General features: G+C 71.4%; 49 protein-coding genes (2 of these 49 only partly in view). 25 read left to right on the top strand and 24 right to left on the bottom strand.

Going from position 1 to position 57,353, the window contains the following annotated elements:
• Positions 1-405: the 3' portion of a PhzF family phenazine biosynthesis protein gene (locus tag S1361_RS12480; protein WP_208031927.1), read on the top strand. The gene continues 279 nt to the left of window position 1, outside the view; the window shows 405 of its 684 coding nt (coding positions 280-684); its start codon lies beyond the left edge, outside the window; its stop codon occupies positions 403-405.
• Between the two features lie 140 nt (positions 406-545).
• Here S1361_RS12480 and S1361_RS12475 read toward each other — a convergent pair whose 3' ends face one another.
• Positions 546-1,208, bottom strand: a complete 663-nt coding sequence (locus S1361_RS12475) for a biliverdin-producing heme oxygenase (RefSeq protein ID WP_208031926.1) — start codon at positions 1,206-1,208, stop codon at positions 546-548.
• Between the two features lie 95 nt (positions 1,209-1,303).
• On the bottom strand, positions 1,304-2,161 hold the full coding sequence (gene map, locus S1361_RS12470; RefSeq protein WP_208031925.1) for a type I methionyl aminopeptidase: 858 nt from the start codon (positions 2,159-2,161) through the stop codon (positions 1,304-1,306).
• 58 nt (positions 2,162-2,219) lie between these two features.
• On the opposite strand from map, the gene S1361_RS12465 reads away from it, so the two are divergent.
• Positions 2,220-2,453 carry a hypothetical protein gene (locus S1361_RS12465; protein WP_208031924.1) on the top strand — a complete coding sequence of 78 codons (234 nt, stop codon included), beginning with the start codon at positions 2,220-2,222 and terminating at the stop codon, positions 2,451-2,453.
• On the opposite strand, the gene S1361_RS12460 is transcribed toward S1361_RS12465, so the two are convergent.
• Positions 2,454-3,050, bottom strand: a complete 597-nt coding sequence (locus S1361_RS12460) for a hypothetical protein (protein WP_208031923.1) — start codon at positions 3,048-3,050, stop codon at positions 2,454-2,456.
• Between the two features lie 79 nt (positions 3,051-3,129).
• Between S1361_RS12460 and S1361_RS12455 the strand changes: the two genes are divergently transcribed.
• From S1361_RS12455 to S1361_RS12445, 3 genes are all read left to right on the top strand, one after another.
• A complete protein-coding gene (locus tag S1361_RS12455) occupies positions 3,130-4,206 on the top strand; it encodes a sialidase family protein (protein WP_208031922.1) in 1,077 nt (358 codons plus the stop codon).
• Positions 4,207-4,243: 37 nt separating this feature from the next.
• Positions 4,244-4,957, top strand: a complete 714-nt coding sequence (gene npdG / locus S1361_RS12450; protein ID WP_208031921.1) for an NADPH-dependent F420 reductase — start codon at positions 4,244-4,246, stop codon at positions 4,955-4,957.
• Between the two features lie 86 nt (positions 4,958-5,043).
• The gene (locus tag S1361_RS12445; RefSeq protein WP_208031920.1) at positions 5,044-5,232 is read left to right on the top strand and encodes a hypothetical protein; all 189 of its coding nucleotides are present in this window, start codon (positions 5,044-5,046) and stop codon (positions 5,230-5,232) included.
• Here the strand turns inward: S1361_RS12445 and S1361_RS12440 are convergent.
• Positions 5,222-6,022: a site-2 protease family protein gene (locus S1361_RS12440; protein WP_208031919.1), complete on the bottom strand. Its 801-nt coding sequence runs from the start codon at positions 6,020-6,022 to the stop codon at positions 5,222-5,224. The genes S1361_RS12445 and S1361_RS12440 overlap by 11 nt on opposite strands.
• 110 nt (positions 6,023-6,132) lie before the next feature.
• On the opposite strand from S1361_RS12440, the gene S1361_RS12435 reads away from it, so the two are divergent.
• Together S1361_RS12435 and S1361_RS12430 are read left to right on the top strand one after the other, a co-directional pair.
• Positions 6,133-6,636 (top strand): DUF6578 domain-containing protein, encoded by a 504-nt coding sequence (locus tag S1361_RS12435; RefSeq protein ID WP_243769153.1) that lies wholly within the window; start codon positions 6,133-6,135, stop codon positions 6,634-6,636.
• Positions 6,633-9,884, top strand: a complete 3,252-nt coding sequence (locus S1361_RS12430) for an AfsR/SARP family transcriptional regulator (protein WP_208031917.1) — start codon at positions 6,633-6,635, stop codon at positions 9,882-9,884. Before S1361_RS12435 ends, S1361_RS12430 begins: the two co-directional genes overlap by 4 nt.
• 12 nt (positions 9,885-9,896) lie before the next feature.
• Here S1361_RS12430 and S1361_RS12425 read toward each other — a convergent pair whose 3' ends face one another.
• The 3 genes from S1361_RS12425 to panB form a co-directional block, all read right to left on the bottom strand.
• Positions 9,897-10,718 carry an ABC transporter permease gene (locus S1361_RS12425; protein ID WP_208031916.1) on the bottom strand — a complete coding sequence of 274 codons (822 nt, stop codon included), beginning with the start codon at positions 10,716-10,718 and terminating at the stop codon, positions 9,897-9,899.
• Entirely contained in the window at positions 10,715-11,740 is a 1,026-nt protein-coding gene (locus tag S1361_RS12420) for an ATP-binding cassette domain-containing protein (protein ID WP_208031915.1), read from the bottom strand. The genes S1361_RS12425 and S1361_RS12420 overlap by 4 nt, the downstream gene beginning before the upstream one ends.
• Before the next feature lie 232 nt (positions 11,741-11,972).
• Positions 11,973-12,839: a 3-methyl-2-oxobutanoate hydroxymethyltransferase gene (panB, locus tag S1361_RS12415; protein ID WP_208031914.1), complete on the bottom strand. Its 867-nt coding sequence runs from the start codon at positions 12,837-12,839 to the stop codon at positions 11,973-11,975.
• 180 nt (positions 12,840-13,019) lie between these two features.
• Between panB and S1361_RS12410 the strand changes: the two genes are divergently transcribed.
• From S1361_RS12410 to S1361_RS12395, 4 genes are all read left to right on the top strand, one after another.
• A complete protein-coding gene (locus tag S1361_RS12410; protein WP_208031913.1) occupies positions 13,020-14,606 on the top strand; it encodes an MFS transporter in 1,587 nt (528 codons plus the stop codon).
• 85 nt (positions 14,607-14,691) lie between these two features.
• Entirely contained in the window at positions 14,692-15,321 is a 630-nt protein-coding gene (locus S1361_RS12405; protein WP_208031912.1) for a TetR/AcrR family transcriptional regulator, read from the top strand.
• Between the two features lie 186 nt (positions 15,322-15,507).
• Entirely contained in the window at positions 15,508-16,557 is a 1,050-nt protein-coding gene (locus S1361_RS12400; RefSeq protein ID WP_208031911.1) for an endonuclease/exonuclease/phosphatase family protein, read from the top strand.
• 92 nt (positions 16,558-16,649) lie between these two features.
• Complete coding sequence (locus S1361_RS12395) at positions 16,650-17,867, top strand: MFS transporter (RefSeq protein WP_208031910.1); 1,218 nt, start codon at positions 16,650-16,652, stop codon at positions 17,865-17,867.
• A 139-nt stretch (positions 17,868-18,006) separates the two neighbouring features.
• Here the strand turns inward: S1361_RS12395 and S1361_RS12390 are convergent, their stop codons facing one another.
• From S1361_RS12390 to S1361_RS12380, 3 genes are read right to left on the bottom strand one after another with little or no spacing between them, the layout of a single operon-like run.
• The gene (locus S1361_RS12390; protein ID WP_208031909.1) at positions 18,007-18,825 is read right to left on the bottom strand and encodes an ABC transporter permease; all 819 of its coding nucleotides are present in this window, start codon (positions 18,823-18,825) and stop codon (positions 18,007-18,009) included.
• Positions 18,822-19,793 (bottom strand): ATP-binding cassette domain-containing protein, encoded by a 972-nt coding sequence (locus tag S1361_RS12385; RefSeq protein WP_208031908.1) that lies wholly within the window; start codon positions 19,791-19,793, stop codon positions 18,822-18,824. Before S1361_RS12385 ends, S1361_RS12390 begins: the two co-directional genes overlap by 4 nt.
• Before the next feature lie 14 nt (positions 19,794-19,807).
• A complete protein-coding gene (locus tag S1361_RS12380) occupies positions 19,808-20,473 on the bottom strand; it encodes a DUF4097 family beta strand repeat-containing protein (protein WP_208031907.1) in 666 nt (221 codons plus the stop codon).
• Between the two features lie 223 nt (positions 20,474-20,696).
• Between S1361_RS12380 and S1361_RS12375 the strand changes: the two genes are divergently transcribed.
• Complete coding sequence (locus tag S1361_RS12375; RefSeq protein WP_208031906.1) at positions 20,697-21,440, top strand: helix-turn-helix domain-containing protein; 744 nt, start codon at positions 20,697-20,699, stop codon at positions 21,438-21,440.
• Between the two features lie 57 nt (positions 21,441-21,497).
• Here S1361_RS12375 and S1361_RS12370 read toward each other — a convergent pair whose 3' ends face one another.
• The 3 genes from S1361_RS12370 to S1361_RS12360 all read right to left on the bottom strand — a co-directional run bounded on the left by S1361_RS12370 (position 21,498) and on the right by S1361_RS12360 (position 24,964).
• Positions 21,498-23,441, bottom strand: a complete 1,944-nt coding sequence (locus S1361_RS12370; protein ID WP_208031905.1) for a S53 family peptidase — start codon at positions 23,439-23,441, stop codon at positions 21,498-21,500.
• A 210-nt stretch (positions 23,442-23,651) separates the two neighbouring features.
• Positions 23,652-24,284 (bottom strand): DUF305 domain-containing protein, encoded by a 633-nt coding sequence (locus tag S1361_RS12365; RefSeq protein ID WP_208031904.1) that lies wholly within the window; start codon positions 24,282-24,284, stop codon positions 23,652-23,654.
• Positions 24,281-24,964 carry a DUF3105 domain-containing protein gene (locus S1361_RS12360; RefSeq protein WP_208031903.1) on the bottom strand — a complete coding sequence of 228 codons (684 nt, stop codon included), beginning with the start codon at positions 24,962-24,964 and terminating at the stop codon, positions 24,281-24,283. Before S1361_RS12360 ends, S1361_RS12365 begins: the two co-directional genes overlap by 4 nt.
• 136 nt (positions 24,965-25,100) lie before the next feature.
• On the opposite strand from S1361_RS12360, the gene S1361_RS12355 reads away from it, so the two are divergent.
• On the top strand, positions 25,101-25,550 hold the full coding sequence (locus S1361_RS12355; protein WP_208031902.1) for an RrF2 family transcriptional regulator: 450 nt from the start codon (positions 25,101-25,103) through the stop codon (positions 25,548-25,550).
• A 122-nt stretch (positions 25,551-25,672) separates the two neighbouring features.
• Here S1361_RS12355 and S1361_RS12350 read toward each other — a convergent pair whose 3' ends face one another.
• Positions 25,673-26,857, bottom strand: a complete 1,185-nt coding sequence (locus tag S1361_RS12350) for a globin domain-containing protein (RefSeq protein ID WP_208031901.1) — start codon at positions 26,855-26,857, stop codon at positions 25,673-25,675.
• A gap of 308 nt (positions 26,858-27,165) precedes the next feature.
• On the opposite strand from S1361_RS12350, the gene glnA reads away from it, so the two are divergent.
• Positions 27,166-28,527, top strand: coding sequence for a type I glutamate--ammonia ligase (gene glnA, locus S1361_RS12345; RefSeq protein ID WP_208031900.1), 1,362 nt, complete (start codon positions 27,166-27,168; stop codon positions 28,525-28,527).
• 271 nt (positions 28,528-28,798) lie between these two features.
• Here glnA and S1361_RS12340 read toward each other — a convergent pair whose 3' ends face one another.
• Together S1361_RS12340 and S1361_RS12335 are read right to left on the bottom strand one after the other, a co-directional pair.
• Positions 28,799-29,125, bottom strand: a complete 327-nt coding sequence (locus S1361_RS12340) for a hypothetical protein (protein WP_208031899.1) — start codon at positions 29,123-29,125, stop codon at positions 28,799-28,801.
• A 485-nt stretch (positions 29,126-29,610) separates the two neighbouring features.
• Positions 29,611-29,757: a helix-turn-helix domain-containing protein gene (locus S1361_RS12335; protein ID WP_243769152.1), complete on the bottom strand. Its 147-nt coding sequence runs from the start codon at positions 29,755-29,757 to the stop codon at positions 29,611-29,613.
• A 289-nt stretch (positions 29,758-30,046) separates the two neighbouring features.
• Here S1361_RS12335 and S1361_RS12330 point away from each other — a divergent pair, with 289 nt between their 5' ends.
• Positions 30,047-30,946 carry a hypothetical protein gene (locus S1361_RS12330; RefSeq protein WP_208031898.1) on the top strand — a complete coding sequence of 300 codons (900 nt, stop codon included), beginning with the start codon at positions 30,047-30,049 and terminating at the stop codon, positions 30,944-30,946.
• Here the strand turns inward: S1361_RS12330 and S1361_RS39155 are convergent.
• Both S1361_RS39155 and S1361_RS12320 read right to left on the bottom strand, forming a co-directional pair.
• Complete coding sequence (locus S1361_RS39155; RefSeq protein ID WP_243769151.1) at positions 30,901-31,383, bottom strand: hypothetical protein; 483 nt, start codon at positions 31,381-31,383, stop codon at positions 30,901-30,903. The two genes, S1361_RS12330 and S1361_RS39155, sit on opposite strands and share 46 nt — an antisense overlap.
• Positions 31,384-31,552: 169 nt before the next feature.
• Positions 31,553-32,470 (bottom strand): NAD-dependent epimerase/dehydratase family protein, encoded by a 918-nt coding sequence (locus tag S1361_RS12320; protein ID WP_208031897.1) that lies wholly within the window; start codon positions 32,468-32,470, stop codon positions 31,553-31,555.
• A 114-nt stretch (positions 32,471-32,584) separates the two neighbouring features.
• Between S1361_RS12320 and S1361_RS12315 the strand changes: the two genes are divergently transcribed.
• Positions 32,585-33,712 carry a GlxA family transcriptional regulator gene (locus S1361_RS12315; RefSeq protein WP_208031896.1) on the top strand — a complete coding sequence of 376 codons (1,128 nt, stop codon included), beginning with the start codon at positions 32,585-32,587 and terminating at the stop codon, positions 33,710-33,712.
• Here S1361_RS12315 and S1361_RS12310 read toward each other — a convergent pair.
• A complete protein-coding gene (locus S1361_RS12310; RefSeq protein ID WP_208031895.1) occupies positions 33,616-36,039 on the bottom strand; it encodes an Orn/Lys/Arg family decarboxylase in 2,424 nt (807 codons plus the stop codon). The two genes, S1361_RS12315 and S1361_RS12310, sit on opposite strands and share 97 nt — an antisense overlap.
• Before the next feature lie 174 nt (positions 36,040-36,213).
• Between S1361_RS12310 and S1361_RS12305 the strand changes: the two genes are divergently transcribed.
• Positions 36,214-36,681 carry an NACHT N-terminal Helical domain 1-containing protein gene (locus S1361_RS12305; protein ID WP_208031894.1) on the top strand — a complete coding sequence of 156 codons (468 nt, stop codon included), beginning with the start codon at positions 36,214-36,216 and terminating at the stop codon, positions 36,679-36,681.
• On the opposite strand, the gene S1361_RS12300 is transcribed toward S1361_RS12305, so the two are convergent.
• From S1361_RS12300 to S1361_RS12290, 3 genes are read right to left on the bottom strand one after another with little or no spacing between them, the layout of a single operon-like run.
• Entirely contained in the window at positions 36,644-37,663 is a 1,020-nt protein-coding gene (locus S1361_RS12300; protein ID WP_208031893.1) for a TolB family protein, read from the bottom strand. The genes S1361_RS12305 and S1361_RS12300 overlap by 38 nt on opposite strands.
• Positions 37,660-38,913 carry an MFS transporter gene (locus S1361_RS12295; protein ID WP_208031892.1) on the bottom strand — a complete coding sequence of 418 codons (1,254 nt, stop codon included), beginning with the start codon at positions 38,911-38,913 and terminating at the stop codon, positions 37,660-37,662. Before S1361_RS12295 ends, S1361_RS12300 begins: the two co-directional genes overlap by 4 nt.
• A 1-nt stretch (position 38,914) precedes the next feature.
• A complete protein-coding gene (locus tag S1361_RS12290; protein WP_208031891.1) occupies positions 38,915-39,811 on the bottom strand; it encodes an alkaline phosphatase family protein in 897 nt (298 codons plus the stop codon).
• Between the two features lie 126 nt (positions 39,812-39,937).
• On the opposite strand from S1361_RS12290, the gene S1361_RS12285 reads away from it, so the two are divergent.
• Both S1361_RS12285 and S1361_RS12280 read left to right on the top strand, forming a co-directional pair.
• Positions 39,938-40,810, top strand: coding sequence for a DUF72 domain-containing protein (locus tag S1361_RS12285; protein ID WP_208036566.1), 873 nt, complete (start codon positions 39,938-39,940; stop codon positions 40,808-40,810).
• A gap of 264 nt (positions 40,811-41,074) precedes the next feature.
• Positions 41,075-44,095 carry a bifunctional [glutamine synthetase] adenylyltransferase/[glutamine synthetase]-adenylyl-L-tyrosine phosphorylase gene (locus S1361_RS12280; RefSeq protein WP_208031890.1) on the top strand — a complete coding sequence of 1,007 codons (3,021 nt, stop codon included), beginning with the start codon at positions 41,075-41,077 and terminating at the stop codon, positions 44,093-44,095.
• On the opposite strand, the gene S1361_RS12275 is transcribed toward S1361_RS12280, so the two are convergent.
• Together S1361_RS12275 and S1361_RS12270 are read right to left on the bottom strand one after the other, a co-directional pair.
• Positions 44,077-44,937, bottom strand: a complete 861-nt coding sequence (locus tag S1361_RS12275; protein WP_208031889.1) for a phosphatase PAP2 family protein — start codon at positions 44,935-44,937, stop codon at positions 44,077-44,079. The two genes, S1361_RS12280 and S1361_RS12275, sit on opposite strands and share 19 nt — an antisense overlap.
• Positions 44,938-45,005: 68 nt before the next feature.
• A complete protein-coding gene (locus tag S1361_RS12270) occupies positions 45,006-46,040 on the bottom strand; it encodes a LacI family DNA-binding transcriptional regulator (RefSeq protein ID WP_279577610.1) in 1,035 nt (344 codons plus the stop codon).
• 377 nt (positions 46,041-46,417) lie between these two features.
• Here S1361_RS12270 and S1361_RS12265 point away from each other — a divergent pair, with 377 nt between their 5' ends.
• The 6 genes from S1361_RS12265 to pulA form a co-directional block, all read left to right on the top strand.
• A complete protein-coding gene (locus tag S1361_RS12265) occupies positions 46,418-47,692 on the top strand; it encodes an extracellular solute-binding protein (protein ID WP_208031887.1) in 1,275 nt (424 codons plus the stop codon).
• A 106-nt stretch (positions 47,693-47,798) separates the two neighbouring features.
• On the top strand, positions 47,799-48,803 hold the full coding sequence (locus S1361_RS12260; protein ID WP_208031886.1) for a carbohydrate ABC transporter permease: 1,005 nt from the start codon (positions 47,799-47,801) through the stop codon (positions 48,801-48,803).
• A 19-nt stretch (positions 48,804-48,822) separates the two neighbouring features.
• Positions 48,823-49,728 carry a sugar ABC transporter permease gene (locus S1361_RS12255; protein WP_208031885.1) on the top strand — a complete coding sequence of 302 codons (906 nt, stop codon included), beginning with the start codon at positions 48,823-48,825 and terminating at the stop codon, positions 49,726-49,728.
• A 168-nt stretch (positions 49,729-49,896) separates the two neighbouring features.
• Complete coding sequence (locus S1361_RS12250) at positions 49,897-51,582, top strand: glycoside hydrolase family 13 protein (RefSeq protein WP_208031884.1); 1,686 nt, start codon at positions 49,897-49,899, stop codon at positions 51,580-51,582.
• 173 nt (positions 51,583-51,755) lie between these two features.
• Positions 51,756-53,132, top strand: coding sequence for an alpha-amylase (locus tag S1361_RS12245; protein ID WP_208031883.1), 1,377 nt, complete (start codon positions 51,756-51,758; stop codon positions 53,130-53,132).
• A gap of 89 nt (positions 53,133-53,221) precedes the next feature.
• Positions 53,222-57,353 carry the 5' portion of a pullulanase-type alpha-1,6-glucosidase gene (gene pulA, locus S1361_RS12240; RefSeq protein WP_208031882.1) on the top strand. It continues 1,271 nt past the right edge of the window, so the window shows 4,132 of its 5,403 coding nt (coding positions 1-4,132); its start codon is at positions 53,222-53,224; its stop codon lies beyond the right edge, outside the window.

The raw sequence follows: 57,353 nt of genomic DNA, 5'->3' as shown, positions 1-57,353 counted from the left end.
GTCGGGGCCCGGCTGGACGGCGAGTTCAGCTGGATCGAGGCCCGCGCCGAGTGGGCGCCCGCGCACACCCTGCGCCAGTACCCCAGCGCCGCCGAGGTGGACGCGCTGGAGGCGCCGCCGCTCGGGGAGCGAGGCGAGGTGGGGGTCCCCTCGGACGAGGTCCGGGGGAGGATCTACGCCTGGGCCTGGGAGGACGAGGCCGCCGGGCGGGTGCGGGCCCGCGCCTTCCCCGGCCCCGACGCCGGCATCGAGGAGGACGAGGCCACCGGCACGGCGGCCCTGCTCCTCACCGACCGGCTCGGCCGGGCCCTGAACATCACCCAGGGCCGGGGCTCGCAGATCCTCACCGCTCCCCAGCCGCACGGGTGGGTCGAGGTCGGCGGCCGGGTCCACCTGGAGCGCTGACGCCTGCGAGCGCCGGGGTGGGCGTCCCCGTCCGGGTGGATCCGCGTGCGCGGGCGAAGACGGACGGGGACCTCCGGCCGTGGCCACCCCACGCCCCGGGAGGAGCGCCAGCCGCCTGCCGGGGACCCGGCCGGCCAGGCTCACGCCGACAGCGGGAACTCCTCGCCGAGGGCCCGGAGGACCGCCGTGTTCAGCGCGAACGCCCGCCTGCACTCCGCGACGACCCGCTGCTTCTCCAGGTCGTCCACCCCTATCCGGTCCAGCAGCCGCCGGTACCCCCGCTTGAACGCGACCGGGTTGGGGATCGCGTCGAAGACGTAGAACCGGACCCCGTCGCCCTTTCTGGCGAAGCCCCACGTCCGCTCCGCCCTGTCCCGGATGATCTGGCCGCCGGAGAGGTCGCCGAGGTAGCGGGTGTAGTGGTGGGCGACGTACCCGCCGGGCCAGTGCTCGGCACACTCCCGCACCCGGTCCGCGTACGCCCGGGTGGCGGGCAGCGCGCTCGGGGCCGCCCGCCGGCCGGGGCCCCGCAGATACGCCAGATCCCGCTCCAGCGCGGGCAGCCGGAACAGCTCCGGCCGGATGAACGGCCCGGCCACCGGATCCGCCGCCAGCCGCTCGGCCGCGCTCTCCAAGGCCTCGTAGACGAACCACAGTTGCTCGGTGTACCGCGCGTAGGCCGCGACGCCGAGCCGGCCGCCGAGCAGATCGCTCATGAACGTCGAGGTCTCCGCCTCCACGTGCTGTTCGTGCGAGGCGCTCCGGATGAGGGACGAGAAGGAGTCCGCGGAGAAGGCGTCCATGCACACATCCTTTGCCGACAGGCTGTCGGTAAAACTCTACAAGAGAAAGCCCGCCCCCGTCGGGGAGCGGGCCGGGGCGCGGCCGGGGCGGCGCGTCAGGGCAGGGTCAGGATCTCCGCGCCGGTGTCCGTGACCACCAGGGTGTGCTCGAACTGGGCGGTCCGCTTGCGGTCCTTCGTCACGACCGTCCAGCCGTCGTCCCACATGTCGTACTCATGGGTGCCGAGCGTCAGCATCGGCTCGATCGTGAACGTCATCCCCGGCTGCATCACGGTCGTCGCGTGCGGGCTGTCGTAGTGCGGGATGATCAGCCCGGAGTGGAACGACGTGCTGATGCCGTGCCCGGTGAAGTCCCGGACGACGCCGTAGCCGAAGCGCTTGGCGTACGACTCGATGACCCGGCCGATGACGTTGATCTGCCGGCCGGGCTTCACGGCCTTGATCGCCCGGTGGAGCGCCTCACGGGTGCGCTCCACCAGCAGCCGGGACTCCTCGTCCACGTCGCCGACCAGGTAGGTGGCGTTGTTGTCGCCGTGCACCCCGCCGATGTACGCCGTCACGTCCAGGTTGACGATGTCGCCGTCCCTGAGGACCGTCGAGTCCGGGATGCCGTGGCAGATGACCTCGTTGACCGACGTGCACAGCGACTTCGGGAAGCCGCGGTAGCCGAGTGTGGACGGGTACGCCCCGTGGTCGCACATGTACTCGTGGGCGACCTTGTCCAGCTGGTCGGTGGTGACCCCGGGCGCGATGATCTTCGCGGCCTCCGCCATCGCCTGCGCGGCGATACGGCCGGCGGTCCGCATCGCCTCGATGGTCTCGGGGGTCTGCACCTCCGGCCCGGTGTACGGCGCCGGCGCGGGCTTGCCGACGTACTCGGGGCGGCGGATGTTTCCGGGAACCGAACGGGTGGGAGACAGCTCCCCTGGGACGAGCAGCGACTGGCCAGACATGCCAGCGAGTCTAACCAGCGGACATGGGGGAACATGTCGGTGGCGAGAGGAGCTGTTCATGGCCCTGTTCAAGAAGCGCACCGCCGGCAAGCCGGGGGAGTGGTACTACTGCCTGGAGCACAAGAAGGTCGAGGAGGGCCCGGACTGCCCGGGCAAGGACCGCTTCGGGCCGTACGCCTCCCGCGAGGAGGCCCGTCACGCGATGGAGACCGCCGCCGAGCGCAACCTCCAGTGGGAGAACGACCCGCGCTGGCACGACGCGCCGTCCGGCGGCACGACCGACGAGGACTGATCACCAAGGGGCCGGCGGGGGTGCCGTCAGCGCTTCCGTCAGGCGGGTCAGCCTGTCCCGGAAGCCCCGGCGCGCCCTCGGGGAGCCGCCGTTCTCGCCGGCCGCCGCGCTGACCAGGTGCTGGACGGTGTCCAGGTCCAGCTCCGCCCCCTCCGGCACGGCCAGCGTGTCGTGCGCCATCGCGGCCAGGTCGGTCCCGCCCGCGCCCAGCGCCAGCACCGTCACCCCGGCCCGCCGGGCGTCGTGCACCCGCTCCAGCAGCGGCGCGGGCTCCCGCGGCGCCACGACCAGCAGGGTCTCACCGCGCCGCGCCGCCGCGATCCGGCCCGGGCCGACGGCCAGGTGGGGCGGGTCCGAGGGGCGCACCCGATGCCGGACCAGCGTCGGCGCCAGTTCGGGCGTGCCCGACCACGCGGCCTCGTCCACCAGATGCGCGGCCAGGTGCCAGGGCTCGTACTCCGGTGTGCCGACGAGCAGCAGCCCGCCCCCGTGCGCCACCACCGACCCGCGCAGCACCCCGGCGAACCTCCGGGTGGCCCCCAGCCACTCGGTCCCGGCGAGCACTTCGCGCAGCAACGCGACCCGTACGGCGTCCATGCGACCGCATACTGCCGCAACCGGTCACTTGTGACGCGGAGTTCACCCCGAATTCGCCCGACGTGGGGACGGTGCCGGGATGACCGACGTGACCGTCCCCTTCCGCGCGGGCCACGAGGGGTACGCCAGTTTCCGTATCCCGGCCGTCGTCGCCACCAGGTCCGGCACGCTGCTCGCCTTCTGCGAGGGCCGTGTCGACTCCGCCGCCGACCACGGGCACATCGACATCGTGCTGAAGCGGTCCACGGACGGCGGCCGGACCTGGGGGCCGCTCCGGGCCGCCGCGCACAACGGGACGGACCTCGCCGGCAACCCCGCCCCCGTCGTGCTGGACACCGGCCGGATCCTGCTCGTGCACATCCGGGCCGCCGCCTCCGCCACCGAGGCCGCCGTCCTGCGCGGCCAGGTCGCGGACGCCGACGGGCGGCGGGTGTGGGTGCAGCACAGCGACGACGACGGCGTGACATGGTCCCCGCCCAGGGAGATCACCCTGCAGGTGAAGCGCCCCGGCTGGCGCTGGTACGCCACCACCCCCGGACACGCCCTCCAGCTCACCTCCGGCCGCGTCCTCGTCCCGGCCAACCACACCCTGCCGCCCACCGGAACCGACACCGGTGCCGAGGCCAAGTACAACAGCGGGCACTGCCTGCTGAGCGACGACCGCGGCGAGAGCTGGTACCTCGGCTACCTGGACGAGAACACCGACGGGTACGTCAACGTCAACGAGACCACCGCCGCCGAACTCCCCGACGGCCGCGTCTACCTCAACACCCGCAACGACTCCCCGTCACCCGGCAACCGCGCCGACGCCCACTCCGGAGACGGCGGGAAGACCCTCGTGAAGCCCTTCCGCCCGCAGGCCGGGCTGACCGCGCCGGTCTGCGAGGCATCCGTCCTCCAGCTCCGCGACCCCGACCTGCTGCTCTTCTCCGGCCCGGCCGACCCCGGCGGCGCCCGCGCCCTGATGACGATCCGCGCCTCCGCCGACGGCGGCACCACCTGGCGCCCGGCGTTCACGGTCGACGGACTGCCCGCCGCCTACAGCGACCTGGTCCGCGTCGATCCGCACACCGTCGGGCTGCTCTACGAGACCGGCGACTTCGGCGCCTACGAGACGATCACCTTCCGCCGGGTGCCCGTGCACCGGCTGACCTGAGCCGGTACATGCCCGGCGGCGGACGTAGAGTCGGCCCATGACCTCTACCGACAGCGCACAGACCCCTGCCAAGGCCCCCGCCAAGGACCCCTGGGACCTGCCCGACGTCTCCGGGTACGTCGTCGGCGTGCTCGGCGGCACCGGGCCGCAGGGCAAGGGCCTCGCCTACCGGCTCGCCCGGGCCGGCCAGAAGGTGATCATCGGCTCCCGCGCCGCCGAGCGCGCGCAGGCCGCCGCCGGGGAACTCGGCCACGGCATCGAGGGCGCCGACAACGCCGAGACCGCGCGCCGCAGCGACATCGTGATCGTCGCCGTGCCGTGGGAGGGCCACGGCGACACCCTGAAGGCCCTGCGCGACGAACTGGCCGGCAAGCTCGTCGTGGACTGCGTCAACCCGCTCGGCTTCGACAAGAAGGGCGCCTACGCGCTCAAGCCGGAGGAGGGCAGCGCCGCCGAGCAGGCCGCCGCCCTGCTGCCGGACTCCCGGGTCGCCGCCGCCTTCCACCACCTGTCGGCCGTCCTGCTCCAGGACCCTGAGATCGAGCAGATCGACACCGATGTGATGGTCCTCGGCGAGGAGCGCGCCGACGTGGAGATCGTGCAGGCGCTGGCCGGGCGCATCCCCGGCATGCGCGGCGTCTTCGCCGGCCGGCTGCGCAACGCCCACCAGGTCGAGTCGCTGGTCGCGAACCTGATCTCCGTCAACCGGCGGTACAAGGCCCACGCCGGGCTGCGCGTCACCGACGTGTGAGCCGGGCGGGGACCGGCGGGCGCCATGGGGGACACTGGTCGGCGAAGCGCTTTTCGAGCAGTGTCCCCGACAGGAGCCGACCGACCATGCCCCGCATCGCCCTCTACACCCTCGTCGTCTGCGTCCTCGCCGTGGCCGCCGCCGTCGTCTCCTTCGTCCAGGGCAGCTGGCTGGGGATCGTCTGGGTGCTGCTGGCGGGCCTGTCCTCCAACATGACCTGGTACTACGTCAAGCGGGGCCGGGCCGCCGGGCAGGACCGCTCGGTCACGAGCTGAACGAGCAGATCTCCGGGGTGTCCTGCCAGAAGCGGTAGTCCGCCTCGCCGCAGAAGCGGGAGAAGTCGTCGACGTTCAGCGCCCGCATGATCGAGTCGATCACGTCGAAGAACGCGTTGTTGACCGACGGCAGCCACAGCAGCGCGAACACGAACAGCAGGCCGAACGGCGCGAACGGCTCCACCTGCCGCTTCACGTTGTACGACAGCCAGGGCTCGATCACGCCGTAGCCGTCCAGGCCCGGCACCGGCAGGAAGTTCAGCAGGGCCGCCGTCACCTGGAGCAGCGCCAGGAACGCCAGCGCGAACCGGAAGTCCGCGGGCACGCCGTCCAGCGCGTCCAGCCAGAACGGGGCCGTGCACACCGCGGCGAACAGCACGTTCGTCAGCGGGCCCGCCGCCGAGATCAGGCTGTGCCGCCAGCGGCCCCGGATCCGGCTCCGCTCGATGAACACCGCACCGCCGGGCAGACCGATCCCGCCCATGATCACGAACAGCACGGGGAGCACGATGCTCAGCAGCGCGTGCGTGTACTTCAGCGGGTTCAGCGTGAGGTAGCCCTTCGCGCCGACCGTGATGTCCCCGCCGTGCAGGGCGGTGCGCGCGTGCGCGTACTCGTGCAGGCACAGGGAGACGATCCAGGCCGCGGTCACGAACAGGAACACCGCGATGCCCGGCCGTGCGGCGAACCCGGTCCAGGTGGCCCAGCCGGTCACCGCCGTCACGGCCAGGATGCCGACGAACACGGGACTGATCTGCCGGTCCCCGTGGCGGGTGGTGGCGGTGGTCATGGGCGAGCTCCTGTACGGGCCGGTGACGGTCGGGAACTGCGACCGTACCGGCCGCGGCCACGCGGGGAAAACGTCTCGCGGTGGCCGTCCGGTTCCTGGAAGGTGAAGCGATGGAACGGACGAGGGTGTTCTACGCGCACTGGCAGATGGAATGCTGCGGCACGCCGTTCGCCGTCGGGGACGAGGTCTCCTGGCGGCTGGTCCCCACCGGCCACGAGGACGACCACTACGGCGCCGCCGCCCGGGTGGAGAACCACGGCGGCCCCGACCCGACCACCGGCCGGGTCCTCGGCATCGACCTGGTGCACCAGGAGTTCCTGGCCCACCACGACCCGCGCGCCGTCGCGCCGCCCGCCGCGGAACCCGGCGAGGTGATCCTCGTCGCGGCCGGACGCGGCCTGGAGCCGGTGCCCGGCGCCCCCGCACCGGAGCCCGTCGACGCCTGCCCCCGCTGGTTCGACGCCTTCGAGCAGGAGGAACAGCCGCCACGGCGGGTCCCGTACCGGGTCCGCCGTGCCGTCGGCGTGCTGGTGACCCTGGAGACCGCCCCGGACGTCCCGGACGGCACGCCGACCGAACCCGGTGACCGCCGCCGACCACTCCGGAGACAATGAACCCCGTGCGCTTCTCGCTGCTCGGCCCCACCCAGGCGATCCGCCCCGACGGCACGGCCGTCCCCGTCGGCGGGGCGCGGCTGCGTGCCCTGCTGAGCGTGCTCGCGCTCCGGGCCGGCCGGACCGTGCCCGCGGGCGTCCTCGTGGACGAGGTGTGGGGCGCCGACCCGCCCGCCGACGCCACCGGCGCCCTCCAGGCGCTCGTCGGCCGGCTGCGGCGGACCCTGGGCGCCGACGCCGTCGCCTCCGCCGACGGCGGCTACCGGCTCGCCGCCGCACCCGACGACGTCGACCTCGCCCGCTTCGACCGGCTGACCGGCGACGGCCTGCGCGCCCTCGCCGACGGCGACCCCGCCAAGGCCGCCGCCGTCCTCGACGACGCCCTGGCCCTGTGGCGCGGACCCGCCCTCGCCGACCTGCCCGACCGCACCGCCGAGGCGGCCCGCTGGGAGACCCGCCGGCTCGACGCGCTGCGCGCCCGGCACACCGCCGCCCTCGCCCTCGGCGAGGCCGAGCGGGCGCTGCCCGAGCTGACCGCACTGTGCGACAGCCATCCGCTGGACGAACCGCTGCAGGCGCTGCGGCTGCGCGCTCTGCGCGACACCGGCCGCCCCGCCCAGGCGCTCGCCGCCTACGAGGACGTACGCGGTCTGCTCGCGGACCGGCTCGGCTCCGACCCCGGCCCCGAACTGCGCGCCCTGCACACCGAGCTGCTGCGCGAGGAACCGGCCGGGCAGCCGCCCGCGGCCCGCTCCGGCAACCTGCCCGCCCGGCTGACCTCCTTCGTCGGCCGGGAAGCCGACATCCGGGCCATCGGCGCCGACCTCGGCGCGGCCCGCCTGGTCACCCTGCTGGGACCCGGCGGCGCCGGGAAGACCCGGCTGTCCCAGGAGGCCGCCGAGGCGGTACGGCACACCGTCCGGGACGGGGTCTGGCTCGCCGAGCTGGCCCCCGTCGACGACCCCGACGCCGTACCGCAGGCCGTGCTCACCGCGATCGGTGCCCGCGAGACCGTGCTGCACGGCACCGGCGTGGACGGCATGCGCGCGGTCGCCGACCGGCACGACAACCCCCTCGAACGGCTCGTGGAGCACTGCGCCCGGCGCCGCATGCTGATCGTCCTGGACAACTGCGAGCACGTCGTGGACGCCGCCGCCCACCTCACCGCGCGGCTGCTGGCCCACTGCCCGGAGCTGACGATCCTCGCCACCAGCCGCGAACCCCTCGGCGTGCCGGGCGAGTTGCTGCGGCCCGTGGAGCCGCTGCCCGAACCGGTCGCGCTGCGGCTGCTCGCCGACCGGGGCGCGGCGGCCCGGCCCGGCTTCCGGGTCGAGGACGACCCCGAGGCGTGCGCCGAGATCTGCCGCCGCCTGGACGGACTGCCCCTCGCCATCGAGCTGGCGGCGGCCCGGCTGCGCATGCTGACGCCCCGCCAGATAGCGGACCGGCTGGACGACCGCTTCCGGCTGCTCACCTCCGGCAGCCGCACCCTGCTGCCCCGCCAGCAGACCCTCAGGGCCGTCGTGGACTGGTCCTGGGACCTGCTGGACGCCGGCGAACGGGACGTCCTCGCCCGGCTGTCGGTCTTCGCCGGCGGCTGCGCCCTGGCCGCCGCCGAGGCCGTGTGCGGGCCGGCCGCCCTGGAGGCGCTCGGCTCCCTGGTCGACAAGTCCCTGGTGGTGGCCGCCCCCGCGGCCGACGGAGGCATGCGCTACCGGCTGCTGGAGACCGTCGCCGAGTACGCCGCCGAACGCCTCGCCGAGACCGGCCGCCGCGGCGAGGCCGAGCGCGCCCACCTGACCTACTACCGCGAACTGGCCCGCGCTACGGACCCGTTGCTGCGCGGCCCCGGGCAGCTCGCCGCCATCGACCGGTTCCAGCTGGAGTACGAGAACCTGCGCACCGCCTTCCGGCACGCCGTCGCCGAACGCGACGAGCAGGAGGCGCTCTGCCTGATCCTCTCCCTGCTGTGGTTCTGGCAGATACGCGACCAGCGCATCGAGACCCGCACCTGGTGCCGGGAGGCCATGGCGCTCGGCCCCGACCCGTTCGCCGAACCGGTCCGCCCCGCCGAACCGGTGTGGCAGCGCTGCACCGACACCCCGCCGCCGTACACCGGCGAGGTCCTCGCCGAGGCCCGGCGCGGGGTCCACCTGGCCCACCTGGCCTGCATGGACACCGAGATCGACGTCTGGCAGACCCCCGAGGCGCAGGCGAAGCTCCGCGCGGTCGCCCGGGCCTACGAGCCCGGCCTGCCGCAGATCTGCCGGCCCCCGGGCATCCTGTGGTTCTTCGCCGAACTGCTGACCGGCGGCGCCGACCGGCTGCGCACCATCGCGAACGCCTGCGTGCAGACCTGCCGGGACACCCCCGGTTACGAGTGGGAGCTGGCCGGCGCCCTCCAGCTGCGCGCCAACCTCCTCGCCAACCGCGCCGACTGGGCCGGCGACGCCACCCGCGACGCCGACGAGGCCCTGGAGATCTACCGCCGCCTCGGCGACGCCTGGGGCAGCACCGAGGCGCTGTCCGCCCGCGGCGAGGCCCGGGAACGCAAGGGCGACCACCGGCAGGCCGCCGCCGACTACCGGGCCGCCATCGAACACGCCGAGCGCCTCGGCGCCCGCGCCCAGGTGGCCGTGCTCCGCGCCCGGCTCGGCGGCACCCTGCTGGAGACCGGCGAGAGCGAACGCGGCGAACGGATGCTCCGGGACGTCATCGCCAGCAAGGACAGCACCCTCAACGAGGCCATGCCCGCCGCCCGGCTCTTCCTGGCCGGCTGGCTCGGCCTGACCGGCCGCACCGCGGAGGCCCGCGACCACCTGCGGCTGCTGCGCGAGGAGGTCCGCATCGCGCGGTTCGTCGTCTTCGACGCCGTGATCCTCTGCCAGGAGGCCTGGCTGAACGCCGTGGACGAACGCACCGAGGAGGCCCTCGGGCAGGCCCGCGGGGCGCTGCGCCTCGCCACCGACCCGCTGACCCGGGCCATCACCCCGCACCTGCACTCCGTCATCCTCACCGTCGTCGCGATGGCCCTGGCCCGCGCCGACGGGCGCGCCGCCGACGCCGCCCGCTGCCTGGGCGCCGCCCGAGCGCTGCTGCCGGCCGGCCATGTCCTGTCCGGTATGGAGCGGCGGACCCGCGACATGACCGAGGCGCGGATCCGGGAGGGGCTCGACGCACGGTCGTACGAGGCCGCGTACGCCGAGGGCGGCGGCCTCTCCCTCGCGGAGGCCACCGCCCTGTTCTGACCGTCCCGGACGTCAGCTCTTGGTGCGGAACTTGTGGATCGCCACCGGGGCCATGACCGCGGTCAGGCCGACCGACCAGATCAGCGTCACCCACAGGTCGTGCGCGACCGGGCCGCCCTGCATCAGACCGCGCGCCGTGTCGGCCAGCGCGGAGAGCGGGTTGTAGTCGGTGAACGACTGGAGCCAGCCCGGCATCGACGCGGTCGGCGCGAAGATCGACGAGCCGAACTGCAGCGGCATCAGCACCAGGAAGCCCATCGCCTGCACCGACTGCGCGCTCTTCATCACCACGCCGAGGGTCAGGAACACCCACATCAGTGCCGAGCCGAACACCGCCGAGAGACCCACGGAGGCCAGCAGACCGCTCCAGCTGTTGATGTCGTAGCCCACGAGGAGGGCCACCACCATCAGCACCACGGTCGCGAACAGCATCCGCATCAGTTCCACCGCGATCTTCGCGAACAGGACGGAGCCCCGCCCGATCGGCAGGGACCGGAAGCGGTCCATGACACCGGAGTTGAAGTCCTGGTTGAAACCGGTGCCCACACCCTGGGCCATGTTCATGCCCATCATGGCCATGAGCCCGGGCACCACGTACTGCACGTACTGGTCCTGCCCGCCGCCCAGCGACTGCCCGATGGAGCCGCCGAAGACGTACACGAACAGCAGGGTGAAGACCACCGGGAACAGGATCGCGTCGAACATCGACTCCGGGTCCTGCCGGATCCACAGCAGGTTGCGGCGGATCAGCGCGCCGGTGTGCCGCAGGTGGGCCCGCAGCGGGATCGGGGTGTCGGACCGCGCGGCGGCGGGGGAGAGGGTGGCGGAACTCATACGGCGACCTCCTGGCGGTCGTCGGCGGGCACGGTGTCCTGCGGGGCACTGGCGCGGTGGCCGGTGAGGGACAGGAACACCTCGTCCAGGCTGGGCAGTTCGGTGGTGATGGAGGAGATCGTGATGCCGCGCGCGGTGACCGCGCCGACCACGGCGGTCAGCTGCTCGTCGCTCAGGATCGGCACCAGCAGGGTGCCGGTCTCGCTGTCCACGGTGGTGGCCGCGAGCCCGGTGATGCCCAGGTCGTCCAGCATCGTGGCGAGCGGGCGCAGCTCCAGCGGGTCGACCGGGCGCACCCGCAGGGTGCGACCACCGACGCGGGCCTTCAGCTCCTCGATCCCGCCGTTCGCGATGACCTTGCCCCGGTCCACCACGGTCAGCTCGGAGGCGAGCTGCTCGGCCTCCTCCATGTACTGGGTGGTGAGCAGCACGGTGACGCCGTCGCCGACCATCGCCTTGACCTCGTCCCACACCTCGTTGCGGGTGCGGGGGTCGAGGCCGGTGGTGGGCTCGTCCAGGTACAGCACGGCCGGGCGGCCGATCATGGAGGCGGCCAGGTCCAGTCGCCGCCGCATGCCGCCGGAGTACGTGCTCGCGGGCCGCCGGGCCGCCTCCGTCAGCGAGAACCGCTCCAGCAGCTCGTCGGCGCGGGCGCGGGCGTCCTTGCGGGACAGGTCCAGCAGGCGGCCGATCAGGTACAGGTTCTCCCAGCCCGGGAGCTTCTCGTCCACCGAGGCGTACTGGCCGGTGAGGCCGATCACCCGGCGCAGCTGGCGGGGCTGGCGTACGACGTCGTAGCCGGCCACGGTGGCCTGCCCGGCGTCGGGGGTGATCAGGGTGGACAGGATCCGTACGAGGGTGGTCTTGCCGGCGCCGTTCGGCCCGAGCACACCCATCACGGTGCCCTCGCGCACGTCCAGGTCGACGCCGTCCAGTGCCCTGGTCTCGCCGTAGTGCTTGACCAGTCCCCGTACGGTCACGGCGGAGCGGCCGCCGGCGGGGTTGTCGTCGATGCGTGTCATGCCGACGACGGTGCCAGCCCCCACCGACAAACCACCGACACCCGACCGACACCGGCCGACGGACCACCGACACCGGCACCACCTACGCACCCCAACGAGCACCGCCACCATCAATTGAGGAACGCCGACGGCGGGCAGCTGCGTCCGCGAGGGCGGTGCCGGTTCGGGCGGACACGGCAGCAGCCCGCCGACGGGGGATGATCGGCGGGCTGCCCGGTGGTGCCGCGATGGTTCAGTGGACGGAGTGCTCCTCCAGCGGGAACGCCCCGCCGACGACGTCCTCCGCGAACGCCTTGGCCGCGTTGCCCATGACCTCACGCAGGTCGGCGTACTTCTTGACGAACTTCGGCACCCGCCCGGACGTCAGCCCCAGCATGTCGGTCCACACCAGCACCTGCGCGTCCGTCTCCGGCCCCGCCCCGATCCCGACGGTCGGAATGTGCAGCACCCGCGTCACCTCGGCCGCCAGCTCCGCCGGAACCAGCTCCAGCACCACCGCGAACGCCCCCGCGTCCTGCACGGCCTTGGCGTCGCGCAGCAACTGCTGCGCGGCCTCCTCGCCGCGCCCCTGCACGCGGTAGCCCATCGCGTTGACGGACTGCGGGGTCAGGCCGATGTGGGCCATGACCGGGATGCCGGACTCCACCAGGAGCCGGATCTGCTCGTGGGAGCGCTCGCCGCCCTCCAGCTTGACCGCGCCGACCCCGGCCTCCTTCACCAGCCGGGTCGCCGAGCGCAGCGCCTGCACCGGACCCTCCTGGTAGGAGCCGAAGGGCAGGTCGCCGACGATCAGGGCGCGCTGCGTGCCGCGGACGACGGCGGCCGACAGCATGGTCATCTCGTCGAGGGTGACGGGCACGGTGGTCTCGTACCCGAGGTGACAGTTGCCCGCCGAGTCGCCGACCAGGATCACCGGGATCCCGGCCTCGTCGAAGACGGACGCGGTCATCGCGTCGTAGGCGGTGAGCATGGGCCACTTCTCGCCCCGCTCCTTGGCGAGGGCGATGTCGCGGACGGTGATGCGGCGGGTGCCCTTCCCCCCGTACAGCGCCTTGCTGCCGTCGGAAGGCTTGGTCTGGGCAGCCGAAAGCTGCGTCATGGCAACGGCTCCTTCAGTCATCTCGAGGCGCCCTGACGGCGTCCCCGGATCGACTCCATGGTGGCACCTCGTGCCAGTCGGGGCCAGAGGTGTCCCCCTGTGAGTCGAGCCGCGTAAGACCTTGGTAAAGAAATAAGATACGAGACCGTTCCGTATCGGAATGATCGTAGTCTCGGACACATGACAAGTCCCGTCCCTGCCCCCCGAATACCGGAAGCGGTGCACCGGCGTCGCTGGGCGATCCTCGGCGTGCTGATGCTGAGCCTGCTCATCGTGGTGCTCGACAACTCGATCCTGAACGTCGCCATCAAGACCATCGCCACCCCCGCGCCGACCGGCCTCGGCGCCACCCAGAGCGAGATCGAGTGGGCGATCAACGCCTACACCCTGGTCTTCGCGGGTCTGCTGTTCACCGCCGGCCTCGTCGGCGACCGGCTCGGCCGCAAGAAGGTGCTCCTCGGCGGCATCGCCGTGTTCGGCATCGGCTCAGCGCTCGCCGCCGAGTCCGGCTCGCCGACCCAGCTGATCGCCTACCGCGCGCTGATGGCCCTGGGTGCCGCCTTCGTCATGCCGGCCACCCTCGCCGTCCTCATGAACGTCTTCGAGCGCGAGGAGCAGCCCAAGGCCATCGGCATCTGGGCCGGCGGCGTCGGCCTCGCCATCGCCATCGGCCCGATCACCGGCGGCGCGCTCCTGGACCACTTCTGGTGGGGCTCGGTCTTCTTCGTCAACGTGCCCATCGTGATCATCGCGCTGGTCCTGATGGCCTGGCTGGTGCCCGACTCCCGCGACCCGCGCCCCGGCCGCCTCGACCCGGTCGGCGTGGTCCTGTCCGTCGTCGGCCTGGTGCTGCTGGTCTACGGCATCATCAAGGGCGGCGAGCTGGCCGACTTCACCGACACCAAGGTGCTGGCCACCATCCTCGCCGGGCTCGCCGTGCTGACCGGCTTCGTCGTCTTCGAGAAGCGCAGCGACCACCCGTCGCTGGACGTCACCTACTTCCGCAACAAGGTCTTCTCGGCCGCCATGAGCGCCATCGCGCTGGTCTTCTTCGCGCTGATGGGCGTCACGTTCTTCAGCGTCTTCTACACGCAGAGCGTGCGCGGCTACTCGCCGCTGCAGTCCGGTCTGCTGATGCTGCCGCTGGCCGCCGCCCAGATGATCTTCGCGCCCCGTGCCCGGCTGGTCGTCGAGCGGTTCGGCAACAGGGCCACCACCACCGCCGGCCTGGTGCTGATCGCGGCGACCCTGGCCGTCTTCGCCACCTTCGAGGCGGACACCCCGATCTGGCTGCTGGAGGTCGTCTTCTTCCTCATGGGCACCGGCATGGCCCACATCATGACGCCGACCTCCGTCGTCATCATGCAGGCCCTGCCCCGTGAGAAGGCCGGCTCCGCCTCCGCGCTCAGCAACACCTTCCGCCAGGTCGGCGGCGCCCTCGGCATCGCCGTGCTCGGCTCGGTGCTCGCCGCCACGTACCGCGACGGCATCGAGGACAAGCTCGGCCTGCTGCCGCCCGGCCTGCGCGACACCGCCGCCGAGTCCGTCGAGGCCACCCTCGGCATCGCCGAGAAGCTCGGCCCGCGGGGCGAGGCCCTGGTCGCGCCGGCGAACGACGCCTTCCTGCACGCCATGCACGTGACCGCCCTGTGCGGTACGGGCGTCGCGCTGATCGGTGCCGTGGTGACCGCACTGTTCCTGCCGGGCAGGCCGCCGGCCGGTCAGCGCGACGACGCCGAACCGGAGTTGGTCGCGGCCGCGGAATGACCGGACCCGCCCTGGCGGTCGGGTCCACGGGGGAAGGAGGGTGCTGCGGGACAATCCCCGCAGTGCAGTGAGAGGACGGAACGACGTGACCCTTGCCGACAGCCGGCCGCGGCCGGACGGACCCGCCCGGGGCCGGCCGCGCAGCGAAGCCGTGGAACGGGCCATCCTGGAAGGGGTGATGAAGCTCCTGGAGGAGGGCGTGCCCCTCGCCGAGCTGTCCATCGAGCGGGTCGCGCGCACGGCCGGGGTCGGCAAGGCCACCATCTACCGCCGCTGGAGCGGCAAGGAGGAGCTGTTCGTCGACGTCGTACGCGCCGCCGAACCCCCCGACCCCGAACTCCCCGGCACCTGCCTGCGCGACGACCTCGTGGTGCTGCTGGAGTCCCTGCGCCAGCGCGGCCTGATGAGCCGCTCCTCGGCGATCCTGCACAACGTGTACGCGCAGATGAAGTCCGCCCCGAGGGTCTGGGCGGCGTACCACGCGAGCGTCATAGCGCCCCGGCGCGCCCTCGCCCTGGAAGTGCTGCGCCGGGCGCGGGAGAACGGCGAGATCCGGGCGGACGTCGACCTGGAGCTGGCCAACGACATGTTCGTCGGCCCCATGCTCGTCCGCTCCGTCATGCGCCCCGACGCCGACCTGCCCGAGGGCCTGGCGGAGCAGATCGTCGACGCGGTCCTGGAGGGCCTACGCCCCGTCAGGTCGACAGCCTCGTAGCACTCGTGTGCGCGTTTTGTCACAGACCGCGCCGTCTGCGGCAGAACCGGAACTCGCGGCACCGGCTCGCTCGTCCTCGTCTTCCGTACGGCCGTCATGGGACGGCGGGAACGAACCGATCATCCCCTAGGGTCGTCAACAGCACGGGGGCGAACGGTGTGCACGGCAGGCAGTGAGGCAGACGGTATGGCGCAGCAGGCGTACATGACGGAGACGGCGGGCGACGGTTCGGGGCCCGAGCGGCCGGGATCCCGGTTTCGGCGCCTCACGCACCGCCTGTTCTCCGGCTGGCGGAACGATCCGCGGATCTGGCGGCGGGGCCTCGTCCTCGCCGCACTGGCCCTGCTGCTCGCCCTGGTGATGCTGGTGCACGCCCACATCCCCAACGCGGTGGGCAATCTCGGCTCGCTCACCGAGACGTTTCTGCCCTGGCTGGGCCTGGCGGTCCCGGTGCTCCTGGTGCTCGCCCTGATCCGCAGGTCGGCGACCGCGCTGATCGCGCTCGTCCTCCCGGCGACCGTCTGGCTGAACCTCTTCGGCGGGCTGCTCGGCGACAAGGCGGGCGGCGGCGGCGACCTCATGGTGGCCACCCACAACGTCAACGCCGACAACCCCGACCCGGCCGCGACCGCCACCGACGTGGCCGCGTCCGGCGCCGACATCCTGGCCCTGGAGGAGCTGCCCGCCTCCGCCGTGCCCGTCTACGACAAGGCGCTGGCGCCGACGTACAAGTACCACGCGGTGGTCGGCACGGTCGGTCTGTGGAGCAAGTACCCGATGACCGGGGTGGAGGCCGTCGACATCAAGCTGGGCTGGAAGCGGGCGATGCGGGCCACCGTCGCCACGCCCCGCGGCCCGGTCGCGGTCTACGTCGCCCACCTGCCCTCGGTGCGGGTGAAGATGGAGGCCGGGTTCACCGCCCGGCAGCGGGACAAGAGCGCCGACGCGCTCGGCGAGGCGATCGCCGACGAACCCCTGAAGCGGGTCGTGCTGCTCGGCGACCTCAACGGCACGATGAACGACCGCTCGCTCAACGCCGTCACCTCCCAGCTGCGTTCGACCCAGGGCGCGGCGGGCAGCGGCTTCGGGTTCAGCTGGCCGGCGTCGTTCCCGATGGCACGCATCGACCAGATCATGGTCCGGGGCGCCGAGCCGCAGAGCAGCTGGACGCTGCCGCGCACGAACAGCGACCACCTGCCCGTCGCGGCCCGTGTGAAGCTCGACACAGAGTCCTGAACCGCTGGAATCCAGGCCCCGACGAGTTTGTTCCGTACGGGAACATACTGCGAGACTCGAACCGTACGGCACTCCGCTCTGAAAGGTCCTTCATGCCCCTGGCCCTGCTCGCCCTCGCCGTGGGCGCCTTCGGCATCGGCACGACCGAGTTCGTGATGATGGGTCTGCTGCCCGATGTGGCGGACGACCTGCACATCTCGATCCCCACCGCCGGGCACCTGGTCTCGGCGTACGCGCTGGGCGTCGTCATCGGCGCCCCGCTGCTGGCCGCCCTGACCGCGCGCATGTCCCGCCGGACCGTGCTCATCTCCCTGATGGCGCTGTTCGTGGCGGGCAACACCCTGTCCGCGTTCGCCCCCGGCAACGGCTCCCTGCTGGCCGCCCGCTTCCTGAGCGGCCTGCCGCACGGCGCCTTCTTCGGCGTCGGCGCGGTCGTCGCCACCGGGATGGTCCCGCCGGAGCGCAAGGCGCGCTCGGTGTCCCTGATGTTCCTCGGCCTGACCGTCGCCAACGTCGCCGGCGTCCCCGCCGCCACCCTCATGGGCCAGCACCTCGGCTGGCGGGCGACGTTCCTCGCGGTCGGCGCGATCGGCCTGGCCGCCATAGCCTCCCTCGCCCTCCTCGTCCCGCACGACCGGGAGCACGCGGCCGCGTCGGCGGGCCTGCGCGGCGAACTGGCCGCCCTGCGGTCCCTGCCCGTCTGGCTGGCCCTTGGTACGACGGTGGCGGGCTTCGGCGCGCTCTTCGCGGCCTACAGCTACATCACCCCGATGCTGACCGACACCGCCGGTTACGCCGAGACCGACGTGACCCTGCTGCTGGCCCTCTTCGGTGTCGGCGCCACGGCCGGCAACCTGCTGGGCGGCCGGCTGGCGGACCACTCGCTGCGCGGCACCCTGTTCGGCGGTCTGGCCTCGCTGGGCGTCGTCCTGCTGCTGTTCCCCCTGCTGATGCGGGCGGAGTGGAGCGCGGCCCTCGCGGTGACCCTGCTGGGCACGGCGGCGTTCATCACGGGTTCCCCGCTTCAGCTGATGGTGATGGAGAAGGCCGCCGCGGCCCCCTCCCTCGCCTCCTCCGCCAACCAGGCGGCCTTCAACCTGGCCAACGCCGGCGGCGCCTGGATCGGCGGCGTCGCCCTGGCAGCCGGCTTCGGTACGACCTCCCCGGCCCTCGCGGGCGCGGTCCTGGCGGTGCTGGGCCTGGGCGTGGCGAGCGTGGCGTACGCGGTGGACCGCCGCCGCGAGACCCCGTCGCCGGCCCGCGTGGTGACCGTGCACGTCCCCCGGAAAACGGAGCCGCAGCACCACTGAGGCGCTGCGGGAGCGGTGGGCGGATCACGCTCGGCCGTGGCGGCCACTCCGCTCGCTGACCTGCGTCTTCGGGGGGCTCGGCTGGAAGGGACCTGCCCGTCGCCGGGTGGGGTGGACGGGGGACGGCCGGGCTTCGCGGTTACTTCGGGTCCTTCTTGAACTTCGAGGTCGACCACGCGTGGCCGAGTGCCGTCAGGCCCAGGCACCAGGCCACCGCCAGCCAGCCGTTGGAGCCGATCCCGGTGCCGAGGAGGAGGCCTCGCAGGGTCTCGATGGCCGGGGTGAACGGCTGGTACTCGGCGATCGGCCGGAACCAGCCGGGCAGGGCGTGCAGCGGCACGAAGGCGCTGGACAGGAGCGGCAGCAGGATCAGCGGCATCGCGTTGTTGCTCGCCGCCTCGGCGTTCGGGCTGACCAGGCCCATGCCGACCGCGATCCAGGTGAGCGCCGTGGCGAAGAGCACGAGCAGCCCGAACGCCGCGAGCCACTCCAGTGCGGTGGCACCGGTGGAGCGGAAGCCGATCGCCACCGCGACGGCACCGACGAGGACCACGCTGACGACCGACTGCAGCACGCTGCCGATGACATGCCCGACGATCACCGAGCCGCGGTGGATCGCCATCGTGCGGAAGCGGGCGATGATGCCCTCGGCCATGTCGGTCGAGACGGAGACCGCGGTGCCGATCGTGGTGCTGCCGATGGTCATCAGCAGCAGGCCCGGGACGATGTAGGCGACGTACCTGGCGCGGTCCGGAGCGCCGCCGCCGATGCCCGCGCTCATGGTGTCGCCGAAGATGTAGACGAAGAGCAGCAGCAGCATGATCGGGGTCAGCAGCAGGTTCAGCGTGAGCGACGGGTAGCGCCGGGCGTGCAGGAGGTTGCGGCGCAGCATCGTGGAGCAGTCGCGTACGGCCAGGGAGATCCGGGCCGGGCGGGCGGTTGCCGGGGAAGTGGTCATCGGGCGGTCTCCTTGCGCTGGTGCGGCTGGTGGGGAACCTTCGCGCCGCCGGTCAGCGCGAAGAAGACGTCGTCGAGGTCGGGGGTGTGCACGGTGAGCCCGTCCGCCGTGATGCCGGCGGCGTCCAGCCGGTCGAGGAGGGAACGCAGTTCGCGCTGGCTGCCCTCGCTCGGGATCTGCAGTGCGAGGGATTCGTCGTCCCGGGAGGCCTCGCGCAGCGCGTCGGCGGCGCTCCGGTACGCGGCCGGGTCGGTGAAGCGGAGCCGGACGTGGCCGCCGGGGACGATCCGCTTCAGCTCCTCGGCGGTGCCCTCCGCGGCGATCGTGCCGTCGTGCAGCACGGCGATGCGGTCGGCGAGCTGGTCGGCCTCCTCCAGGTACTGCGTGGTGAGGAACACGGTGACGCCGTCGGAGACCAGTTCGCGGACGATCTGCCACATGGTGTGACGGCTGCGCGGGTCGAGGCCGGTGGTCGGCTCGTCCAGGAAGATGATCCGCGGGTCTCCGACCAGGGTCATGGCGATGTCGAGGCGGCGCTTCATGCCGCCGGAGTAGGTGGAGGCGGGCTTCTTGGCGGCCTCGGCGAGGTCGAAGCGCTCCAGCAGCTCGGCGGTCACCCGCCGTCCCTCGCGCCGGGAGAGGTGGTGCAGGTCCGCCATGAGCAGCATGTTCTCCTCGCCGGTGATCAGGCCGTCGACGGCGGAGAACTGTCCGGTGACGCCGATCGCGGCGCGCACGGCCTGCGGGTCGGCGGCGAGGTCGTGGCCGCCGACGCGGATCCCGCCGGAGGCGGGATCGGGGGAGACGAGCGTGGAGAGGATCTTGACGGCGGTGGTCTTGCCGGCGCCGTTCGGGCCGAGCAGGGAGAAGACCGTGCCGTGCGGTACGGCCAGGTCGACGCCGTCGAGGACGGTCTTGTCGCCGTAGGACTTGCGCAGCCCGGTCGCCGCGATGGCCAGGTCGGTCATGGGGGTGCTCCTGTTCAGAGGCTGCGGGCGGTGATGTCGCCGTGGGAGGTGGTGGCGCGGATGTCGAGCTCGGCGGTGCCGTCGTTCCTGAGGGCGTTGCCGATGCGGCCGTGGCCGGTGCCGGCGTCCAGGGCGGCGGAGACCCCGCGGGCCGCGGCGATCGAGATGTCGCCGGACTCGGTGCGCAGGACGACCGTGCCGCGCCCGGCCTCGGCGATGCGGATGTCGCCCCGTGCGGTGCTGATCTCCGCCGGGCCGCCCAGCCGGCCGACCTCGACGTCGCCGTCGACCGCGGTGAGGCGGACGCTCGCGGCTTCGTCGATCTTGATGTGGCGGTAGGCACCGTCGAAGGTGACGTCGCCGAGGCGGCCGACACCGCGCAGCTCGCAGGCGGACGCCGTGGCCTCGACGCGGGAGCCGGCGGGCAGCTGGACGGTCACCTCGACGGATCCGGAGGTGCCCAGGAGCCGGTTCTTCGCCGCCGGGGCCGCGATCCGCAGGACGCCGTCGCGGTAGGCGACCTCGATCTCCTCCGCAGCCTTCACGTCGCGGCTCTTCGAGGCATCCGCGGGCAGGACCTCGACCGTGGTGTCGGCCCGGTCGGCGGCGATGAACTGGATGCGTCCCGCAGGGATGTCCAGGACGGCGGTGACCGGGGCGGGAGTGTCGAACTTCTGCATCGTGCGCTCCTTCGGCTTGTTGTTTCCGATGAGGGAAACGCTACGTTGCATTCGAAGTACCGGCAACGATTCCGTTGCGCTGTATTACCAAAGATGCAGGTCAAAGCAGAGAAATCGTTGCAACGGTCCTGACAGTAATGCAACAATCCGACCCTGCTTCGTTGCAATGGATTGTGCGTGAACGCTAAGCTGGAGGCACCGCAGGACGATGAAGGAGGCCCTGATGCCGGGAGGCAGGCTCACCCAGCAGGAACGTCAGCAGATCGCGCTGGGACTGGCCGACGGCCTCGCCTACGCGGAGATCGCCAGACGGCTCGACCGTCCGACCTCGACCATCACGCGTGAGGTCATGCGCAACGGCGGCCCCACCGCCTACCGCGCCGACCTCGCCCACCGCGCCACCGAACGCCGTGCCCACCGGCGCAGGCAGGCCGCGCCCCGCGGCGCGGAGGCGCCTGCGCCGGGCTACGGCCGCGATCCCGAGGCCGTGCGCGCGTACGAGGAGACGCTCACCACCGTCTTCATGCAGTCGGGCACGCCCCAGATGATGGCGCGGGTGATGGCCTGCCTCACCATCAGCGACGCGGGCAGCCTCACCGCGTCCGAACTCGTCCAGCGCCTCCAGGTCAGCCCGGCGTCCGTCTCCAAGGCCATCGCCTTCCTGGAGAGCCAGGACCTCGTCCGCCGGGAACGCGGCGAAGGCCGCCGCGAGCGCTACGCCGTCGACGACGAGGTCATGTACCAGGCGATGATGGCCAGTGCCCGGTCGACCGCCCAGGTCGCCGAGACCGCACGGCAGGGCGTCGGCGTCCTCGGCCCCGGCACCCCGGCCGGTGCCCGCCTGGAGAACACCGCCCGCTTCCTCGACTTCGTCGCCGAGAGCCTCGCCCGCGCGGCGGAGCAGGCGCGCGAGATCCTCCACACGAAACCCGCCACACCCTCGGACGGCCCCGCCGCGTCCCGGTGACGCGAAAGGGGGCGTGAGGTCACCAGGACCCCACGCCCCCTCGGGCGATCCGGAGGATCAGCGCCGGCGGAACGACTGGACGTATCCGTTCGCCGGGGAACCGACGCCCGTGACGTCGTCGTAGCCCTTCACCGCGGACAGCGAGCTGTCCTTGCCGAGGCTGCGGACCGAGGTCGCGAGGCCGCCGGAGGCGTCGAGGCCGTTGACGAAGTCGATACGGGCCACCGCCAGGCCGGAGCCCGTCGGGTTGTCCGTGACGTCGTGGTAGACGCCCTTCTTGCCGTACTTGGCGTAGATCGCCGGGTTGGCGAAGCCGAGGGCCTTGCCGCCGCGGGCCTCCTGCGCCAGCGCCTGGACGGCCGCGATGACCGGGGCGGCCAGCGAGGTGCCGCCGATGCGGTACTCGCTGTACTGCTCGGTGCCGTCCGGGAACGTCTGGGTCTGGCCGACGAGGAAGCCGGTGTTCGGGTCGGCGATGGCCGCGATGTCCGGGACGACGCGGTTGCCGTCGGCGCTGTTGGCCTTGGCGAGCGAGTCCGGGACGACGCCCTTCTGGTAGTACGGCTCGGCGACGGTCCTGCTGGTGCCGCCGCCCGCGCCGGAGCTGAACGTGCCGGGGAAGTTCGTCCAGCTCTTGCCGTCGGCCGACAGCGAGGCCTTCTCGGTGCCCCAGCCGGTCTCCCACTGGTACGTGTCGCCCTTGCCGACGGCCAGCGAGGTGCCGCCCACCGCGGTCACCCACGCCGAGTTGGCCGGGGTGTCGACCTGCTTCGTCCCGGTGTTGGCGACCTCGTCGCCGTTGTCGCCGGAGGAGAAGTAGAAGCCGATGCCCTGGACCGCGCCCAGCTGGAAGACCTGGTCGTAGGCGGCCGCGAGGTCCGGCGTCTGGTTGGCCTCGATGTCGCCCCAGGAGTTGGAGACGATGTCGGCCAGGTGGTTGTCGACGATCTTGCCGAGCGAGTCCAGCAGGTCGTCGTCGTAGCAGGAGGCCGCGCCGACGTAGGTGACGTCGGCGTTCGGGGCTACCGCGTGGACCGCCTCGACGTCGAGGGTCTCCTCGCCGTACCAGCCGGCCGCGCCGCACTCCTTGGTCCTGGTGTAGCTCTTCGGCAGCACCTGGTGCAGCTGGCCGGTCTTCCAGGCCGCGTCACCGTTCTTCAGCGCGTACCTGCCCGCGTCGTAGGCGATCGTCGGGGAGGCGTACGCGTCGGTGATGGCGATCCGGACGTTCTTGCCGGTGTACGTGCCCGCGCCGTACGCGGCGCGCAGCTGCTTGCCGGTGTAGCCCTTGATCGCGTACGGGACCTTCTGGCCGTACGCGTCCGGGAGCGTGGTCGCGATGTTCGAGCCGAAGTACGAGGAGAACGGCCCGGAGTTCCTGAACACCGCGTCCGGCGGCGGCAGCTGGTCGTCGTGGCTCGCCTTGTGCGGGGCGTTGTCCAGGCCGGTGACGGTCAGGACGGCGCCCTTCAGGGCGGCCGGGACGGAGACCGTGCGCGCCGGGGCGCGGTAGGTCTTCGAGCCCTTGGCGAAGTTGTGCAGCTGGGTGCCGAACGCCTTCTCGGCGGCGGCCACGTCACCGGAGACGGCGACGTAGTGCGGGGTGACCGCGGTGACGGTCAGACCGGCCGACTTCAGCCAGGACGTGACGGCGGCCACCTGGGCCTTGGTGGCCCCGAAGCGGGCCTGCGCCTTCTTGCCGCTCAGGTACTTGCCGTACAGCGGCGAGCCGGGGTCGGACACCGCCTTGGCGTAGGCGGCCAGGCCGGCCCGGTCCCGCCCCGCGAGATAGACGCGGGCCTTCACCCGGGCGCTGTCCGAAGTGGCGCCCTTGTCCGCCTTGGCCGTGGCCCACAGCGGCTTGGTGCCCTTCAGGACGTCGCGAGCGGGGCTGTCCGCGGCGTGCGCCGCGGGTATGCCCAGCGCCAGCGCGCCGGCGATCATCGGCAGTGTCGCTGCCATGCTCACGCCTGCGCGCACGGTGGCGCGGTTGGATCTCATAGAACCCCCTGCGATGCGGTTCGCATGCATGTCGTGGTCGGTACGTCGCGCTTCCGCGCCCCGGCCCGCGGCGGTGTCGGCCGGCGAGTGGATCACACGATGGGGGCCACTCTTTCGATGAACCGTTCATGCCAGGGGAAGGTGAAAGTCAAGAGAAGCTCAAGTAACCGCCATCGAGGGCGGTTTGCACCATTGATCCTTACGGCGGTGTTACGAACGGGCTTGCGCGCCCCGCTCCTTGAGCATCCCGGCCATCAGCTCGATCTCCGACCGCTGCGCGTCGACCATGCCCTGCGCGAGCCGCTTCTCCACGCCGACGGTGCACTTGGCGACACAGCCCTCGGCCATGTGCACACCGCCCTTGTGATGGTCCGTCATCAGCTGGAGGTACAGGATCTCGGCCTGCCTGCCGCTGAGCGTCCGGAGCTTCTTCAGCTCGGTGTTCGTGGCCATGCCCGGCATCAGCGCGCCGTCCTTGCCGGAGGCCATGTCCCCCATGCCCATCCAGGTCATCGGCGGATCGGCCGACACCTTCGGCAGCTCCCACAGGTCCAGCCAGCCCAGCAGCATCCCGCGCTGGTTGGCCTGCGTCTGCGCGATGTCGTACGCGAGCCGCCGTACCTCCTCGTTCTTCGTGCGGTCCCGCACGATGTACGACATCTCGACGGCCTGCTGGTGGTGGACGGCCATGTCCCGGGCGAACCCGGCGTCGGCGGACTGTGCGCCCGGTGTCGTCGTATCCGATCCGCCGGTGTCCTCGGCCACGGAGTACGTGATCGCGCCGGCCGCGACGAGCACCGCCGCCGCGGTCCCCGCGACCCAGCCGATGTGCTGTCGCCTCACTTCATGACCCCGCCGGTGCAGGAGGCGCCCGGCTCGGGCGTCTGCTGCCCCTGCACATAGGTGGCGAAGAACTTGTCCACTTCCGGGTCCTTGGCGCTCTTCACCGCGACCTGGTGGCCCCACGCCGACAGGATCAGCGGAGCGTCCTGGTTCTCGTACGGGCTCATCAGCGAGTACGGGGTCTTCTTCACCTTGGCCGCGAGCGCGTCGACGTCGGCCTTGGCCGCCTTGCCGGTGTACGTCACCCAGACCGCGCCGTGCTCCAGCGCGTGCACGGCGTTCTCGTCCGCCACCGGCTCGATGTAGACGTCACCGTTGCAGTTCAGCCAGACCGGGTTGTGGTTGCCGCCGACCGGCGGGTGCATCGGGTACGACACCTTCGTCGTCACGTGTGTCCGCGCCAGCTTGCCCGACCAGGTCCTCACCCCGTCCTTGCCGGTGGTGAAGTGCCCGGAGTCCCCGGAGCCCTTGGCGTCGCCGCTCGGCTTCGCCGTGTCCTTGCCGGAGTCGCGCTGCGAGTTCACCAGGACCACACCGCCGACGACGAGGCCGACGACGACCACCGCGCTGGCGGCGATCGTGAGCACCCGGTTACGGCGCTCGCGGGCACGCTCCGCGCGCCGCATCTCCTCTATGCGCGCCTTGCGCGCCGCGGTGCTGCTGTTCTTGCCGGAACCCATGAGGCTTGTCCTTCTTCAGAAGGGGACGTGGACGGTGGGGCCCGCTGATCGTAGTGCGCGGGGGCGGCACTTCCGTAGGGGAGGGTTCGGGACCGGATAATTTGAAGCGCCGATGCGCATTACCTACGCTCGCGGTATGCGGCTGCTGCGCTCCACCGACCTGGCCCTGCGCGTCCTGATGCGACTGGCCGTCGCCGACGCCACCCCCACGACCCGCCAGGTCGCCGCCGACATGGACGTTCCCTACACGCATGCCGCGAAGGTCGTCGCCGAACTCCAGCACCTGGGCCTGGTCGACGCCCGGCGCGGGCGGGGCGGGGGACTGGCGCTCACGGAGCGGGGCCGTACCGCGTCGGTGGGCGCGGTCGTGCGGACCTTCGAGGGCGAGGGCGACGTGGTGGACTGCGAGGGGACGCAGGGGACGCCGGCTTGCCCCCTGCGCGCCGGCTGCCGCCTGCGGGGCGCGCTGCGGGGGGCTCAGGAAGCGTTCTTCGCCGCGTTGGACTCCGTCACGATCGCCGACCTCGTGGCCGAGCCGACGGGGCCCTTGCTGCTCGGGATCTCCCGGGGGCCGGGGCCGCTCTGAGCGCATGGCGAAGTGCCACGACGGGCCGCCTGGCGTGTGTGGCGCCGTCGTGGCACTTCGCGCCCACGCGGCGGTGGCCGCATGGAGGACGCGGCCCCGAGCCCCTCACGGGGCGCCGGTGCTCAGCCCTGGGCCAGCCACAGGTCCGGGCCGAACACCTCGTAGTGGATGTCGGCCGGGGCGACGCCCTTCTCGATCAGCTGGGTGCGGACCGCGCGCATGAAGGGGAGCGGGCCGCACAGGTACGCGTGCGTGCCGGGGCGGACGGGGACGTCCGCCAGGTCGACCAGGCCGGTCCGGGTGCCCGGCTCGGCGCCCTTCTCGTAGAAGAGGTGGACGGAGGCGTCGGGCAGCTTGCCTGCGTAGGCCGTGTGGTCGGCGCGCAGGGCGTGCTCGGCGGGGGAGCGGTCGCCGTGCACGACGGTGACCGGGCCGCGGTGGCCGCCGGCCGCGAGGTCGGCCAGCATCGCGACCATCGGGGTCACGCCGATGCCGGCCGAGGCGAGCAGCAGGGGCGTGTCCGGTTCGTCGGAGAGGACGAGGTCGCCGTACGGCTCGGACAGCTCCAGGACGTCGCCGGGGCGCACGCGCGCGTGGAGGTGGTTCGAGACCTCGCCGTCGGGCGTGGCCGCGCCGTGTACGCGCTTGACGCTGATCTGGCGCACCGCCTCGCCGGGCGCCCCGGACAGGCTGTACTGCCGGATCTGCCGGGCCCCGTCGGGCAGGGTGACGCCGACGGAGACGTACTGCCCGGCGCGGAAGCCGGCCACCGGGCCGCCGTCGGCCGGGCGCAGCCGGAAGGTGACGACGTCCGGGGTCTCCTCGACCCGCTCGACGACCTCCCACGCGCGCAGGCCGGGGCCGCCGCTCTCCTCGTACAGCCGCTTCTCGCTCGTGATCAGCGCGTTCGCCATCAGCCAGTACACCTCGTCCCAGGCGGCGGCCACCTCGGGCGTGACGGCCTCACCGAGCACCTCGGCGATGGCGGCGAAGAGGTGCTCGTGGACGACGTCGTACTGCTCGGGGGCCACGCCGAGGGAGGCGTGCTTGTGGGCGATGCGGGCGAGCATCGCGTCCGGCCGCTGGTCCGGGTGGTCCAGCAGATGCGTGGCGAAGGCGGCGATCGAGCCGGCGAGGGCCTGCCTCTGGGTGCCGGCCGCCTGGTTGCCGCGGTTGAAGAGGTTGCGCAGCAGGTCGGGGTGGGCGGCGAAGAGGCGCGTGTAGAAGCGCTCGGTGATCTCGCCGATCGCCGCGCCGACGGCGGGCAGGGTGGCACGGACGGTGGCTGCGGACTGCTCGGTCAGCATCGGGACTCCTCGGAGAACTCGGCTGACCGGCACGCTATGAAAACTTGCATCTTGGATGCAAATTTAACGAGCGTGGTGTCGGTCACGGAGGAAGCGGGATCGGCCATTACGGATGTCGGTGCGAGCAGGCAAGATGGGCGGCAGAGAAGGACACCTGCCGTACGACAGGCGTTCAGGCCGAAGACGCTCGGGCGATCAAGGTCCGCAACGCGCGTGAAATGGTGTTGTGGTGGGATGCTCAGGTGCCCGACCGCCTCCCGTGGTACGGGGGACAGGCGGCCTGACCAGCAAGGATGGGGAAGCGGAAGATGGACAAGCAGCAGGAGTTCGTGCTCCGGACCTTGGAGGAGCGCGACATCCGGTTCGTACGCCTGTGGTTCACGGACGTGCTGGGCTTCCTCAAGTCTGTCGCCGTGGCCCCCGCGGAACTCGAGCAGGCCTTCGACGAGGGCATCGGTTTCGACGGCTCCGCGATCGAGGGCTTCGCCCGGGTCTACGAGTCAGACATGATCGCCAAGCCGGACCCGTCCACGTTCCAGGTCCTGCCCTGGCGCGCGGAGACCCCCGGCACGGCCCGCATGTTCTGCGACATCCTCATGCCGGACGGCTCCCCGTCCTTCGCCGACCCGCGCTACGTCCTCAAGCGTGCCCTCGCCCGCACCTCCGACCTGGGCTTCACCTTCTACACCCACCCGGAGATCGAGTTCTTCCTGCTGAAGGACCGCCCGCTGGACGGCTCCCGCCCGACCCCCGCGGACAACTCGGGCTACTTCGACCACACGCCCACCAACGTCGGCATGGACTTCCGGCGCCAGGCGATCACCATGCTGGAGTCGATGGGCATCTCGGTGGAGTTCTCCCACCACGAGGGCGCGCCGGGCCAGCAGGAGATCGACCTGCGCTACGCCGACGCCCTCTCCACGGCCGACAACATCATGACGTTCCGGCTGGTCATGAAGCAGGTGGCGCTGGAGCAGGGCGTCCAGGCGACGTTCATGCCGAAGCCCTTCTCGGAGCACCCCGGCTCCGGCATGCACACGCACCTGTCCCTCTTCGAGGGCGACCGCAACGCCTTCTACGAGTCCGGCGCGGAGTACCAGCTCTCCAAGGTCGGCCGTTCCTTCATCGCGGGCCTGCTGCGGCACGCGGCGGAGATCTCCGCGGTCACCAACCAGTGGGTGAACTCCTACAAGCGCATCTGGGGCGGCTCCGAGCGCACGGCCGGCGCGGGCGGCGAGGCACCCTCGTACATCTGCTGGGGCCACAACAACCGCAGCGCCCTGGTCCGCGTCCCGATGTACAAGCCCGGCAAGACCGGCTCGGCCCGCGTCGAGGTCCGCTCCCTGGACTCGGGCGCGAACCCGTACCTGGCGTACGCCGTCCTGCTGGCCGCCGGCCTCAAGGGCATCGAGGAGGGCTACGAGCTCCCGCCGGGCGCCGAGGACGACGTCTGGGCCCTGTCCAACGCCGAACGCCGCGCCATGGGCATCGAGCCCCTGCCGCAGAACCTCGGCGAGGCCCTGACCCTCATGGAGGGCAGCGACCTCGTCGCCGAAACCCTCGGCGAACACGTCTTCGACTTCTTCCTGCGCAACAAGAAGAGCGAGTGGGAGGAGTACCGCTCCGAGGTGACCGCCTTCGAGCTGCGCAAGAACCTTCCGGTGCTGTAGGGGCAGGTCAGGGCGGCTTTAGCGGAAACGATCCCTTGGGGCTGGCGGTCGCTGACCGCCGGCTCCAGGGCGTCTCGCGACCTCTGGGCCGTCTGAGCACATCTCCGGAGCCCCTGCGCCATCCTTGGAGCTGGCTCTTGCGGTGCTCCAGTGCGCTGCTTACCGGCGAGCTGTTGCAACCCTGACCGCGGAGCCACGAATCCTCCACCGCCCTGAGGCCGGACCCACTCACAGCTACCTTCCGTCGAAGCTAGCTCGGCTGGCGCCAATTTCAGAGACTCATCTTGGACTCCAGATACTTCTGTGGGGCGCTGATTGCGGTGCTTTCAACTGCCGTTCCGATCTTTCCAAGGAACGATTTCAAGCGCTGGCGGGCGGTAAGGCGATCGGTGGGCCCGGCGTCAGGATCTTCCAGCTCGTGAACTGCCGACTCCAGGCCCCCTGCCTCACCGCCTCCGTGAAAACGGATCAAGTGAATGAACTGCGGATTGAGGCTAACTACCAGAGATGGTGTCGCGGCCTCGGCCGTGCCAGCGAGCAAGATGTTCTGTCGGAGATTACTCGCTCGCGGCAGCAGAGAATCCACCAGACTCTGCACTTCCTCGGTTCTCCCTTGAACTGAACAGCAGCCGTTTCGTGATGAGGGGGCCGTCCGGACGGAGCCACGGAAGAGCGACCTCGACCGGAGAGAATGCCTCCATGTGCCTCTTGAGGACGTGCGCCACTCGGTCGGGCAGAGGTACGTCGCGCATCTTGTTCCGCTTCGGCGGCGACAACACGAGACGCCCCCTGGTCACCTTCACCTGGTTGCCGACATGAAGTCATTCTGAGTCGAAGCCGATGGCATCCACGGCAATCCCGAAGATCTCCCCCTGGCGAAAGCCGGATCCGCCCCTCAGGTCAACGGTCGTGCGGTAGCGCATCGGCAGAGCCGCACGCACGGCGAAGACTCGATCCACGGCCCAGGGACGACTCGGCCGACGCCTGCCGGAGGGGAGCGGACGGACTGAGCCCGACATGGATTCTTCGGCAGGTGACCGTCATCGACGGCTGCGTTGAGGGTGGACGAGAGGTTGTTGTAGATCACGCGCCGATACGACGATGCGGCAACGACCCGTTCTGCAGGACGCGTGAGAGCGCCCCGAGCATGTCGATCCGTGGGGGCTTCCGTCGACCGGTCTCGATCTTCGCCAGCCAGTCGGTGCTGCGTCCGACCAGATCGGCGAGCACGACGGGGAGACGGCCACCAACTGGGACCTGATGGAGTACGCGTCTGAGGCCTGAGGGCATGCGCAACACAGACGGACTGTCCTGGTCGGCATGATGCTCTGTGTCTGGCCACGCGTGATCTTCGGTTGCGCCCGTGACCTTGTTCTGGGTGCACAGAATTGCCGCGGGATCCTTGCTACATTCACGGCCGTTAGCGATGCTCACACTCGTTTGGCCTAGTGAAAGAGCAAGTTGCGAAGAGAAGTGTGATCATTTCGTCATGAGCTGACCACGCTTCTCGGGAGCAAATGTGGATCCATCGAAGAATGAAGTGCAGCCACCCCGCCCCAATTCAGCCGAACGCCTCGGTGATGTTGGAAATCTCCTCGGATTGCTGCTTGCGGGCTTTGCGGGAGCACTGAATCTGGTTGGCCTGAGCCACGCTGAGCTGACGACAATCCTGCGCAATCAAGGAATATTGGTAGGGTTTGCGTCATTTTTGCTACTCGGTGCGTTGATCTCTGCAATTTCCAGCATCTTTGTAGAAAGAGGCTATCGCATACACCTTTGGATTGCTGGCGCCGTCGTATCCGGCTTGCTAGCCATCGCCTTATTCGCAGTCTATGCAGTCAGGATACCGAAAACAGCAACTTGGGGACGGGGCTGGACTCTAGGATGCAGTCTGCTCCTAGCGGCGCTCGCAGCTGCCGGGATAGCCGCATGGGTAATTCGTCGACCTGCGCGACCGGCAATTTCCTTGCAGTTCACACTATTGATCGCCTCTGCGATATTGTTCTCCTCCGCGACCACCACCGCCGTGCGAGTCGAAGCAAGGAACCAGGCGGTAGCGACCTTTCCTCAACTGGAAGTCAGCACAGATCTCAAAGGTGACATTGGAGAGGCATCTGCGACGGTGTCCGCCACAAAGATGCGCGACTACGAGCATGTCACTCTTGAGGTTTACGGTGCCCCGAGGGGAAGCTCGGCGAAGGAAAGATGGCCGTGCCCGGATAAGTGTAAATTTATCGCGGATATAGACATCAATCCTGACTCATTCGGGAATGTCGAAAAAAAAGTCTTCAAGATCCCGTTCTTGCGCTCCAGGTATAAACACCTCACCGTTGCCGCGTACATCTGCGAAGCAGGACAAGAGAGAAAAGATTGTCAATTCGGGGAGAAAAATACGGCTTGGGATCTTGCAATAGACTGAACCGCGTTGATCTGCCAGGCGATCACGCCGGTCGATCCCCTGGTGCCGTCGACGTCGACGCGGACCGGCTTGGCCGTGGTGATCCGCTGCTGAACCACCGACAAGTCGCACGGCACCGCGGTCTTCCTGCCGGCGTTCGCGGGCACGAAGGTCAGCTGCGCGTTGCCGTTGCCGGCGCACGCGAGACTGATTCGGTACGTCTTTCCCTTGCTCAGGGTGGGTTCGGTGTGGATGCCGTCGGTCACGCGTTCGGCGCCGGCCTCGACAGGCGTTCCGCTGCGTACGGCGGCAAGAGCCGCCCGGGCCTGCTCGCCGAGGTCCTTCTCCGACTGCTCGGTCGTGGTTCGAGCCGGACTCGGTGCGGGCGACTGCGAGGAATCTGCCCTGTCGCCACCGCCGGCGGACACCGTGCACGAGGTGAGCAGGAACGCCGACACCAGGACGGAGCATCCGGCGAGCTGGGCCGTCCGCAGGTTCGAACACGTCATCACGTGGTTTCCCCGTACTTCCAGCCGGCTTCCGGCGCCGGCAGGATCGCCGCCCCGGGAACCGTACTGCAGCTGACCGTACCGGCGCTTCCCACCGTCGGGCGGCGGTCACCTGTGTCTAGCCGTGCTCCGCGGCCATCTCGGCGAGGACCGCGTCGATCGCAGTCGGGGTGAGGTTGAAGACCGCCGCGGTGAGCGAGGCGTCGAGGATGTGGGGACGGTCGTACAGGTACAGCATTTCCGGAAACTCCGCCATGACCGAATCGGCCCGTCCGATCTCCCGCAGCTCGGTCCTCGTCATGTGGGTCAGCTCGGGGGCGGGTACGCCGGCCGCCAGGGCCAGACGCGCGGCCAGCTCACGGACCGTGGCCTCAGAGGTGGACGGCACGTGCCAGGCCCGGCCCCAGGACTTCTCGTTCCGGGCCGCGGCGATCAGTGCGCGGGCCGCGTCGCCGGTGTAGGTCCAGCTGTGCGGGGCGTCGGTATCTCCCGGGTAGGAGACGGGCGCGCTCCTCAGCACCTGTGACCCCACCATGAGCGTGAACGGTGAGTAGGCGCCCGCGCCGAGGTAGTCGCTGGCCCGGACCTCGGTGACCCGCACCCGGCCCGCCTCGTGGGCGGCGAGCGCGTCCTGCCACATCCGGGCCCGGACACGGCCCTTGACGCTGGTCGGCGCCATCGGAAGGTCCTCGGTGGCGGGCCTGTCGACGGGCCCGTAACCGTAGGTGTTCCCGAGCATGACGTAGTCCGCTCCGCTGCGTTCTGCCGCGGCCAGCACCGAGGCGGCCAGCGGCGGGAACTCCGACGGCCACCGGTCGTAGGCCGGCATGGCGCAGTTGAACAGGGTCGCCGCCCCATGGGTCAGCTCGATCAGCCGCGCGGTGTCGGTGGCGTCGGCGGCGACCCGCTCGATCCGGTCGTGCGCCGGCCCGGTGCCGCGGCGGGTGACGAGCCGGACCCGCTCGCCGGCGTCCGCCAGCAGCCGTGCGGCGGCCGATCCCGTGGCTCCGGCTCCAACGATGACGTACAAGGGCATCCGTGCACTCCTTGGTCGAAGAGCTGGGACTGGCCCGCCCCAACGGCTTCACCCTCCGGCACGGGTGATCCGTAAGGTAGTGGCCCGAATGCCAAACACCAGGAGGTTCGGGCCATGCGCCGGGTCGCTGTCGTCGCTGTTCCCCCTGCCACCACCTTCGACCTGTCGATTCCCGAGCTCGTCCTCGGTGAGACGACCGTCGACGGCCGCCCCGGCTACCGGGTGCGCGTCTGCACTGCCCGTCCCGGGCCCATCGCCACCAACAGCAGTCTTGAGGTCACCGTCCCCCACGGGCTGGAGGCCGTCGACGACGCCGACACCGTCATCGTCGCCGGAACCGGCGCCCGCGACGACATCGAACCGCGCGTCCTCGCGGCACTGCGCCGCGCAGCCGCCGCGGGCAAACGCGTCGCCTCGATCTGCACCGGAGCGTTCGTCCTCGCCCAGGCCGGACTGCTCGACGGGCGCAGCGCCACCACCTACTGGGCCAAGTCCGAGGAGTTCTCCAGCCGCTTCCCCTCCGTCGAGCTACGCCCCGACGTGCTGTACGTCCAGGACGGCAACCTCCTGACCTCTGCCGGACTCTCCGCCGGCATCGATCTGTGCCTGCACCTGGTGCGCATCGACTACGGCGCCGCGACCGCCAACGCGGTCGCCCGGCTGGTGGTGGCGGCACCCGTGCGGCCGGGCGGCCAGGCCCAGTTCATCGAGACGCCGCTGCCACCCGAGACCGGAACCTCGCTCGCCGGGACCCGTGCCTGGGCGCTCGACCGCCTCCATGAACCGCTCACACGTGCCGACCTCGCCGCCCACGCGCGGACCAGTGTCCGCACCCTGACCCGGAGGTTCCACGCAGAGACCGGCCTGAGCCCGCTCCAATGGCTCCTCCACCAGCGCGTGATCCGGGCGCAAGAGCTCCTGGAGACGACCGGCCTGCCCATGGATCACGTTGCCCGGCTCAGCGGGCTCGCCACCACCGACTCCCTGCGCCGGCACCTGACGAGACGGACCGGGCTGACCCCCAGTGCCTACCGCGCGGTGTTCACCCGGCAGCCAGGCCCGGGAGATCCAGGCACCGCCGCGGCCCGAGTGCCGGAAGACGAAGGCGGGTTCAGACGATCGGCCCCTCACCGCTGTCCAGGGGGTCAGCGCGGATCCCTGCCGGAGTGCGGTACCCAGGGGGCTTCCGGCCGTGCGCAGGTCCGCGCCTCCGGGGCGTCCCCCAGGCACTCGATCTCGTAGTCCCCGGTGTCCTCGTCGATCGTCACGCCGTGGGTCTCGCTGCGGAAGCCCGGGAAGCGTCGGTCGAAGGTCTCCAGGGCGGTGAGGTAGCGCAGGAGGGGGCCGTCGGGGGCGCCGGTGGACTCGCCCGGCATGAGGACCGGGATGCCGGGCGGGGTGACCGTGACCATCGCGGCCGCCACCCGGTGCGCCGCGTCGGCGATGCGGACGCGTTCCGTGCCGCCCCGCACCAGCCGCTGGTAGCAGTGCTGGGGCGGCTGGACCGGCTCCGGGAGCTGCTGGAACGCGGTGTCCAGCAGTTCCACCAGGCGTGCCGAGCGCAGCTGCTCGTGCATCTGCCGGCACAGCTCCCGCAGGGTCAGGCCCGAGTAGCGGCGAGGGTGCGCGGCGACCGCCGCCGGCAGGACGCGGTCGAGCGGGGCGTCGGCGTCGTACAGGGCCTTGAAGTCCATCAGGGCGTCCAGCAGCGTGCCCCACTTGCCCTTCGTGATGCCCATCGAGAAGAGGATCAGCGTGGTGTAGCCGTCGGTCTTCTCGACCACGATGTTCCGGGTGGCCAGATACGCGGTCAGGACGCGCGCCGGGATACCCTCCTCGGCCGTCTCCCCGGTGGCGGTGATGCCCGGGCAGGTCAGCGTGACCTTGACCGGGTCCAGCATGCAGTGGCCCTCGGCCAGCCCGGGGAAGCCGTGCCAGGCGGCGCCCGGCTCCAGCAGCCAGCAGGACTGCTCGGTGCGCAGCAGCTCGGGCGGGGCGTCCGCGAAGGGCAGCCGTTCCCCGGTCGACGGGTCGGTGACCTCCTCCGGCTGCCACACGCCGAAGAACCACGGCGGCCGGTCGCCGGCGCTCGCCACCCGCTGCCCCAGCCGCACCATCTCCTGCCGGAAGCGGATCGCCTCCGTCACCGCCTCGTCCACCAGCCACTCGCCCTGCGGCCCGTCCATCATGGCCGTCGCCACGTCCAGCGAGGCGATCATCGGGTAGAGGGGCGAGGTGGTGCCGTGCATCATCAGCGCCTCGTTGAAGCGGTCGTGCTCCACGGGTGCCCGGGGCGCCGGCCGTACGTGCACCATCGCCGACTGGGACAGCGCGGCCAGCAGCTTGTGCGTGGACTGGGTCGCGAAGACCGTCGGCCGGTCCGGGCCGGGGAAGGTCCCGGCGTCCACCGACATGCCGTAGCGGCCCCGGTACAGCGGATGGAAGCGGGCGTACGCGAACCACGCCTCGTCGAAGTGCACCCGGGGCGTGCTGGCCGCGAGCGCTCGCGCGACCGGTACGGCGGCGTAACACAGGCCGTCGTAGGTGGAGTTGGTGAGCACCGCGTACTGGGGGTCGCGCGAGACGGCGCCCTCGGCGAGCGGGTGCGCGGCGATCCGGGCCGCGATCGAGTCCGCCGCCAGCTCGGCCGGCGGCAGCGGACCGGCGAGACCGTAGCCGTTGCGGGTGGGCACCAGGTAGACGGGCCGGGCGCCGGAGACCACCAGGCCGTGCAGCACCGACTTGTGGCAGTTGCGGTCCACGAGGGCGAGTTCGTCGCGGGTGACGCTGAAGTGGCCCACCAGCCGGTTGCAGGTGGAGTCGCCGTGCAGCACGAAGTAGCTGAGGTCGGCGCCGAAGACGCGGGCCGCGTTGCGCTCGGCCTCGCCGATCGGGCCGGTGTGCTCGAACAGCGAGCCCAGCTCCTCCACCGAGATCGACAGGTCGGAGCGGAGCAGCCGTTCGCCGAAGTAGTCGTGGAAGGCGCGTCCCGCGGGTGACTTCAGGAACGCGACGCCACCGGAGTGGGCGGGGGTGTGCCAGGAGTACTCGTGGGCGTCGTCGAAGCGGCGCAACGCCCGGAAGAACGGCGGCAGTACGTCCTCCCGGTAGGCGCGGGCGGCGCTGGTGATCCGGCCCGCGATGAACCCGGGGGTGTCCTCCAGCGGCCACACGTACCCGACGACCGTCTCCGACACCCACAACGGCAGCTCCCGCACGCCCTCCTCGGCCATGACCAGGAACACCGGCAGGTTCCGGTACCGCCGCCCGATCCGGCGCAGTACGGCGGCCCCGCCCGGGACCGCCTCGACGGCACCGTCCGGCGAGGCCAGCGCGGCTCCCGGACCGTCTCCGGCGGCCCGCCCGCCGGGCAGGTCCCAGGCGACCAGGGCCGCGGCCAGACCCGCCTCGGTCCGCAGCACCGCGTCCGCGTCCTCGGCGCTGACCGCCCAGCGCACCTGGAAGCCGTTCGCCTCCACCGCCTCCCGGATCCTGCGCAGCTGCTCGGCCCCGGCGCCCTCGGCACGCGGCTGCTCCGGTACCGCGACCAGGATCCTGCTGTCGGCCATCCCGTGCCCTCGTTCTCTCCCGGCGGCCACGCGGCCACCGCCGCGGAAAGTCTCCGGGGCGGTGGCCGGGGCCCCGGCCACCCCCGCGGGCAAACCACCGTGACGACGGAAAACCCCCGCCCGCCGCTTGACCCGACCGGTCCCCGGCCACGGTCGGCACGCCTTACGATCACCGTGACGAACGGCAGTTGTGAACAGAAGGGCCCCTGGGGAACCGGCGACCATCGGCACCCGGTCGGCACACCGGCTCTCCGGGTACGTCTCCTTCCGGGGGGAGAGAAACGCCGTCTCACCGCGCCGGACCTGCGCGGCCTCGCCGCCAGGCTGGTCGAGCAGGCCCTGCGCACCGGTGCACCGGCGATCCCCGACGACGAGCGGGAGGCCGTCACCGAGGCCCTGCTCCTCACCCTGCACGCTCTGGGCGACCTCACCTTCACCGACCTCGACGCCGTACGCCTCGGCCAGGGGACATCGACGTCGCGCCGCTCGCGGCTCTGTCCGGGCTGCGGCTCGTCCGTGTCCCGGCCGATCGGCCGGGTCCGGGTCCGGGGCGCCGCCGAACCGCCTCCCTCGACGGTGCTGCTGTACACCCGACCGCCGGACCTCAGGGCAGGTACGCCGGTGACACCGCCGCCGAGCTGATCCGCCGGGCCCGCCCCGAACCGTCCGCCGGGACCTCGTGGAGATCGGCGCCGTAGTCCCCGGGCAGCGCGTACACGACCGTGCGGGCGTCCTTCCACACCGCCTGGTCGTCCACGCTGCGCGGCTCGGCGAGCGGGGTCTCCCGCATGGTCCGCAGGTCCAGGACGTACAGCCGCCAGGGGGCGTCCTTCGGCAGCCCCGCGGCCCGCTTCTTGTACGCGACCCGGGTGCCGTCCGGCGACAGGGACGGGCACTCCACGTTGGCGTGCAGCGTGGTGACCGTACGGCGGCGCAGGTCGCCGCGGACCAGGTACGTCCGCCCCTTGGTGGCCAGCGTCGCGTAGAACGTGCGGTCGTCGGCCGCGAACGTCACCCCCCAGAAGTTGACGTCCGCCGCCCGGTACGGACGCCCGTCCCTGACGATCCGGAACGCCTCAAGGGACGGGATCAGCTCCCCGCTGCGGGTGTCCACGATCGCCGCTCGGGTGGAGAAGTCGGTCCCGGCGTACGAGTCGCCGCCCACGAACGCCGTCCAGGCGGCGAAGTGCCCGGTGGGGGAGACCCGGGCGCGGGAGGGGATGCCCGGCACGTCGTAGCGGTCCACGGTCCGCAGCCGGGCGTCCAGGACCAGCGCGCGGTAGGTGTCCGAGACGGGCCCGTGCACGGCCTGGAGGCACACACCGGTGCCGGAAGCGGCGTGGAACCGCAGGCACTTGAGACCGGACGCGGTGCGCGCCGCGTCCGGTGCGGAGGCCGGGACACTGGTCAGCTCGTCGCGGTGCGGCCCCCACGCCATGTTCCGGAACACGAGCCGCCCCGGCCGGCGCAGCGTCACCGTTCCCGGCGTGACGCCGGGCCCGCCCGCCTGCGTGTGGTTGCGGCGGTCCGCCCGCGCGGAGGCGTGCAGCACCGACGCCAGCCCGACCGCCGCCAGCACGGCGACGGCCGAGACCAGGATCAGGACGCGGGTGCGTACGGTCATGCGGGCACCGTTCCCTTCGGGCGCAGGGTGAGGGAGAACGCGGCACACGCGGCCAGCGCCACCGCCGCGCCCGCCAGCGCCGCCCGGTCGCCCCACAGCGTCCAGGCCGCGCCGAACAGCAGCGAGCAGGCGAACCGGGTCAGCGCCTGCCCGGTCTGTACGACGGCCAGCCCGGAGGAGCGCAGCCCTTCCGGCACGCTGTCCGAGGCGGCGGCCATCAGCACCCCGTCGGTGGCCGCGTAGAAGCAGCCGTGCAGGGCGAGCACGAGATACGGCAGACCCGTGCCGTGCCAGGAGGTGAGCAGCAGCGCGTACACCACGAGCAGGGCGCCGTGGCCGGCCAGGAAGACCGCCCAGCGGCCCACCCGGTCCGCGAGCCGGCCCAGCGGCACCGCCAGCAGCAGGAACGCGGCGGCCGTGCCCAGCGGCAGCAGCGCGAACCAGCGGTCGGGGACGCCGAGGCGGCGCTGGAGCAGCAGGTAGACGAAGGAGTCGCTGACCGTGGCGAGGCCCAGCAGCAGCGCGCACACGGTGATCCGGCGCAGGTCACGGCCGCGCAGCAGGGCGAGGGCCGCCCGGACCGTCGGCCGCTCGGCCGGGACCGCGCGACCCCTTCCGCCCGGCACGAAGAGCACCAGCACCAGGACGCCCAGCACGGCGACGCAGAAGCTGACGGTGAACACCGCGTCGTACCCGTCGACGGTGGCCCGCAGGATCAGGAACGCCACCAGCGGCCCGAGCAGGGCCCCGGCGGTGTCCATGGCCCGGTGCACCCCGAAGGCCCGCCCGCGGGTCTCCGGCGTACTGGCCAGCGAGATCAGCGCGTCCCGGGGCGCCGTGCGCAGCCCCTTCCCGGTCCGGTCGGCGGCGAGCACCAGCCCGATCGGGGTCAGCGCGTGCGCCGCCAGCAGCAGCGGCTTGCACACGGCCGAGATGCCGTACCCGAGTCCGGCGACCCACTTGTGCCGCCCGCCGCCCCGGTCGGCGAAGTGCCCGCCCACCAGGCGCACGAGCGCCGAGAACCCGTTGTAGATGCCGTCCAGCAGCCCGAAGCCCAGCGGTGACAGACCCAGCCCGGTCACCAGGTACAACGGCAGCACCGCCGTCACCATCTCCGACGAGACGTCGGTGACCAGACTCACCGTCCCCAGCGCGAGCACGGTCGGGGCGAGGGCCGCACGGCGCCGCCCGGCGGAAGACCGGACGGCACCCTGAGCGGACGTACTGGCACGGCTGTCCGCCACGTACACGTCAGGACGCCCAGATGCCGGTGATGTCCCTGGCGGAGGCCGCGTTGCCCGCGTGCGTGGTCAGGCCCTGGGTGTCCTCCAGGGTGCGCAGCAGGTCGTAGTGGTTGTACGTGGTGGCGGAGCTGGACCCGGCGGTCACCGGCTGCCCGTAGAACACGGTCGGGATCCGGTTCCCGCTCAGCCGGTTGTCCTCGTCGAAGGTGACGACGAGCAGGCTGTTGTGGGTCTTGGCCCATGTCGCGTAGGCGCCCAGCTTGTTCTTCAGCCAGGTGTCACCGGTGGACACCGAGCAGTCGTGCATGTCGCTGCACAGGTTCGGCACCACGAACGACAGCTGGGGGAGCGTCGTGTAGTCGGTGGGGAACTGGGCGAAGGTCTTCGCGGTCGAGACCGGCACGTTGCTGAACCCGAACCAGGGATTGTGCTTGCGGGCGTAGTTGCCGCTGCTGCACGTGGTGGATCCCTGGCTCGGCAGCGACTCGTTGTAGCTGGCCCAGGTGCGGCCGGCGGCGATCAGTTCGGAGGCCAGGTTGGGCGCCGACGAGAAGCCCGGGGTGTAGCAGCTGTCGTCGGTGATCCCCTGGGTCGAACCGGAGAACATCGCGAAGTAGTTGGGCTGGCTCGGGTGGGTCTCCGCGTACGACTGGGTGAGGTTGGCACCCCCCGTCTTCAGCGAGTTGATGTACGGCGCGCTGGAGGATCCGATGACCTGGCTGTAGGCATGGTTCTCGAAGACCACGACGACCACGTGGTCCGGGCTGGGCACGGCGCCCGCGGCATGCGCGGACTCGCTGCCGAGCCCGGTCCACAGCCCGACCGCGGCTGCGGCGAGGGCCGCGGCGGACGCCACGACGGCACGGGCACGGCGATACGCCGAACGAGCAGAACTGCCGGACACATCAACCTCCGGGACGGGATGGACGGCTGGCGGTGCGGACAGAGCATGTCCACGCCGACATTCCCGCGGCCCACGCAAGCCAACCTCGCGGGTGAAGACCCGATGAACGCCGGGTACTTGGGTGCCATGGCGAAGATCCTCATCGGCACCTGCGGCTGGACCGACCCGGACCTGCTCAGGAGCGGCTGGTACCCACCCGGCCACCGCGACGCCGAGAAGCGCCTGCGGCACTACGCGACCCGCTTCCCCCTGGTCGAGGCCGACTCCCCGTACTACGCCCTGCCGAGCGCCCGTACCACCACCCTCTGGGCCGACCGTACGCCCCCCGGCTTCCGCTTCGACGTCAAGGCGTTCTCCCTCCTCACCGGCCACCCCACCCGCCCCGCCGCCCTCCCGCCGGACCTGCGCGGCCACCCCCGGGACGAGGACCTGCGCGCCGAGGTCTGGGCCCGCTACGCCGAAGCGGTGGCCCCGCTGCACCGGTCCGGCCGTCTGGGCACCCTCCTCTTCCAGTACCCGCCCTCCCTCACGCCCGGTCCGGAGGCCGAGGCCTTCGTCCGCACCGCCCGCGAACGCGCCCACGACTGGCCGTTCGCCGTGGAGTTCCGCAACCCCGCCTGGTGGCACCCCGACCAGGCGGACCGTACGACCGCCTTCCTCCGGGACCTGCGCGCGACCGCCGTGGCCACGGACACCCACGAGGGCGCGGGGCCCGCCCCCGTGACGAACCCTCACCTGACCGTGATCCGCTTCCACGGCCGCAGCCCCCACTGGGGAAAGGGCACGAAGGAGGACCGCTTCCGCCACGCCTACACCGAGCGGGAGCTGACCGAGTGGCTGCCCCGCATCGAGGCCCTGGCCGAGGCCACCGACGAACTGCACGTCCTGTTCAACAACTGCTGCGCAGACGCGGCGCCCACAGCGGCCCGGACGCTCCACGACCTCCTGCAGTCGAGGCTCCCGCACCAGCGCGGCACCACCGGCCGGGCCGCGACCTGACCCGGGACCGCGTACGGCGGGAAGGGGGCGCGCCGGGCCGGCGAGCACTCCGGCGACGCACCGCGGACCGGGCGCCGGACGGAGGACGGAGGACGGAGGACGGACACCGCCCGGCGCGGCCGCGACCCACCCGCCCGCGCAGGCCGCCGCAGGCCGCTCGGGCAACGACCACCGGCCCGCGGACGAAGCCACCCCCGCCCCCTCCGGTTAGGCTCTGGCCAGGACGAGCCCGATCCGAGACGTACGCAAGGGGAGGTCACGGACATGACGCCGGGGCGCAGGAGCAGCACCTTCACCCGTCTGCTGCGACACGGCTTCACCGACCCCTCCGCCGCCGAGCGCCTCCTCGACGGCCCCGAGCTGGCCCCCGTCCGCGACGACCCCGTCCTCCTGGAAGCCCTCGGCGCCACCGCCGACCCCGACCTCGCCCTGCACGGCCTGGTCCGCCTCCTGGAGGCCCAGCAGGGGCCCACCGCCCACCGCGAACTGCTGGACACCCTCATCGCGGCCAAACCGCTGCGCGACCGCCTCCTCGGCGTCCTCGGCGCCTCCGCCGCCCTGGCCGACCACCTGGCCCGCCACCCCGGCGACTGGCACGCCCTGGTCACGTACGAGCCGCACGACCTCCACCCCGGCGTCGCGGAGTTCGAGCGCGGCCTGGCCGCGGCCACCGACCCGGTCTCCCTCCGCGTCGCCTACCGCCGCTGCCTGCTCTCCATCGCCGCCCGCGACGTCTGCGGCACCACGGACGTCGCCGAGACCGCCGCGGAACTCGCCGACCTGGCCACCGCCACCCTGCGCACCGCCCTGTCCCTGGCCGCACGCGCCGCCCCCGAGGACGCCGCCGCCTGCCGTCTCGCGGTGATCGCGATGGGCAAGTGCGGCGGCCACGAGCTGAACTACGTCTCCGACGTGGACGTCATCTTCGTGGCGGAGCCGGCGGAGGGCGTCCCCGAGCACAAGGCCCTGCGGTCCGCCACGAAACTCGCCTCCCACCTCATGCGGATCTGCTCCGAGACGACCGTCGAGGGCTCCATCTGGCCGGTGGACGCCAACCTCCGCCCCGAGGGCCGCAACGGCCCCCTCGTGCGCACCCTGAGCAGTCACCTCGCCTACTACCAGCGCTGGGCGAAGACCTGGGAGTTCCAGGCCCTCCTCAAGGCCCGCCCGGTGGCCGGCGACACCGCGCTCGGCGAGGCCTACGTCGACGCGCTCGAACCCCTGGTCTGGAAGGCGGCCGAGCGCGAGAACTTCGTGACGGACGTCCAGAAGATGCGCCGCCGCGTGGTCGAGAACATCCCCGCCGCCGAGATCGAGAGAGAACTCAAGCTGGGCCCCGGCGGCCTCCGCGACGTCGAGTTCGCCGTCCAGCTCCTGCAGCTGGTGCACGGCCGCACCGACCCGAGCCTGCGCAGCGGAACCACCCTGGACGCCCTCCAGGCCCTCGCCGCCGGCGGCTACGTCGGCCGCGAGGACGCCGCCCGCCTGGACGAGGCGTACCGCTTCCTGCGCTCCATGGAGCACCGCATCCAGCTGTACCGGCTGCGCCGCACCCACCTCGTCCCCGAGGCCGAGCCGGACCAGCGCCGCCTCGGTCGCTCCCTGGGCCTGCGCACCGACCCGGTGGCCGAGCTGAACCGCGAGTGGAAGCGGCACACCGGCGTCGTACGCCGGCTGCACGAGAAGCTCTTCTACCGTCCGCTGCTCGACGCGGTCGCCCAGCTCGCCCCCGGCGAGGCCCGGCTGCGCCCCGAGGCGGCCCGCGAACGGCTGGAGGCGCTCGGCTACGCCGACCCGGCCGCCGCCCTGCGCCACCTGGAGGCCCTCGCCTCCGGCGTGACCCGCAAGGCGGCCATCCAGCGCACCCTGCTCCCGGTGCTGCTCGGCTGGTTCGCCGACAGCGCCGACCCGGACGCCGGCCTGCTGAACTTCCGCAAGGTCTCCGACGCGCTCGGCAAGACCCCCTGGTACCTGCGCCTGCTGCGCGACGAGGGCGCGGCGGCCGAGAACCTGGCCCGCGTGCTGTCGGCGGGCCGCCTCGCCCCCGACCTGCTGATGCGCGCCCCCGAGGCGGTCGCCCTCCTCGGCGACGGCACCGGCGCCGGCCCGGCGGCCGTCGGCGGCGGTCTGGCCCCCCGCGACCGGGCCCAGCTGGAGCAGGAGATCCTGGCGGCCGTGGGCCGCGCCGGGAACGCCGCACAGGGCGTCACCGCGGCCCGTGGCGTCCGCCGCCGCGAGCTGTTCCGCACCGCCGCCGCCGACATCGTCGGCTCCTACGGCACCGAGACCAGCCCCGCCGAGGCCGACCAGGGCGCCCTGGTGGACCGGGTCGGCGCGGCCGTCTCCGACCTGACCGCGGCCACCCTCGCCGGCACCCTGCGCGCGGTCGTCCGGGACGGCTGGGGCGACACCCTGCCCACCCGGTTCGCGATCATCGGGATGGGCCGCTTCGGCGGGCACGAGCTGGGGTACGGCTCCGACGCGGACGTGCTGTTCGTGCACGAACCCCGGGACGGCGTCGACGAGCACGAGGCGGCCGCGGCGGCGAACAAGGTCGTCGCCGAGATGCGCCGGCTGCTCCAGCTGCCCAGCGCCGACCCGCCGCTGCTCATCGACGCCGACCTGCGCCCGGAGGGCAAGTCGGGCCCGCTGGTGCGCACCCTGAAGTCGTACGACGCCTACTACCGCCGCTGGTCCCTGGTCTGGGAGTCCCAGGCGCTGCTGCGCGCCGAGCCGGTCGCCGGCGACGAGGACCTGGGCCGGCGGTTCGTGGAACTGATCGACCCGCTGCGCTACCCGGCCAAGGGCCTCGGCGAGGACGCGGTCCGCGAGATCCGCCGGCTGAAGGCCCGCATGGAGTCCGAGCGGCTGCCCCGCGGCGCCGACCCCAAGCTGCACACCAAGCTCGGCCCCGGCGGCCTGTCCGACGTCGAGTGGACCGTGCAGCTGCTCCAGCTCCGGCACGGCCACCGCGTCCCCGGCCTGCGCACCACCCGCACCCGGCAGGCCCTGGCCGCCGCCCGCGAGGCCGGGCTGCTGACCGGGGAGGACACGGAGATCCTGGACGAGGCGTGGGTGCTGGCCACCCGGGTGCGCAACGCGGTGATGCTGGTCCGTGGCCGGGCCGGGGACACCTTCCCGACCGAGCCGCGCGAGCTGGCCGCCGTCGGCCGCTACCTGGGCCACGGCGCCGGGCACGCCGGGGACATGCTGGACGCCTACCGCCGTACCACCCGCCGGGCGCGCACGGTGGTGGAGGAGCTGTTCTACGAGGACAGGGCCTGAGCCGGCGCGGGCGTCCGCGCCGGTACCCGCCGGGGCAGCGCGTGCGGCAGGCTGCCGTACCACACCCGGGCCACCGCGAAGCCGAAGCCCAGGCAGAGCACCCCGCCCACCGCGTCCAGCCAGAAGTGGTTGGCGGTGGCGACGATCACCAGCAGGGTGGCGGCCGGGTACAGCAGCCCCAGCACCCGCACCCACGGCACCGAGGCCAGCGCGAAGATCGTCAGCCCGCACCACAGCGACCAGCCGATGTGCATCGACGGCATCGCCGCGTACTGGTTCGACATGTGCTTGAGGTCGCCCGAGGCCATCGAGCCCCAGGTGTGGTGCACCGTCACGGTGTCCACGAAGTACCCGCCGCGCATCAGCCGGGGCGGCGCGAGCGGGAACAGGTAGTAGCCGGCCAGGGCCACACCCGTGGTCGCGAACAGCACCAACCGGGTGGCCGCGTACCGGCCGGGATGCCACCGGTACAGCCACACCAGCACCCCGATGGTGACGACGAAGTGCAGGGTGGCGTAGTAGTAGTTCATCCCCACGATCAGCCAAGACAACGAGTTGACGGCGTGGTTGACGGACTGCTCGACGGCGACGCCGAGCGTGTGCTCGGTGCGCCAGATCCAGTCCGCGTTGCGCAGCGCCTTGCCCCGCTGCTCCGGTACGGCGTTGCGGATCAGTGAGTACGTCCAGTAACTCACCGCGATCAGAAGGATCTCGAACCACAGACGAGGGCGTCGCGGGCGGCGCAAGCGGATCAGCGGACCGGGTCGGTCCTCGCCCGTGACGGTCCGCGGAACGGCCACCTCCTCGCGCCCTTCCGGCCCTGTCACGGTCGAGTCACTCATAGGCACAGAGTCTGCCAGATGCGGCTTCCTCGGCCGATCATCCCAAGGTTGGGTCCGTAGCGCACCTTCTACGACGCACGGAGGACATGTGGGGCGGAAGCGGTGGAACCGCGCACCACCAGCTCCGGCATGAACACGAACTCGCTGTGCGGGGCCGGCGTCCCGCCGATCTCCTCCAGCAGGGTGCGCACCGCGGCCTGCCCCATCGCCGGAACCGGCTTGCGGACCGTCGTCAGCGGCGGGTCGGTGAAGGCGATCAGCGGGGAGTCGTCGAACCCGACGACGGACACGTCCCGGGGGACCTCCAGGCCCCGCTGCCGGGCCGCTCGTATCGCGCCCAGCGCCATCATGTCGCTGGCGCAGACCACGGCCGTGCAGTCCCGCTCGATCAGCGCCGCCGCCGCCGCCTGGCCCCCCTCCAGCGTGTACAGGGAGTGCTGCACCAGTTCCGTCTCGATGGTCTGCGGGGGCAGCCCCAGCTGGTCGTGGACGGCCCGGACGAAGCCCTCGATCTTGCGCTGGACGGGCACGAAGCGCTTCGGGCCCAGCGCGAGCCCGATCCGGGTGTGCCCCAGCGACACCAGGTGGGTCACCGCGAGTGCCATCGCCGCCCGGTCGTCGGGGGAGATGAACGGCGCCTGCACCTTCGGCGAGAAGCCGTCCACCAGCACGAACGGCACGCCCTGGGCGCGCAGCCGCTCGTAGCGCTGCATGTCGGCGGTGGTGTCCGCGTGCAGCCCGGAGACGTAGATGATCCCGGCGACCCCGCGGTCCACCAGCATCTCGGTCAGCTCGTCCTCCGTGGACCCGCCCGGGGTCTGCGTGGCGAGCACCGGCGTGTAGCCCTGGCGGGTCAGCGCCTGGCCGATGACCTGGGCCAGGGCCGGGAATATCGGGTTCTCCAGCTCCGGCGTGATCAGCCCCACCAGGCCCTCGCTGCGCTGCCGCAGCCGCACCGGGCGCTCGTAGCCGAGCACGTCCAGCGCGGCCAGCACGGACTGGCGGGTGGTGGCGGCGACGCCCGGCTTCCCGTTGAGGACCCGGCTGACGGTCGCTTCGCTCACCCCCGCCTGCGCAGCGATGTCGGCAAGCCGTGTGGTCACGGCACCGGACTGTACCGGTCGTATCTCCCCTTGCACACCGGCCGGACGCCGGGCGCGGGCGGGCGTACGGCCTGCCGTGGGTTGCTGCGTCATCGCGCTCCCTCGGAAATCTGATGGCAAGAGCTTGCAGAGTCTTGCACAAGTGTCGTACTTGCCGCTCAACGCGTCCACTGCCGGGTTGCGGGGCGGTCGACGACCGGTCACGGCCGGGTAACCATCGTGGCGCCTTGCACTTTTTTTCTGCAAGGTCTTTCGCAACGCTTACATCGCTGTTACGTTCCCTGTCGCCCGGCCGCGGCAACGGCGCAGTCGGCAAGTCGCAGAGGCGGACGGGACCGCCCTCTGTACCACTCGGGCTTAACCCTCAAGGAGAACTCATGCGGCGTGGCATAGCGGCCTCCGCGCTGGTGGCGTCCCTCGCCCTGACGGCGACGGCGTGCGGCGGGAGCGACAGCGACAGCGGGAAGTCGGACGGCCCGGTCACCATCACCTGGTGGGACACCTCCAACGCCACCAATGAGGCGCCGACGTACAAGGCCCTGGTCCAGCAGTTCGAGGCCGCCAACAAGAACATCAAGGTCAAGTACGTCAACGTCCCCTTCGACCAGGCGCAGAACAAGTTCGACACCGCGGCCGGCGCCACGGGCGCGCCGGACGTGCTGCGCTCCGAGGTCGGCTGGACCCCGGCCTTCGCCAAGAAGGGCTACTTCCTGCCGCTGGACGGCACCGAGGCCCTCGCCGAGCAGGGCAGTTTCCAGCCGAACCTGATCAAGCAGGCGCAGTACGAGGGCAAGACCTACGGCGTGCCGTTCGTCACCGACACCCTCGCGCTGGTCTACAACAAGGCCCTGTTCAAGAAGGCCGGCATCACCGAGGCTCCCAGGACCTGGGGCGAGCTGAAGGCGGACGCCGCCAAGATCAAGGACAAGGCCAAGGTCGACGGCTACTGGGGCTCCACCCAGGCCTACTACGCCCAGACCTTCCTCTACGGCGAGGGCACCGACACCGTCGACGTCGCCGCCAAGAAGATCACCGTGAACTCGGCCGCCGCCAAGAAGGCCTACGGCACCTGGCTGAGCCTGTTCTCCGGCAAGGGCCTGCACAAGGCCGACGCCACCGCCGACGCGTACGCCCACATCCAGGACGCGTTCGTCAACGGCAAGGTCGCCGCGATCATCCAGGGCCCCTGGGAGATCACGAACTTCTACAAGGGCAGCGCCTTCAAGGACAAGTCGAACCTCGGCATCGCCACCGTCCCGGCCGGCTCCAGCGGCAAGGCGGGCGCCCCGACCGGCGGCCACAACCTCTCGGTCTACGCCGGATCCGACAAGGCCCACCAGCAGGCGGCCCTGAAGTTCGTGAACTTCATGACCTCGGCGCAGGCCCAGGAGACCATCGCGCTGAAGAACTCCACCCTGCCCACCCGCTCCGACGCCTACACCGGCAAGGTCAAGGCCGACCCGGGCATCGCCGGCTACCAGGGCGTCCTGGCCGCCGCGCAGCCCCGCCCGGCGCTGCCCGAGTACAGCTCCCTGTGGGGCCCGCTCGACACCGAGCTGCCCAAGATCGCCAGTGGCAAGGAGTCGCTGGACAAGGGCCTGGGCAACGCCGAGCTGGCCATCTCCAAGCTGGTCGACGGCTTCAGCAAGTGAGTCCGCGTGGCCGTCGGATCCTCCCTGTGTGAGCAGGGGGGGGAAGGATCCGGCGGCCACCGCCTGTGCCCAGCCCAACCCCTTGATCGTTTGAAGGTGTCGAACCATGACAGTCGCCATCGACCGCGCGACCGGCAAGCGCCGCGGTGACCGCGCGCCTCGTCCCGGGCTGGGGCAGCGCGTCCGAAACGGCCTCCAGAAGTACTGGTACGCCTACGCGATGATCGCCCCGGTGGTCGTCGTGCTCGGCGTCCTCGTGGGCTACCCGCTGGTGCGGGGCTTCTACCTCACCCTCACCGACGCCAACAGCCTCAACTCGGCGCGCACGATCGGCGTCAACCACATCGACGCCACCTACAAGTTCATCGGTCTGGACAACTACCAGGACATCCTGTTCGGCCCGACGGCGTACGACCGGTTCTGGTCGCACTTCCTGTGGACCGTGTTCTGGACGGTGGCCTGTGTGGCCCTGCACTACGCCATCGGCCTCGGCCTCGCGCTCATGCTCAACCAGAAGCTGCGCGGCCGTACCGTCTACCGGCTGCTGCTCGTCCTGCCCTGGGCCGTGCCGACCTTCGTCACCGTCTTCTCCTGGCGGATCATGCTCGCCGACTCCGGCGTCCTCAACCAGATGCTCGGCAGCCTCCACCTGCCCCAGCCGGAGTGGCTGGAGGACACCTTCTGGCAGCGGTTCTCCGCGATCATGGTCAACACCTGGTGCGGTGTGCCGTTCATGATGCTGTCCCTGCTCGGCGGCCTGCAGTCCATCGACTCCTCGCTCTACGAGGCGGCCGAGATGGACGGCGCCACCGCCTGGCAGCGGTTCCGGCACGTCACCCTGCCCGGGCTGCGTTCGGTCAGCTCCACCGTCGTGCTGCTCGGCATCATCTGGACCTTCAACCAGTTCGTGATCATCTTCCTGCTGTTCGGCAAGAACTCCGCGCCGGACGCCCAGATCCTCGTCACCTGGGCCTACGCACTGGGCTTCGGCCAGCAGCCGCGCGACTTCGCCCAGTCCGCCGCGTACGGCGTGCTGCTGCTGTCGATCCTGACCGTCTTCACCTCCTTCTACTTCCGCTGGCTGAAGCGCAATGACCAGCTCGCCGTCTGACGCCGCAGGAGCCGCCGCCATGAGCACCACGACCCTGGACAAGACCGAGACCGCCCCGGCCCCCGCACCCGCGCCCCGGCGCCGCGTCCGCCGGCGCGGCGAGCGAGGCCCGGCCGGCGCCGCCCTGCTGCACGGCGGCCTCGTCCTGGCGAGCCTGATCGCCCTGGCCCCGGTGGCCTGGCTGTTCTACCTGTCCCTCGGCCCGGACAAGGAGGACTACCTGCACCCGGGCGGGATCGCGGGCAAGGCGACGTTCTCCAACTACAGCTTCGTGCTGGAGCACACCGGGTTCCTCGACTGGTTCAAGTCGACGATGATCGTGGCCCTCGGCACCACCCTCGTCGGTGTCCTGGTCGCCGCCACCACCGGCTACGCGGTCTCCCGCATGCGCTTCCCCGGCTACAAGCAGCTGATGTGGGTCCTGCTGCTCACCCAGGCCTTCCCGATCGCCGTCCTGATCGTGCCGATGTACGAGATCTTCAGCGAACTCGGCCTCATCGACACCTACTGGGCGCTGATCCTCGTCAACTGCACCACCGCCGTGCCGTACAGCGCCTGGCTGCTCAAGGGGTACTTCGACACCATCCCCTTCGAGATCGACGAGGCCGGACGCGTGGACGGGCTGAGCCCCTTCGGCACCTTTTTCCGGCTCATCCTCCCGCTGGCCCGCCCGGGCCTGGCGGTGGCCGCGTTCTACAACTTCATCACCGCCGTCGGCGAGGTCGCCTTCGCGACCACCTTCCTGCTGGACGACTCCAAGTACACCTTCGCCGTCGGCCTGCAGACCTTCGTGAGCGAGCACGACGCCCAGTGGAACTACATGGCCGCCACCGCGGTGCTGATCGCGATACCCGTGACGGTGTTCTTCTACCTCGTGCAGAAGAACCTCGTCACCGGTCTCACCGCCGGCGGCACCAAGGGCTGAGGCCCGACCCAGACCAGGCGGGCCGCCGTGCCCTCCCCCAGCTCTCGGCTTCGCTCGAGCCGGGGGGACCCCCAGACTCCGCTGTCACCGCGGCCCGCCTCAAGTCCCCCCGGCCGTCGCCGTACCCACCGCCTGACCACCATGCCCCAGTTACGTACCAAGGACGCCATGAGCCAGCAGCACTCCGCCGCACCGGCCCGCCACTCCGCCGTCGCCACCGTCGCCGACCGCCGCGACTGGTGGCGGGACGCGGTCATCTACCAGGTCTATCCGCGCAGCTTCGCCGACAGCAACGGCGACGGCATGGGCGACCTGGAGGGTGTCCGCTCCCGCCTGCCCTACCTGCGTGACCTCGGCGTCGACGCCGTGTGGCTCAGCCCCTTCTACGCCTCCCCGCAGGCCGACGCCGGCTACGACGTCGCCGACTACCGTGCCGTGGACCCGATGTTCGGCTCCCTGCTGGACGCCGACGCGCTGATCCGGGACGCCCACGCGCACGGCCTGCGCATCATCGTGGACCTCGTCCCCAACCACTCCTCCGACCAGCACGAGTGGTTCAAGCGCGCCCTCGCGGAGGGCCCCGGCTCCCCGCTGCGCGAGCGCTACCACTTCCGCCCCGGCAAGGGGAAGAACGGCCAACTCCCGCCCAACGACTGGGAGTCCATCTTCGGCGGCCCGGCCTGGACCAGGGTCACGGAACCCGACGGCACGCCCGGCGAGTGGTACCTGCACCTCTTCGCCCCCGAGCAGCCCGACTTCAACTGGGAACACCCGGCCGTCGGCGACGAGTTCCGCTCCATCCTGCGGTTCTGGCTGGACATGGGCGTGGACGGCTTCCGCATCGACGTCGCCCACGGACTGGTCAAGGCCGAGGGCCTGCCCGACCTCGGCTCCCACGACCAGCTCAAGCTGCTGGGCAACGATGTCATGCCGTTCTTCGACCAGGACGGCGTGCACGCGATCTACCGCCAGTGGCGCACGATCCTCGACGAGTATGCGGGCGAGCGCATCTTTGTGGCCGAGGCCTGGACCCCGACCGTCGAGCGCACCGCCAACTACGTCCGCCCCGACGAGCTCCACCAGGCCTTCAACTTCCAGTACCTGGCCACGGAGTGGGACGCGGCCGAGCTGCGCGGGGTGATCGACCGCACCCTGGAGGCCATGCGCCCGGTCGGTGCCCCCGCCACCTGGGTGCTGTCCAACCACGACGTCACCCGGCACGCCACCCGCTTCGCCAACCCGCCCGGCCTCGGCACCCAGATCCGCACGGCGGGCGACCGGGAACTGGGCCTGCGCCGCGCCCGGGCGGCCACCCTGCTGATGCTGGCGCTGCCCGGCTCGGCGTACGTCTACCAGGGCGAGGAACTCGGCCTGCCGGACGTCGTGGACCTGCCCGACGAGGTGCGCCAGGACCCGGCGTACTTCCGGGGCGCCGGTCAGGACGGCTTCCGCGACGGCTGCCGGGTGCCGATCCCGTGGACCCGCGAGGGCTCGTCCTACGGCTTCGGCAGCGGCGGCAGCTGGCTCCCGCAGCCGGCGGGCTGGGCCGAGCTGAGCGTGGAGGCGCAGACGGGCGTGGCCGGCTCGACGCTGGAGCTGTACCGGGCCGCGCTGCGGGCGCGCCGCGCGCACCCGGACCTGGGCGCCGGTGACGCGGTGGAGTGGCTGCGCTCTCCCGAGGGCGTGCTGGCCTTCCGGCGCGGCGGCTTCGTGTGTGTCGCGAACACCACGGGCGAGTCGGTGACGACCCCGGCGTACGGCCGTGTGCTGCTCACCAGCGAGGAGATCGCCGAGACCGGCGGCGAGGCGAAGGTGCCCGCCGACACCACCGTGTGGTGGACGACGGCGGACTGAGACCCGGGCTACCACCGGACTGAGGCCTCGTCTGAAAGTTCTTGCATCAACTTCACAACGGCCCGCTGCCTTTCGGGCAGCGGGCCTTTAACATCTGCGTCACCGCAAGTTTGCTGAAAGATTTCAGCAAGCGCCTGCAGCGGTCCTTGCCTTCAACGTCGAAGGAACCCCACATGGCACGCAGAACCCTCCCCATGGCGGCCGCCCTCACGGCCGCCGCTCTGGTTGGCATGACCCCGACTACCGCCGAGGCCTCCCCGCCCGGCACCAAGGACGTCACCGCCGTTCTCTTCGAGTGGAACTACGCCTCGGTGGCCAAGGAGTGCACCAACACCCTCGGCCCCGCCGGGTACGGCTACGTCCAGGTCTCCCCACCCGCCGAGCACATACAGGGCTCCCAGTGGTGGACGTCGTACCAGCCGGTGTCGTACAGGATCGCGGGCCGCCTCGGCGACCGCACGGCGTTCCGGAACATGGTGAACGCCTGCCACGCGGCCGGTGTGAAGGTCGTCGCCGACACGGTGGTCAACCACATGTCGGCGGGCAGCGGCACCGGCACCGGCGGCTCGTCGTACACGAAGTACGACTACCCGGGCCTGTACTCCTCCTACGACTTCGACGACTGCACCTCCCAGGTGTCGAACTACTCCGACCGCTGGAACGTGCAGCACTGCGAACTCGTCGGCCTCGCCGACCTGGACACCGGCGAGGAGTACGTCCGCAAGACGATCGCCGGCTACATGAACGACCTGCTCAGCCTCGGTGTCGACGGCTTCCGCATCGACGCGGCCAAGCACATCCCCGCCGACGACCTCGCCAACATCAAGAGCCGCCTGACCAACCCGTCGGTCTACTGGAAGCAGGAGATGATCTACGGCGCGGGCGAGGCCGTGCAGCCCTCCGAGTACACCGGCGACGGAGACGTCCAGGAGTTCCGCTACGCCTACGACCTCAAGCGCGTCTTCACCAGCGAGAAGCTCGCGTACCTCACCAACTACGGCGAGGGCTGGGGCTACCTGAACGGCTCGGTCGCCGGTGTCTTCGTGGACAACCACGACACCGAGCGCAACGGCAGCACGCTGAACTACAAGAGCGGCGCCGACTACACGCTGGCCAACGTCTTCATGCTGGCCTGGCCCTACGGTGCCCCCGACGTCAACTCCGGCTACGAGTGGTCGGACCCCGACGCCGGACCGCCGGGCGGCGGCCAGGTGAACGCCTGCTGGCAGGAGGGCTGGAAGTGCCAGCACGCCTGGCCGGAGATCAGGTCCATGGTCGCCTTCCGCAACGCCACCCGGGGGCAGGCGGTCACCAACTGGTGGGACAACGGCAACGACGCGATCGCGTTCGGCCGGGGCGGCAAGGGCTACGTGGCGATCAACCACGAGTCCTCGTCGCTGACCCGCACCTACCAGACGTCCCTGTCCGCCGGGACGTACTGCAACGTCCAGAACAACACCACGGTGACCGTGAACTCCAGCGGACAGTTCACCGCCACCCTCGGCTCGAACACCGCCCTGGCGCTCTACGCCGGCAAGTCGAGCTGCTGAACGGCCTTCCTGACGGAGCGTGAAACCTCGTCCGGGGGTTTCACGCCCTTGCTGCAAGTTCCAGCCGCAATCCCTAGGAGTCACGACCCGTGATACCGAGATGGCCGGCGCCGCGCACGCGCCGTACGCCGCATCGCAGAAGAAGGGCCGCCGCCCTCACCGGCCTGGCCCTCGCCGGCGCCCTGATCCAGGTACCGGCGGCCCGGGCCGCCACCCCGCCCGCACCCCCCTCGGACGCGAAGCTCGCCGCCGTGCCCGCCCGGCACGACGACACCCGCGAGCAGTTCTACTTCGTTCTGCCGGACCGGTTCGCCAACGGGGACACCTCGAACGACCGGGGCGGACTGACCGGCTCCCGGCTCAGCACCGGCTACGACCCCACCGACAAGGGCTTCTACCAGGGCGGCGACCTCAAGGGCCTGACCGGGAAGCTCGACTACATCAAGGGGCTCGGCACCACGGCCATCTGGCTGGCCCCCATCTTCAGGAACCGCCCCGTGCAGGGCACCGGCAGCAACGCCTCCGCCGGCTACCACGGTTACTGGATCACCGACTTCACCCAGGTCGACCCGCACTTCGGTACCAACCAGGACCTCAGGACCCTCATCTCCAAGGCGCACGCCAAGGGCATGAAGGTCTTCTTCGACGTCATCACCAACCACACCGCCGACGTCGTCGACTACGAGGAGAAGTCCTACGACTACCTGTCCAAGGGCGCCTTCCCGTACCTGACGAAGGACGGCAGGCCCTTCGACGACGCCGACTACGCGGACGGCGGCCGCGCGTTCCCGGCCGTCGACGCCGGCTCCTTCCCGTACACCCCGAAGGCCGCCGGCAGGAACAAGGTCCCGGCCTGGCTCAACGACCCGACGATGTACCACAACCGGGGCGACTCGACGTACGCCGGCGAGTCCACGACCTACGGCGACTTCTCCGGACTGGACGACCTGTGGACCGAGCGTCCCGAGGTCGTGCACGGCATGGAGAAGATCTACGAGCGGTGGGTGAGGGACTTCGCCGTCGACGGCTTCCGGATCGACACCGTCAAGCACGTGAACATGGAGTTCTGGACCCAGTGGGCGACCGCACTGGACCGGTACGCGGCCGGGCGCGGGCGGAAGAACTTCTTCATGTTCGGCGAGGTCTACTCCGCCGACACCGCCGTCACCTCCCCGTACGTCACCCGGGGCCGGCTCGACGCGACCCTCGACTTCCCCTTCCAGGACGCGGCCCGCGCCTACGCCTCCCAGGGCGGCAGCGCGCGGAAACTGGCGAGCGTCTTCGGTGACGACTACCGGTACACCACCGACAAGGCCAACGCGTACGAGCAGGTCACCTTCCTCGGCAACCACGACATGGGCCGCATCGGGTACTTCCTGAAGCAGGACGACCCGAAGGCCACCGATGCCGAGATCCTGCGCAAGGACAGGCTCGCCAACGAGCTGATGTTCCTCAACCGCGGCAACCCGGTCGTCTACTACGGCGACGAACAGGGCTTCACCGGCTCCGGCGGCGACAAGGACGCCCGCCAGACCATGTTCGCCTCCAAGGTCGCCGACTACCTGGACGACGACGAGATCGGCACCGACCGCACCCACGCCGACGCCGCCTACGACACCGGGGCCCCGCTGTACCGGCAGATCGCCGCGCTCGCCGCGCTGCGCAGGGCCAACCCGGCCCTGACCGACGGAGTGCAGACCGAGCGGTACGCGGCCGACGGCGCCGGGATCTACGCCGTCACCCGCACCGACGCCCGCAGTGGCCAGGAGTACGTCGTCGCCTTCAACAACGCCGGCGAGGAGAGGACGGCGACCTTCGCGACCGGATCGGCGGACATGGCCTACCGGGGCGTCTACGGGGCCGGCGGCACCGTGCGGTCCGACGGCGACAAGAAGGTCACCGTCACCGTCCCGGCCGGCTCCGCCGTCGTCTACAAGGCCGCCGGCACCCTCGCCGCGCCCGCTGCCGAGCCGCGGATCACCCTGACCGCGCCGCCCGCCGGAGCCACCGGCACGGCCGTCGTCAAGGCCGGCGTCGACGGCGGACAGCTCAACCGGGTCGTCTTCGCCGCCCAGGTGGGCAACGGCACGTGGCAGACGCTCGGCTCCGCCGACCACGCCCCCTACCAGGTCACCCAGACCCTCGGCCGGGACGTACCCGCCGGCACCGCCCTGCGCTACAAGGCCGTCGTCGTCGACTCCGCCGGGCACACCGCGAGCGCCACGGCGAGCAGCACCACCGGCACCCCGCCCGCGCCCGAGGTGCCCACGGCCTCCTCCCGGGACTACGCGGTCGTCCACTACAAGCGCACCGACGGCGACTACGCCGACTGGGGCCTGTACGCCTGGGGCGACCTCGCCGACGGCGAGGCCACGAACTGGCCCGCCAGCCACCCCTTCACCGGCCGCGACGCCTACGGCGCCTTCGCCTACGTCAAGCTCAGGCCCGGCGCCTCGAACGTCGGCTTCCTGGTCATCGACAAGGACGGCACCAAGGACGTCTCCGCCGACCGGTCGATCGACGTCACCCGGACGGGTGAGGTGTGGATCGAGCAGGGCAAGGCCGACGTACGGACGGAACGGCCCGACCACCCCGCCCAGGACACGACCAAGGCGGTCCTGCACTACCACCGGGCCGACGGGAACTACGACGGCTGGGGCCTGCACGTCTGGACGGGTGCCGCGAACCCCACCGACTGGCCGAACCCGCTGAAGCCGGTGAAGACTGACACGTATGGCGCGGTCTTCGAGGTGCCGCTCACCGCGGGTGCCACCAGTCTCAGCTACATCCTCCACAAGGGCGACGAGAAGGACCTCCCGGCCGACCAGTCCCTGGACCTCAAGGCAGACGGCCACGAGGTGTGGCTGGTGAACGGCGAGGAGGAGCACCTGCTGCCCCAGCCGGCCGGCAGCGCCGCCGCCCTCGACCCGGCCACCTCCAAGGCGGTCTGGATCGACCGGAACACCCTCGTCTGGAACGGCGTCGAAGGCGCCGCCTCCACGCAGCTGCTGTCCTCCCGCGACGGTTCGATCACCGTCAAGGACGGGACGCTGACCAGCGACGACGAGCGCTGGATCCGGCTCGCGAAGACGACCCTGACCGATGCGCAGAAGGCGCGGTTCCCGCACCTGAAGGACTACACCGCCTGGTCCGTCGACCCGCGCGACCGGGACCGGGTGCGGGCGGCGCTCAAGGGCCAGCTGGTCGCCTCGCAGCGCGCCGCCAACGGAGCCGTGCTGGCCGCGACCGGCGTGCAGATCGCCGGCGTGCTCGACGACCTCTACCCCGGCGCGACCAGGGCGAAGCTCGGCCCGGTGTTCCACGACGGCAAGCCCACGCTGGCCGTCTGGGCGCCCACGGCCCAGAGCGTCGCGCTGGAGCTGAACGGCTCGACCGTGGCGATGCACCGCGACGACACCACCGGCGTCTGGTCCGTCACCGGCCCCGCGTCCTGGACGGGCAAGCCCTACCGGTACGTCGTGAAGGTGTGGGCGCCCAGCGTCCGCAAGGTGGTCACCAACAAGGTCACCGACCCGTACTCGGTCGCCCTCACCGCGAACTCCGGGCGCAGCCTGGTCGTGGACCTGAACGACCGGTCCCTCGCACCGGCCGGCTGGACCACGCTGCGCAAGCCCAAGGCCGTACCGCTGAAGGACGCGCAGATCCAGGAGCTGCACGTCCGGGACTTCTCGGTCGCGGACCGCACCTCCCGGCACCCGGGCACCTACCTGGCGTTCGCCGACAGGAACAGCGACGGCTCCAGGCACCTGCGCGCGCTGGCCGGGGCCGGGACGTCGTACGTCCACCTGCTGCCCGCCTTCGACATCGCCACGATCCCCGAGAAGAAGGCCGACCAGGCGACCACGGACTGCGACCTGGCCTCCTACCCGGCCGACTCCGACCGGCAGCAGGAGTGCGTGGCGAAGATCGCCGCCAAGGACGCCTACAACTGGGGCTACGACCCGTACCACTACACGGTCCCCGAGGGCTCCTACGCCACCGACCCGGACGGCACCGCCCGTACGGTCCAGTTCCGCAGGATGGTGCAGGCGCTGAACCAGGACGGCCTCAGGGTCGTCATGGACGTCGTCTACAACCACACGGCGGCCGCCGGTCAGGCGGACACCTCCGTCCTCGACCGGATCGTGCCCGGCTACTACCAGCGGCTCCTCGCCGACGGCTCGGTGGCCAACAGCACCTGCTGCGCCAACACCGCGCCCG

The sequence above is a fragment of the Streptomyces cyanogenus genome, assembly GCF_017526105.1.
GTDB lineage: Bacteria > Actinomycetota > Actinomycetes > Streptomycetales > Streptomycetaceae > Streptomyces > Streptomyces cyanogenus.
The sequence above is the reverse complement of the archived record's forward strand: the minus strand, read 5'-3'. Positions and strand labels throughout refer to the sequence as shown.

Bases quoted from the DNA above. Each gene is read 5' to 3' on its own strand.
- S1361_RS12475 (WP_208031926.1), bottom strand. From the start codon at position 1,208: ATGGACGCCTTCTCCGCGGACTCCTTCTCGTCCCTCATCCGGAGCGCC.
- map (WP_208031925.1), bottom strand. From the start codon at position 2,161: ATGTCTGGCCAGTCGCTGCTCGTCCCAGGGGAGCTGTCTCCCACCCGT.
- S1361_RS12465 (WP_208031924.1), top strand. From the start codon at position 2,220: ATGGCCCTGTTCAAGAAGCGCACCGCCGGCAAGCCGGGGGAGTGGTAC.
- S1361_RS12460 (WP_208031923.1), bottom strand. From the start codon at position 3,050: ATGGACGCCGTACGGGTCGCGTTGCTGCGCGAAGTGCTCGCCGGGACC.
- S1361_RS12455 (WP_208031922.1), top strand. From the start codon at position 3,130: ATGACCGACGTGACCGTCCCCTTCCGCGCGGGCCACGAGGGGTACGCC.
- npdG (WP_208031921.1), top strand. From the start codon at position 4,244: ATGACCTCTACCGACAGCGCACAGACCCCTGCCAAGGCCCCCGCCAAG.
- S1361_RS12445 (WP_208031920.1), top strand. From the start codon at position 5,044: ATGCCCCGCATCGCCCTCTACACCCTCGTCGTCTGCGTCCTCGCCGTG.
- S1361_RS12440 (WP_208031919.1), bottom strand. From the start codon at position 6,022: ATGACCACCGCCACCACCCGCCACGGGGACCGGCAGATCAGTCCCGTG.
- S1361_RS12435 (WP_243769153.1), top strand. From the start codon at position 6,133: ATGGAACGGACGAGGGTGTTCTACGCGCACTGGCAGATGGAATGCTGC.
- S1361_RS12430 (WP_208031917.1), top strand. From the start codon at position 6,633: ATGAACCCCGTGCGCTTCTCGCTGCTCGGCCCCACCCAGGCGATCCGC.
- S1361_RS12425 (WP_208031916.1), bottom strand. From the start codon at position 10,718: ATGAGTTCCGCCACCCTCTCCCCCGCCGCCGCGCGGTCCGACACCCCG.
- S1361_RS12420 (WP_208031915.1), bottom strand. From the start codon at position 11,740: ATGACACGCATCGACGACAACCCCGCCGGCGGCCGCTCCGCCGTGACC.
- panB (WP_208031914.1), bottom strand. From the start codon at position 12,839: ATGACGCAGCTTTCGGCTGCCCAGACCAAGCCTTCCGACGGCAGCAAG.
- S1361_RS12410 (WP_208031913.1), top strand. From the start codon at position 13,020: ATGACAAGTCCCGTCCCTGCCCCCCGAATACCGGAAGCGGTGCACCGG.
- S1361_RS12400 (WP_208031911.1), top strand. From the start codon at position 15,508: ATGGCGCAGCAGGCGTACATGACGGAGACGGCGGGCGACGGTTCGGGG.
- S1361_RS12395 (WP_208031910.1), top strand. From the start codon at position 16,650: ATGCCCCTGGCCCTGCTCGCCCTCGCCGTGGGCGCCTTCGGCATCGGC.
- S1361_RS12390 (WP_208031909.1), bottom strand. From the start codon at position 18,825: ATGACCACTTCCCCGGCAACCGCCCGCCCGGCCCGGATCTCCCTGGCC.
- S1361_RS12385 (WP_208031908.1), bottom strand. From the start codon at position 19,793: ATGACCGACCTGGCCATCGCGGCGACCGGGCTGCGCAAGTCCTACGGC.
- S1361_RS12380 (WP_208031907.1), bottom strand. From the start codon at position 20,473: ATGCAGAAGTTCGACACTCCCGCCCCGGTCACCGCCGTCCTGGACATC.
- S1361_RS12375 (WP_208031906.1), top strand. From the start codon at position 20,697: ATGCCGGGAGGCAGGCTCACCCAGCAGGAACGTCAGCAGATCGCGCTG.
- S1361_RS12370 (WP_208031905.1), bottom strand. From the start codon at position 23,441: ATGAGATCCAACCGCGCCACCGTGCGCGCAGGCGTGAGCATGGCAGCG.
- S1361_RS12360 (WP_208031903.1), bottom strand. From the start codon at position 24,964: ATGGGTTCCGGCAAGAACAGCAGCACCGCGGCGCGCAAGGCGCGCATA.
- S1361_RS12355 (WP_208031902.1), top strand. From the start codon at position 25,101: ATGCGGCTGCTGCGCTCCACCGACCTGGCCCTGCGCGTCCTGATGCGA.
- S1361_RS12350 (WP_208031901.1), bottom strand. From the start codon at position 26,857: ATGCTGACCGAGCAGTCCGCAGCCACCGTCCGTGCCACCCTGCCCGCC.
- glnA (WP_208031900.1), top strand. From the start codon at position 27,166: ATGGACAAGCAGCAGGAGTTCGTGCTCCGGACCTTGGAGGAGCGCGAC.
- S1361_RS12320 (WP_208031897.1), bottom strand. From the start codon at position 32,470: ATGCCCTTGTACGTCATCGTTGGAGCCGGAGCCACGGGATCGGCCGCC.
- S1361_RS12315 (WP_208031896.1), top strand. From the start codon at position 32,585: ATGCGCCGGGTCGCTGTCGTCGCTGTTCCCCCTGCCACCACCTTCGAC.
- S1361_RS12310 (WP_208031895.1), bottom strand. From the start codon at position 36,039: ATGGCCGACAGCAGGATCCTGGTCGCGGTACCGGAGCAGCCGCGTGCC.
- S1361_RS12300 (WP_208031893.1), bottom strand. From the start codon at position 37,663: ATGACCGTACGCACCCGCGTCCTGATCCTGGTCTCGGCCGTCGCCGTG.
- S1361_RS12285 (WP_208036566.1), top strand. From the start codon at position 39,938: ATGGCGAAGATCCTCATCGGCACCTGCGGCTGGACCGACCCGGACCTG.
- S1361_RS12280 (WP_208031890.1), top strand. From the start codon at position 41,075: ATGACGCCGGGGCGCAGGAGCAGCACCTTCACCCGTCTGCTGCGACAC.
- S1361_RS12275 (WP_208031889.1), bottom strand. From the start codon at position 44,937: ATGAGTGACTCGACCGTGACAGGGCCGGAAGGGCGCGAGGAGGTGGCC.
- S1361_RS12265 (WP_208031887.1), top strand. From the start codon at position 46,418: ATGCGGCGTGGCATAGCGGCCTCCGCGCTGGTGGCGTCCCTCGCCCTG.
- S1361_RS12260 (WP_208031886.1), top strand. From the start codon at position 47,799: ATGACAGTCGCCATCGACCGCGCGACCGGCAAGCGCCGCGGTGACCGC.
- S1361_RS12255 (WP_208031885.1), top strand. From the start codon at position 48,823: ATGAGCACCACGACCCTGGACAAGACCGAGACCGCCCCGGCCCCCGCA.
- S1361_RS12250 (WP_208031884.1), top strand. From the start codon at position 49,897: ATGAGCCAGCAGCACTCCGCCGCACCGGCCCGCCACTCCGCCGTCGCC.
- S1361_RS12245 (WP_208031883.1), top strand. From the start codon at position 51,756: ATGGCACGCAGAACCCTCCCCATGGCGGCCGCCCTCACGGCCGCCGCT.